Genomic DNA, 57,671 nt, shown 5'->3' with positions numbered 1-57,671 from the left:
TCACCATTTCCACATCTCCTGTGTTGGGTTGCCGGCCACAACGGCAAGCCAGGAGATTGGTTGCATGCAAGGGGAGAGTACAGCGTAAAATTGAAAAGGCGGGAATAAAAACGCTTCCCGCATCGCATTGAAGGATGGGGAAGCGCTTTTGTCTTTGGCGTTTTCTCGTGGATTTCTCCATTTGAAAATGCTTCCGACAGCCATGAAATGCCAAGCTTCGGGAATGGTTCCCTGCGAAATGCAATTTTTTTTGGCCGTCACGTTGATCGATGTCGATTAAAAACCGTCCGTTGCGGAAGCATCGCGGGCCGCGCAGGGCGCTTGCGTCGAAATGAGTAGATGAGCGCCATGCCTTTGAAGTCCGCTCTTGATATTTATTAGCCATGCATCCAACTAACACCCGAAAGGTAGTGGGCTGCTTTCCGTGCTGAAATCCTGTACCACCAGTGATAGGCGGAACGGTTTGCCACCGTTAAAATGAGATTCGCGGTTGGCCAAAGCGCGGCTGCGAAATGAAAGGTTGGATAATGACCAGTTTGTCCCGGTCTCCCGGCGATGCCGTTTTCGCAGTCCTCCCATTGCGCGATATCGTCGTGTTCCCGCATATGATTGTCCCACTTTTTGTCGGGCGCGAGAAATCGATCAAGGCCCTCGAAGATGTGATGGGCGCGGAAAAGCAGATCCTGCTTGCGACCCAGATGAATGCCGCCGATGACGATCCCGAGCCCGACACGATCTATGAGACGGGCACGCTCGCCAATGTGCTGCAACTGCTGAAGTTGCCGGACGGCACCGTCAAGGTGCTGGTCGAGGGCACTTCGCGCGCGCAGATCACGGGCTTTACAGATCGTGAGGACTTTCACGAGGCCAAGGCCGTCCTGCTCACCGAGCCGGACGAGGAAGAGGTCGAGGTGGAAGCGCTGGCGCGCACCGTCATCTCCGACTTCGAAAACTATGTGAAGCTCAACAAGAAGATTTCGCCCGAAGTGGTCGGTGCGGCCAGCCAGATCGACGACTATTCCAAGCTCGCCGATACGGTGGCTTCGCATCTTGCCATCAAGATCCCTGAAAAGCAGGAAATGCTCGGCACGCTGTCTGTCCGGGAGCGGCTTGAAAAGGCCATGGGCTTCATGGAAGCCGAAATTTCCGTGCTGCAGGTGGAAAAGCGCATCCGCTCGCGCGTCAAGCGCCAGATGGAGAAGACCCAGCGCGAATACTACCTCAACGAGCAGATGAAGGCGATCCAGAAGGAACTCGGCGAGGGCGAGGACGGCCGCGACGAGGTGGCCGAACTGGAGGCGCGCATCAAGAAGACGAAGCTGTCCAAGGAGGCCCGCGAAAAGGCGGACGCCGAATTGAAGAAGCTGCGTTCAATGTCGCCGATGTCGGCCGAATCCACGGTCGTGCGCAACTATCTCGACTGGCTGCTTTCGATCCCGTGGAGCAAGAACTCCAAGGTCAAGCAGGACCTCGACTTCGCCCAGGAGGTGCTCGACACCGATCATTTCGGCCTCGACAAGGTCAAGGACCGCATCGTCGAATATCTGGCCGTGCAGAGCCGCCAGAAGAAGCTGAAAGGCCCGATCCTGTGCCTCGTCGGCCCTCCCGGCGTCGGCAAGACTTCGCTCGGCAAGTCGATTGCCAAGGCGACCGGCCGCGAGTTCGTGCGCATGGCGCTTGGCGGCGTGCGCGACGAGGCCGAAATCCGTGGCCATCGGCGCACCTATATCGGCTCGATGCCCGGCAAGGTCATCCAGTCGATGAAGAAGGCCAAGAAGTCCAATCCGCTCTTCCTGCTCGACGAAATCGACAAGATGGGCCAGGACTTCCGTGGCGATCCGTCCTCGGCGCTGCTGGAGGTGCTCGATCCGGAACAGAACTCGTCCTTCATGGATCACTATCTCGAGGTCGAATACGACCTGTCGAGCGTGATGTTCGTGACGACGGCGAACACGCTGAATATCCCGGCGCCCTTGATGGACCGCATGGAGATCATTCGTATCGCCGGCTACACGGAGGATGAGAAGGTCGAGATCGCCAAGCGGCACCTGATGCCCAAGGTGATGCGCGACCACGCCCTGCAGCCGAAGGAGTTCTCGGTCTCGGACGACGCGATCCGTGCGATCATCCAGACCTATACCCGTGAAGCCGGTGTTCGTAGCCTTGAGCGTGAGTTGATGAAGCTTGGCCGCAAGGCGGTTACCGAGATCATCAAGACCAAGAAGAAGTCGGTAAAGATCACGCCGGCCAATCTCTCGGACTATCTCGGCGTTCCGCGCTTCCGCTTCGGGCAGGTCGAGGCTGACGATCAGGTCGGCGTCGTGACCGGCCTGGCGTGGACCGAGGTCGGTGGGGAACTGCTTACGATCGAAGGCGTCATGATGCCCGGCAAGGGCAAGATGACGGTGACCGGCAACCTCAAGGACGTGATGAAGGAATCGATTTCGGCGGCGGCGTCCTATGTCCACTCCCGCGCGATCGATTTCGGCATCGAGCCGCCGCTGTTCGACAAGCGCGACATCCATGTGCACGTGCCGGAAGGTGCGACGCCCAAGGATGGCCCGTCGGCTGGTGTCGCCATGGCGACGGCCATCGTCTCGGTGCTGACCGGAATTCCGGTGCGGGCCGATGTCGCGATGACCGGCGAGATCACGCTGCGCGGCAGGGTGCTGCCGATCGGCGGCCTGAAGGAGAAGCTGCTGGCGGCCCTTCGTGGCGGTATCAAGAAGGTGCTGATTCCGGAAGATAACGCCAAGGATCTGGCGGAGATTCCGGAAAACGTGAAGAGCGGCATGGAGATCATTCCGGTCGCCCGCGTGGGCGAGGTGCTACGCCATGCGCTGGTTCGCATGCCCGAGCCGATCGAGTGGGTGGAGCCTGTTGAAGCCGCAGCTTCAAAGGCCGAAACCGGTGCGGATGCGGGAAAAACGCTGGCACATTGACGATTCGGGGGCTCAATGCCGACCGTTCAAGAGAAAAGCCGGGCGAAAGCCCGGCTTTTTCGTTGAAAAACCGCGGAAAACCAGCGTTTCCATGACTTTCCCGCTTGGTTGCGGGAACGGTTCTTCCTAAAGTCCGTTTCCTGCCGGTCGAGTCGTTAGTCCCGGTCCTCTCATGGAAGGAAGTCTTTATGAACAAGAACGAACTAGTGTCTGCCGTTGCCGAAGAGGCTGGTCTGGAAAAGAACAAGGCGCAGTCCGCTGTCGAAGCCGTGTTTTCGGTGATCACCGGTGAACTGAAGAAGGGCGGAGACGTTCGTCTCGTCGGCTTTGGCAACTTCTCCGTGTCCAAGCGCGCCGCTTCAACCGGCCGCAATCCCCAGACCGGCGCGGAAGTAAAGATTCCGGCTCGCACCGTGCCCAAGTTCTCGGCCGGAAAGGGCCTCAAGGACGCCGTCAACTGATCGCAAATCAGCAGCATGAATGTGAAAAGCCGGCTTTGACCGGCTTTTCTTTTGTCCTGCAGTCAGTAGCCTGCAGGACAACGCGCAATATAACGCCGCCCCCTCAAGCCACGATAATAGCATCGGCCGGGCTCATTCGCGCTACCGATCAGCGCCCCGGCAGTAGCACCAGGCGCACCGCCGCGCTGCCCAAGCACGAGTGCCCCGAGATTAACCTCGGTCACGCATGCTCCCAGCATCCGGAAGCACGGTACATATCAATGGAAGATGGTAAGCGCCCCGTCATTTGGCGGTGTTGACGGCTCATCCGCGTGTAAATCACACTTCTGTTATTTCTGGATTGTGGATCAAGTGTTGGGCCGCAGTCAGAGCCCGAAGTCGTCGAGGTGGCGACATGCTGTTTTTTCTGCGAGGGGATGTCTGTCGCCAGGCTGCCAGAATACTGGGCATCATCGCTTTGGCCGGTTTCCTGGGCGCGTGCTTTCCCAAGACCGAGCAACCGGTATTTTCCAGCATCGACGCGGCTCCGTTTGAACGCGACGCGACTTATACGGCCAAGGGCGCAGGGCAGGGCAACTCGACTGCAACCGACACCTTGTCCTTCAGGTTCGTTGCGATCGACGGAAAGGATTTTTTGCTCGAATCCTACACCCACAAGAAAGATGGCAAGCTCGATGCAAGCCTCTACTCCGGCCGGCTGGTGAACGTCGCCCCGAATTGGTCCATCCTGGAGCTTGGCGACAATATTGGCGGCAGCGAACGGCTCTACGTACTGACGAAATGGAACAATTCGGGCTTTACGGCCTACGCGCCGCTTGACCACAAGCTTTTGTCAGCCATCGCGATGCGGCATGGGGTGGTTCTCGGCAGCCCGACGCTCAATGACGGCGGCACCTTAACCGGGGCGCTTACGCCATCCGCGCTCAAGGCGATATTTTCCGACGCAGCCGCGCATATCGATAGTGGGACGGATCCCAAACCCGCAATGCAGTTGGAATATATCTCGGTGCCGAGACTGCCCGACGATCTTGCACTGATTGGTCGGGCGCGCATTTTCAATGCCCTGACCGGCTCTTTCACCCATCGACTGCGCGCAGCGCTGCCTGAAGACCAGAAACTGGTCATGCGCTTCATGGAAAAGCTGGCGGCGGCAGGTGACCCATGGGGCAGCTATTTCCTCTCCCGGATTTACGCCAACGGGCTCGGTGTGAAGACAGACATGGGCGAAGCCAAGGCCCACGCCGAGAACGCGATTGCCCGCGGGTTCGATCGGGCAAAACTCATTCTTGGCTTCCTGCTTCGCTACACGAACAATCCAAGCAAGGAAGACAATGAGCAGGCTTTCCGCTTGTTTACGGAGGCCGCGGATGCCGGAGACCCGACGGCCATGGTCAATCTGGCCTTGATCCATCTTGATCCCAACGACCCCCACCACGACGTGCAAAAGGGTTACTCATGGCAGGAACGTGCCGCGGCGGCAGGTGACGCGAATGCGATCTATATGATCGGGCTGCGCCTTCGAGATGGTACTGGAACCACTAAATCCTCTTCCGAGGCGTTCAAGGCAATATCGGTCGCTGCACAACTGTTCCATCCCGACGCTGTCGCCGAGCTCGGCTATATGTACGAGACGGGCGAGGGCACGACAGCCGACGATACCAAGGCGATTGCGCAGTACCGCGAGGCGGCGAGGCTGGGCAACGCCTGGGCCCAATGGCAATTGGGCGACCGGCTGATGAACGGCCGAGGCGTTGCGATGGACAAGGCCACGGGCTGGGAGTGGCTGCAGAAAGCCGCGACCAATGGCTCGACTGAGGCCGCAAAGCAGCTGGGTCAGTCGCCCAAACCCGATAGCGAACTGGGCCAGATCGAACAACTTGCCTTGGCATTTCTGGACGGGGAAAGGGCTCTGACGAACAGGGAGTTCGACAGGCAGCGTCAGGCAACACTGTGCGCGGAGATCGGCAGGCGTTGCAAGCTCAACAGGAACGGCATGGCATTGGTGGAGTTCCAGCATCGGTCCGGATGGTATTTCGCTGACGGGACCGTGGCTCCCCAGCAGGATTGGCCGCAATGAAGAAGACTGGCTGGAAGCTTATCGTAGTTGCCCTTTCGGCCATCGCCTGGACTGAGGCCGGGGCACAGGAGATCAAGGTCTGCAATAACGGCGAGGCTGAGGTCTCCTATGCCATTTTGGCGACAACAAGCCTGGTTAATCTGGGCGATCCTGAGTGGACGGCGCATGGCTGGTACATGATGAAACCTGGCGAGTGCCAGCCTGTCACCCGAGGTGATGGGCGAAGGGAGGCCTTCCTGTCGGTACGGTCGATCAACAAGGACGGCCTGTCGAGCCTCAACAGCTATGTGATCAAGGATATCCCTGCGTCCAACTTCAGCGACAACAGCCTGTCCACCGGAGCCGAGCGTGTGTTCTGTGTCTCTAGCTCCAGTTTCCGGCGGCCGGAGAAGTCTCTGCAAGATCACGAATCCTGCCCTCAGGGCTACCACGAGCAGGTTTTCAACCTCTATTTCTTCAGCAGGGGCATGGTCGATTTCACGGTGAACCTCAAGTGACCGGGACCGCTCCCGAAAGGGTGGCATATGTGGTTCAAGCAGCTAAGGAAGCGTATTCCAACCCGATTGAAGGGCGCCTTGCTGTTCGTTGGTGCGGCCTTGCTCCTGCAACCTGGACAGGCGGCAGGCCAATCTCGTGCTGAAATCGCCAAATCCTTGGAGGAACTCTCGAAGGCGGCGGAGTCTACCGCAGCTTTCATGAAGCTCTATCGCGACTATAACGAGGCTTTGCGGTTGGCGCGAACCCGGCCGTCTTCGTCCGATACACTTGATGAAGTCCGGCTCGGTGAGGAGATAGAATTCGGCAATCCCTCTGCGCCGGAGATTGCGGTTGTCTTCCTTGACTATGAGTGCAGCCATTGCGCTCCCAGCCGCGACTTTATTGCCAGCCTGGAAACGCCTGGAGCGAGGGATCTGCGCGTTGTGGTTCGCTTTCCGGCGAGCGGCAATCTGATTAAGGATTCTGCCAACGTCCTCCTGCATTGCATTTACGACCGTTCGCCGAGGACATTCTTGGCAGCATTTTCATATCTTGGCTCAAACCCGCCGCGATCACAGGACAACCTCATGACTTTTATGCAGGCAGCAGGGTTCCTCTCAAGTGACTACGAGCACTGCTTGGGAGGCACCAGGGCGATGCAACGCATGTTGCATGTCTATCGATACAATATCGAACTCTACGGCGCTTGCCTGTTGGTGGGATGCAGCACCATGGTGGACGCCTCTGGTGAAGTCGTTAGCACGGTCGGGATTCCGCTGGCCATATTCGGCACGAATCCGACAATTGGCGACAGTTTCAGGATTGCATCGGCCAAATCCGTTGCCCACTGGTGGCAATGAGTTCCCAGCCTACATGAATATGAGCCGTTATCTTTGCCCGGCTGGAGGCATCAGCTTGCAGTTTTCAGGCGAGGGGCAGGCGGCGGCATATAAGAGCGACGCATAAAAGCTCGCCGAGAGAGAAACCGTGAAGCGATCGAAAGCCCTGTGCACCTCTGGCAAGGAGGCCAAAACCATTGGCGCGTCGATCATCGGGCACAGAATTGGCTGTCGCCACGCTTCCATCGTGCCCGGAGCCTCTGGCGTGCCAAACGAAACCAGCGTGGCAGTCAAATAGGCTGTGCAGAGAAGCATCGACGCCCTCCATGACCCTGCAATTGCTGCCGCATATGGCTGGACTTTAGGGAAATCCAGCGTTCCAGCGAATATCCTAGAAATTATTAGGCGGTAGCTATTTCGAGGTAGGGGCAGGGATGACGGCGCACGTCTCCGGCGTGGCGACAAGGCAATGGTGGGCGATACTGGGATTGAACCAGTGACCCCACCCGTGTGAAGGGTGTGCTCTCCCGCTGAGCTAATCGCCCGCTTGCCAGGAGCATGATCCAGATCGGAAGGATCATGCCTCAATTCGAAGGTTGCAGCGCCTTTGCGCTACACGGCCAAGCGAGCCGCGATATAAGGTGCGGGCATGACCGAAGTCAAGGACTGATCAAGCTTGTCCTGCTGCAATTAGCCGTTGGGCCAGGTCCAGCGTCAATTCATCGAAATGCGAGATGACTTTCGACGGTTCGAATTCACGGACATGGCGCTCCGTGTAGCCGAAATCCACCGCAACAACCGGAATTCCGGCTGCCTTGGCCGTGTCGATGTCGGTCTGGGAATCACCGATCATCACAGCGTGCCTTGCGTCGCCGCCGGCCTTGGCAATCGTTTCGGTCAGATGCCGCGGATCGGGCTTGCGGAAAGCAAATGTATCCTGGCCACAGATTGCCGCGAAATAGGTATTGAGGCCGAGTTCCAGAATCAGCTTGTGGGAGAAACCTTCGGTCTTGTTGGTGCAGATCGCCAGCAGGAAGCCTGCCTGGGTGAATCGATCCAGCGCCATGAGCACGCCGGGGTAAGGTTGGGACTTGCCGGGGATATTCACGCCGTAATGGTCCATGAACAGCGAATAGAGCCGGTCGTGCTCATCGGGCTCCAACGCCCGCTGTTGCGCGGCGTAGGCACGCTCGATCATCACCTTGCCGCCAAAGCCGACATAAGAGCGGAATCCGATGGCATCGGTTTGCGGCAGCCCGCCCACATCGAGGCAATGGTTGAGGCTGTCCATCAGGTCAGGCGCCGTATCCACCAATGTTCCGTCGAGATCGAAGACAATGATGGGGCGTGTCATGGCGCGTCCTGCTCTGTTACCGATGATTTGCCGCTTCCAGCAAAGGCTTGACCGCGCATAGCCCGTACGCCCTTTTCATGCAAGTTGAAGCGTCCTGCGGGCCGTAAGCGGCAGAAAGCCTTTGCCGTGCCGCCCAGAAATGATAGGAGCGCGAAGTGGAGCAAGGACGGCCAGATGAACGCACGGACTTTGAAGATCGAGGCGGCGCGTGTTGCGCTGGAGCATGTAACGGACGGGATGCGGCTGGGCATCGGCACGGGATCGACGGCCGAGGAATTCGTCCGGCTGCTTGCCGAAAAGGTCGCCGCCGGCATGACCATCATCGGCGTACCGACGTCGGAGCGCACCGCAGCACTTTGCCGTGAGCTTGGCGTCCCGCTTTCGACCCTCGATGAGACGCCCGAACTCGACCTGACGATCGACGGGGCAGATGAAATCGATCCCGACCTTGCGCTGGTCAAGGGTGGCGGCGGTGCGTTGCTGCGCGAAAAAATCGTCGCAAGCGCATCGGCGTCCATGATCGTCATTGCCGACGAAACCAAGATGGTCGACACGCTCGGCCGGTTTCCACTGCCGATCGAAGTCAACCCCTTCGGGCTCAAATCAACCGAACTGGCGATCACCCGCCTTGCCGAACAACTTGGACTGAAAGGCCCGCTGACATTGCGGATGACGCAGGGCGAGCCTTTTGTTACAGACGGTGGACATTTTATTCTCGATGCATCTTTTGGCCGTATTCCCGATCCAAGAGCGCTGTCTACTGGTCTTCACGCCGTTCCGGGGGTCGTCGAGCACGGTCTGTTCCTGGGGTTGGCCAAGGCCGCTATCGTTGCCGGCGCGGACGGCGTCAAAACGGTCCATGCGACCCGATAAACAGGAGTCTTACCCATCATGACGTTGGTTACCCGCGCTCGCCGCCTTTCCATTGTTCTGGCAGCATCGGCATTTGCCGCGATTTCCACGCCTTCTTTCGCCCAGGATATCTCCGAGGAGCACCTCAAGGCCGCGCGCGCGGCAGTGGATGCCATCAACGCGACCGACATCTATGACAGCATATTGCCGGGGGCGGCCGCCACGCTGAAGGCGGAACTCATCCAGAAGAATCCGGATCTCCAGGCAGTCATCACCGCCACGGTTGACGCGACGACGCTGAAACTTGCCGGCCGCCGCGCGGATCTGGAGAAAGAGGCAGCCCTTGCTTATGCACGGGTCTTCTCGATCGAGGACCTGAACGGCATCGCCGCCTTCTACAATTCGGCCCCGGGAAAGAAATTGCTGGCCGATGGTCCGATTGTGACGCGCGAGGTCGGCAAGGCCGCCGACATATGGCAGCGCGGCATTGCCCGTGATCTGGCTGAAGAAACCAGCAAGGCCATTGCGGAGGAGTTGAAGGACAAGTCGGCGCCGGTGACCGGTGATCCGACTCCAGCGCCTGATGCCGCGACGCCGACGCCGGCTCCCGCCAACTGACACGATTGGACACCTGGAATTGAAGCCCGGCTCTTGCCGGGCTTTTTATTTGGCGGCCACGGTCTTAACTGTGGCTGATATGGCTTTCCGGAGACAATCATGACTGAATATGACTACGACCTCTTCGTCATTGGCGGCGGCTCCGGCGGTGTACGTGCCGCACGGGTTGCTGCCTCCCTCGGAAAGCGGGTGGCGATTGCGGAAGAATATCGGTTCGGCGGCACCTGCGTCATTCGCGGTTGCGTGCCGAAGAAGCTGTATGTCTATGCATCGCAATTCCCCGAGCATTTCGAGGATGCCGCCGGTTATGGCTGGAGCCTCGAGCCCGCACGGTTCGACTGGCGCAAGCTCGTCGCCAACAAGGACCGCGAGATCGCCCGCCTTGAGAACATCTACGGCAAGAATGTCGAAGGGGCCGGAGGCGAAATATTCCACACCAGGGCGACTATTGTCGACCGGCATACGATTCTGCTCGTGAACGAGGATCGTATCGTCACCGCCGACCAGATTCTCATCGCCACCGGCGGCAGGCCAAATCCGCATGTTGCGCTGCCGGGTCACGAGCGCTGCATCTATTCCGACGAAGCATTCGACCTTGCCGAATTGCCGAAAGCGATCGTGATCGCCGGCGGCGGCTACATAGCCGTCGAATTTGCCAATATCTTCCATGGGCTGGGCGTGCAGACGACCCTGGTCTATCGCGGCAAGGAGATATTGGGCCGCTTCGATATGGATTTGCGGCGAGCTCTGCACGAAACCATGGAGGCCAAGGGCATCCGGATCCTGTGCCAGGAAATATTCACAGCCATCGACAAGCGGCCTGACGGACGGCTCGATGCGCATCTGCAGGGCGGGGAGGTACTGACCGTCGACCAGGTCATGCTGGCTCTTGGCCGCATCCCCAATACCGAGGACCTTGGCCTTGAAGCGGCAGGCGTCGAGCGTGGCAAGAGCGGTGAGATCATCGTCGATGATTTCTCCCGAACCAATATCGACAATATCTGGGCTATTGGCGACGTGACCAATCGCGTCCAACTGACGCCGGTAGCCATCCATGAAGCCATGTGTTTCGTGGAGACCGCATTCAAGAACAATCCGACCCGGCCGGATCACGACTGCGTGCCGACCGCGGTGTTCTCGCAGCCCGAAATCGGCACCGTCGGCCTGTCGGAAGACGATGCAGCCAAGCGCTACGCGAAGCTCGAAATCTACCGGGCCTCCTTCCGCCCAATGCGCCACACGCTATCGGGCCGCGCTGAAAAGATGCTGATGAAGCTGGTGGTAGATGCCGAGACCCGGCGGGTCGTCGGCGCCCATGTTCTCGGGCCAGATGCCGGCGAAATGGCCCAACTTCTCGGCATTCCCATCAAGGCCGGGCTGACCAAGGACGATTTCGATTGCACCATGGCCGTCCATCCGACCGCGGCAGAAGAACTGGTGACGATGTACAAGCCGACCTACCGCATCGAAAACGGTGAAAGGGTCGACTAGGAGCGGCGACAATTTCGCGCTTTTCGCACTGCCCAAAGGCGGGGTAGAATAGCGCGGCCGCTTCCTGTAATAGAGCCGCAATTCCCGCCAAATGGCAAAGACTGCCGGGCAAGTTTGCCGGCAAGAAGAACGTTAGGTACGACGATGACGAAATGGTCCCCGAACTCGTGGAGAAGCAAGCCGATCAGCCAGGTTCCGGCCTATCCGGACAAGGCTGTCCTGCAGGAGACCGAGGCGCGTCTGGCGACCTTTCCGCCGCTGGTTTTTGCAGGTGAGGCGCGCAAGCTGAAGAAGCAGTTGGCACAGGTGGCAGCCGGCGAGGCGTTCCTGTTGCAGGGTGGCGATTGCGCCGAGAGCTTTGCCGAACACGGCGCCGACAATATTCGCGACTTCTTCCGCGTGTTCCTGCAGATGTCCGTGGTGCTGACCTTTGCGGGCGCGCAGCCGGTCGTGAAGGTTGGCCGCATTGCCGGGCAGTTCGCCAAGCCACGCTCGTCCGACAATGAGACGCGCGACGGCGTGACCCTGCCGAGCTATCGCGGTGACATCATCAACGGCATCGAATTCGACGCCGCCTCGCGTATTCCCGATCCGGCGCGCCAGACGATGGCTTATCGGCAATCAGCCGCGACTCTCAACCTGCTGCGCGCCTTCGCACAGGGCGGCTATGCCAGCCTTGAGAATGTGCATAGCTGGATGCTCGGTTTCGTTTCCGACAGCCCGCAGGGCGAGCGCTATGCCGCTTTGGCGAGCCGCATTACCGAGACGATGAATTTCATGAGCGCAATCGGCATCTCGTCGGAGACCAATTATTCGCTGCGAGAGACCGACTTCTACACCAGTCATGAGGCCCTGCTGCTGGGCTATGAAGAGGCCTTGACCCGTGTCGATTCCACCTCAGGCGACTGGTATGCCACCTCCGGCCACATGATCTGGATCGGCGACCGCACTCGTCAGCCGGATCAGGCGCATATCGAATATTGCCGCGGCATCAAGAATCCGCTTGGCCTGAAATGCGGCCCCTCGATAAGCCCCGATGGCCTGCTGGAACTGATCGATCTGCTCAACCCGGAAAACGAACCGGGCCGGCTGACGCTGATCGCGCGTTTCGGAGCCGACAAGGTTGGCGAACATCTGCCCAAGCTGGTGCAGGCGGTGAAGAAGGAAGGGCGCAACGTCGTCTGGTCCTGCGACCCGATGCACGGGAATACGGTCACGGCGGCTGGCTACAAGACACGGCCTTTCGACCGGATTCTGCGTGAGGTTCAGGGTTTCTTCGATATCCACCGCGCCGAAGGCACTCACCCCGGCGGCATCCATATCGAGATGACCGGCAAGAACGTAACCGAGTGCACCGGCGGCGCACGTGCCGTTCGCGATGAGGACCTTCAGAACCGCTACCACACGCATTGCGATCCGCGCCTCAATGCCGACCAGGCGATAGAACTTGCTTTCCTGGTTTCGGAATTGCTCAAGACGAAGACCGGCGGAGCAGAAAAGAAGGCGGCAAACGCCTGATAGGCAAGGGCGCCGCCACGTCGGCGCCCTTCCGCCTTTGCGGCTGCTGTCAGTCCTTCCTGTAGAGCAGCCAATTCTTTCCGCCGACTTCCGGCAGGCTTGAAAATCTGGTCACTCGATTGCGCCCGTCGAGCTTGGAGCGATAAAGCGCCCGGTCGGCTTTTGCATACAGATCGTCAGCGCTGTTGGCCTCTGACGCCATGCACATTCCCATCGAGATGGTCACCGGCCCGCAATCCATGCCGGATTGCGCGCTCACGAAACGCGTCTGCTCGATCAGCAGGCGAATGTTGTCGGCAAGCTCGAATGTAGACTGCTCGGTCGTTCCTTCGACGATAAGCGCGAATTCTTCCCCGCCCGTTCTGGCAACAAACATGTCGTCACGCGTGCTGCTGCGGAAAATGTCGGCGATGATTTGGAGAATCCTGTCGCCTGCCGGGTGGCCGTGACGGTCGTTGATGTCCTTGAACCAGTCGATATCGGCAAGGATGAGCGCATTGAAGAGGATGGCACGGTTGCTGTTGTAAAGTTCGGCAATCCTCTTGTCGAAGGCCCGGCGATTCCAGATATGGGTGAGGGGGTCAGTGTCGGCCAGGCGCTTATATTCCTCAAGCTTGGACTTGAGGTTTTCAAGTTCTGCTGATTTCTCGCCAAGCACATTGGCAGCCTGCTTGCCCTGGTCGATCTTTGCGGCGGTCGCCGAAGACATCGCGTTGGCGATCTTTTGCAGCAGATCCTTGGTCAGTGAGCTACGGCTGTTGAGCCCATCCGAGGTCTGATCCAGGATCTGACCATATTTTTCGAGATGGCCGCGTTCCTTGCGCAATATGGACGCAACGTCTTCGAGTTCCCGTGCAATGATCTCGCGGGCGTGTTCGACGACGCTCTGGCTGTGATTTTGCGCAAAGTATTTTTGGCTTATCGCATCGAGTTGCGCCTGTGTGGGGTGTTCGCCCAGCGCAAGAACCTCCAGGCTTAGTCGTGGATTGGAACCTGAGAGCGCTTCGTAGAAAATCTCGTAATTACGAGGCAGCCCGACGACGCCGATCTGGCGCAGGGTTGCTACGACGTTTTCCGGTAAATCATAACCTTGCTTGGCGGGAGCAATAACAGTCTGCATCTTTGCTCCGGTTCACGTCGATCCTAATCGACCAAAACTTCAGCGTGCAGCGAATCCTTGCCTGGACTCACGATGCCATACGCAATTCGGCTTTAATCTGGTAATTACATTAAATGCAACTGGACTAAGGTTTTCTTAATTCAGAAAAACCGACAATTACAGAACTATTCGCGTCGAATGTCCGGGGTTTTTGAAAACCAATCCGCATTATGATCGGGCGAATAGATTTATATTGAACGGAAAGCTGACGGTCTGCTCCGTTCTTTGTATGGTTGACTGAAAACACATAAGGGAATTTATATATAACCATAAGGGTGGAAAATGAATAAGCAACGAAGCGGATCTTGCGGCTGCGGAGCTGTCAATTTCACAGTTACCGGATCGGTTCGTGACGTCATTTACTGTCATTGTTCGCAGTGCCGGAAGCAGACCGGTCATTTCTATGCCGCAACCAATGTGGCTGACAGCGATATAAGCGTGCAGGGCGTCGAAAATGTCACCTGGTATCATAGCTCTGCTGTCGCCCGACGCGGGTTTTGCCGTGTCTGCGGTTCGGCATTGTTCTGGAAACTCGATGGACTCGATACAATTTCCGTGATGGCCGGCGCGTTCGACACACCCTCGGGGCTCAAGGGAGAATGTCATATTTTCGTGGCCGACAAGGGCGACTACTACGAAATCGATGATGGATTGCCGCAATTTCCTCAGTCCACGCCTGCCATTAAAGTAGCAGGCGACTGAACGAGTTTTCCCGCGCTGCTCGCAATCGTTGAACAGTTTGTCGAGGATGAGCGCTCTGCCGCATTGGGTCGATGCGGCGTATATTCAGGGTCAAGGAGATTTCAATGACCCAGATGCCGACGCTGTTCATTTCCCATGGCGGACCCAATATCGTGCTGAGCGATACGCCTGCGCGCCACTACATCGAGAGCATTTCCTCGCTGATGCCTCGCCCCAAAGCGATCGTGATCGTCTCGGCTCATTTCGAGACAAATGGCGTCGCCGTGGTATTCGACCCGAAGCCTGAAATGATCTATGATTTCGGTGGCTTCGCGCCGGAATTGTATCAGATGGTTTATCCAGCTCAAGGCAACCCGGCGCTTGCCGCTCAGGTGTTCGGACTGCTTCAGGATGCCGGACTTGAGCCGCAGCGGGTTGAAAAGCGCGGCTATGATCACGGCACATGGACACCGATGCTGCTGGCCTTTCCTGCAGCCGACATCCCGATCGTACAGGTCTCTATCGACCCAAGCCGCGATGCCGCCTGGCACTACTCACTTGGACAGGCACTGAGCGGATTGCGCGACGAGGGTGTGCTTCTGATCGGCTCCGGGCATATCACCCATAATCTGCGCGCTTATTTTTCGATCATGCGCCAGGGCACCCGGCCGGACCCCGCGCTTTCTGGCCAGGTAAGCGCATTTACCGAGTGGTTTGCCGAGAAATTCGCAGAAAATGACACGAAATTGCTCCTGAATTGGAAGAAATTGGCACCGTTTCCCGACGAAAACCATCCGAGTGACGAACATTTGATGCCGATTTTCTTCGCTTATGGGGCGGCGGGCGCATCGCCGCTTGCCAAGCGAGTCCACGATTCGAAGGATCACGGCTTTTTCGCCAATGATTCCTATCTGTTCCAGTAGGAATGGATACTCTAATGATCCCCTTTCCGGTGAATCGGCAGGGGACCATGCGCGATGGAACGTCTGATCAAAGCCTTTCGCAATTCGGTGCGGGCCTTCAGCCGGCTTATCCGTCATGAAACCGCGTTCCAGCAGGAAGTGATCCTGCTGGCGCTTGCCATTCCGGCCGCGTGGCTGATCGCCACGACATGGCGTGGCTTCGCACTGCTTCTTGGCGCCATCCTGCTTCTGATCCTGGTCGAGGTCCTGAATACCGGGATCGAGGCGGCCTGCGACGCTGTCAGCCGTGAATTCAACATCGATATACAGCTTGCCAAGGACTGCGGCTCGCTGGCCGTGCTGATCTCCATCGTGATTGCCGCAGGGGTCTGGGGCCTCGCCATTGTCGAAAGGCTGGCAGGCACCCCGCTGTGATGGCGCCTTGTGCGTGAAGCGTCGCCATTGCCGCTCACGCTTCGTCACGCTAAACCGCTGTCATGACGAAAAATCACGTGCCAGACGTTCTTCGCATCGCTGTCGCTCAGCTTAATCCGGTCGTCGGCGACATTGCCGGCAACCTCGCCAAGGCACGCGAGGCGCGTGCCGAAGCGGCCCGCCACGGCGCTGACCTGATACTTTTCACCGAACTGTTCATCGCCGGATACCCGCCCGAGGACCTGATCCTGAAACCGGCCTTCCTGACTGCCTGCGAACGGGCAGTGGAGGATCTTGCCGGGGAGACAGGGGACGGCGGTCCCGGTGTCATCATTGGCACGCCGCTCAAGCGCGAGAGCGGCACGCATAATTCGGTGGTCGTTGCCGATGGCGGCAAGATCATCGCCGAACGCTACAAGCTCGACCTGCCGAATTATGGCGAGTTCGACGAGAAACGCGTGTTCCAGCCCGGCCCTGAAATGCCCGGACCGGTGAATTTTCGCGGCGTGCGGATCGGAATTCCGATCTGCGAGGATCTCTGGGGCGACCTTGGCGTCTGCGAGACCTTGGCCGAGTCCGGCGCGGAAATCCTGCTGGTGCCTAATGGCTCGCCCTATTATCGCGGCAAAATCGACGTGCGCCAGCAGGTCGTCATCCGGCAGGTGATCGAAACGGGTCTGCCGATCCTCTACGCAAACCAACTCGGCGGCCAGGACGAACTTGTCTTCGACGGTGCCTCCTTTGCCATTTCCGCACGAAAGACGCTCGCCTTCCAGATGAGCCAATTCGAGGAGGCCGTAGTAGTCACGACATGGAAGCGCGAGCGCGAAGGATGGGTCTGCGCGGATGGGCCGATGTCGAAAATCCCGGAGAAGGAAGAAGCCGACTACCGCGCCTGCATGCTTGGCTTGCGCGACTATGTGAACAAGAACGGTTTCAAGAATGTGGTGATCGGCCTGTCAGGCGGCATCGATTCCGCAATCTGTGCAGCGTTGGCGGTCGATGCGCTTGGCGAAGACCGGCTTCATGCCGTCATGATGCCCTACCGCTACACGACGAAGGACTCGCTCAAGGATGCCGAGGACTGCGCCAGGGCGCTTGGCTGCCGCTATGACATTGTTCCGATCTTTGAGCCTGTCGAGGGCTTCAGCCACGCGCTGACGCAGCTTTTCGAGGGAATGAGTGAGGGAATTACCGAGGAGAATTTGCAGTCTCGCGCCCGCGGTACGATCCTGATGGCCATTTCCAACAAGTTCGGCTCCATGGTGGTGACCACTGGCAACAAGTCCGAAATGTCGGTCGGCTATGCCACGCTTTATGGCGACATGAATGGCGGCTTCAACCCGATCAAGGACCTGTACAAGATGCAGGTCTACGCATTGTCGCGCTGGCGCAATACGCATGTGCCGCCGGGGGCTTTAGGCCCGTCGGGCGAAGTCATTCCGCAACACGTCATCGACAAGGCGCCATCGGCCGAATTGCGGCCGGACCAGACCGATCAGGACTCGCTGCCGCCTTATCCGATGCTCGACGATATTCTGGAGTGTCTGGTCGAAAACGAGATGAGTGTCGATGACATCGTTGCGCGGGGCCATGACCGCGAAACCGTGCACAGGATCGAGCATCTCCTCTACATCGCCGAATACAAGCGCCGGCAGGCCGCACCGGGCGTGAAAATCACGAAAAAGAACTTCGGACGCGACCGCCGCTACCCGATCACCAATCGGTTTCGGGATCGCACCTGATTCCCGCCCGTCCGGCGGCTCATCCGGCCTTGCCAAGGCCATATCCATCCGCTAACCCGCAAAGATGACCGTAACCGTCCGTTTCGCCCCGTCTCCGACGGGCCATATCCATATCGGCAACGCGCGAACCGCGCTGTTCAACTGGCTTTTCGCCATGAAGAACAACGGACGCTTTATCCAGCGCTTCGACGATACGGACGTCTTGCGCTCCAAGCAGGAATACGCCGATGCAATCCTCTATGATCTGCATTGGCTCGGCATTTTTCCCGATGCGACAGATTATCAATCAAGACGTTTCGGCGTTTATGACGCCGCGGTAGAAAAGCTGAAGGCCGCCGGCCTGCTCTATGCCTGCTATGAGACGCCGGAAGAGCTCGAATTGCGCCGCAAGGTTCGTCTGTCGCGGAAGCTCCCGCCGGTTTACGGGCGCGAAGCGCTGAAGCTGACAGGCGAGGAGCGCGAGGCGCTGGAAGCACAGGGTCGTAAGCCGCATTGGCGTTTCCTGCTGCCCAATTTCCGCGAGAATCCCTTCGAAACCGAGCGCACGGAAATCCGGTGGACCGATGTCGTGCGCGGTGAGGAAACCGTCGATCTCGCGTCGCTGTCCGATCCGGTGCTGGTGCGCGAGGACGGCACCTATCTTTATACGCTGCCGTCTGTCGTAGATGACATCGACATGGGCGTCACCCACATCATCCGTGGCGACGATCATGTCACCAATACTGGTGTGCAAATCGCACTGTTTCAGGCGCTCGGTGCCGAGGCGCCGGCTTTCGGTCATCACAACCTCCTGACCACCAGCAGCGGGGAGGGACTTTCCAAGCGAACCGGTGCCTTGTCGATCGGCGGGTTGCGTGAAAGCGGCCTGGAACCGATGGCGGTAGCCTGCCTGGCCGTGCTCATCGGAACGTCCGAGAATGTCGTGGCCGTACCGAAGATGTCGGAGCTTGCAGCACTTTTCGAACCGACCGCGACCTCGAAATCCGCCTCGAAATTCGATCCGGCCGATCTCGTCGTACTCAATCGGTCGCTGCTTCACAACATGCCGTTTGCCGAGGCGCAGGACAGGCTGTCGGCGCTGGGTGTTTCCGGTGAGCGTGCCGAGCCGTTCTGGCTGGCGGTGCGAGGCAATATCGAAAAGCTGCCTGAGGCTGCCAATTGGTGGCGCGTCGTCACTCAGGGACCACAGGAGAGCGTCGATCTGCCCGAAAACGACCGTAGTTTCGTCAGCGAGGCGTTCGATCTGCTGCCGCCGGAACCGTGGGATGGCACAACCTGGAAGACATGGACGAACGCCGTGAAGGACGCGACCGGCCGCAAGGGCAAGGCGCTTTTCATGCCGCTGCGTCTGTCGCTTACCGGACTTGCCTCGGGGCCGGAGCTTGCAGATCTATTGCCGCTCCTGGGTCGGGAAGGAACGTTGGCCCGACGACCCTGACTTTTCTATCCGGGTCCGGCTGATGCGGGATCGCATCCTCGGGGCGCTGCTGTTGTGCCGCGGGCTTGGGCGGCGTTGCCGTGTCCGGCGCGATGATGGAGGGCGATGGGCGGGGCGACGTCATATCCCGGTCCGCCTGCGGCGGCTGCTCCCTGATGATTTCGAAACTTCCGGCACCAGAGCGTATCGGCGCGTCACCGGATATTCCGGCGCTTTGATCTTTTTCTGGAGCAGCAACCGCATCGTTTTCAATCGATGGGCCGAAAATCTCCTCGACCAGTTCGGCATTGCCGCTGTCGTTCGCCTGGCCGGTGTCGCAGCCATTCGCCGCAAGCAGCGCCAGTAACCGGTCGTCAGCGCTTCTGGCACCGCTTCTGGCCGACGATCTGTCACGCTGGCGCAGCAATTTATCGAGATTGCGCTCCATGTGCTCAATTCGGGCATTGAGCTTGGCGCAGTAGCGGATACCGGCGCCGACCATCGAAAATCCGCAGCCGGCCTCCGCTGTCCTGTCGCGGGCGAGCAGCAGCTGCTCGCGCTGCTCCGCAATTGCGGTGTCATATACGCCGACATGAGCCGAGCCACCGACAAGCTGCCCGGTTGCCAGTTGCGCCTCAAGCTGGCTGCACAGGTCGGAGGCGGCATGGACCACTGGCGCCTGGATGGCGAACCCGATCCAGACTGCGAGCGGTGCAACCAATCCTTTCCAACCGGCCATTTCAGCCCTTGCTACCGGTCATGGCTTTATCCGTTACTATGTCCTGTGTCGGTTAAGCGTTTATTCTCCGCACTCAGCCAGCCTTTGCCGCCAACATCTGTGCCTTCTGTGCCGCTTCTGCCACCGCCAGCGCGGTCATGTTGACGACACCACGCGAGGTCACGGAGGGTGTAAGGATATGCGCCGGCCTGGCGGCTCCAAGCAGGATCGGGCCGACATGCAGCGCGTCCGTTATCTGCTTGACAGCAGTCAGGGTGATGTTTGCCGAATCGAGATTGGGGAACACCAGCAGATTGGCCTCGCCCTTCAACGTGGAGTGCGGGAACGCACGCTGGCGCAGCTGCTCCGACAGGGCGGAATCGGCATGCATTTCGCCGTCGCATTCGAGATCGGGCGCGATTTTCTTCAGGATTTGCGCAGCTTCGCGCATCTTGAGCGTACTTGGCGAGTCATGCGAGCCAAAATTCGAATGCGAGACCAGCGCTGCCTTGGGCTCCATGCCGAAACGCTTGATCTCTTCGGCGGCAAGCACGGTCATCTCCGCAATTTCCTCCGCCGTTGGATCGACCGAGACATAGGTATCGGTGAAAAACAGCACGCCGCGGGTCGAAATGAGCATCGACAGCGTCGACAGATCGTGATCCTTGACACCGGTACGCGCGCCGATGATCAGCCTTACATTGCGCAAATGGCGCTCGAAACGGCCTTCCAGACCGCAGATCATGGCGTCTGCTTCGGCACGTTTGAGGGCAAGTGCGGCAATCACCGTATTGTTGGTGCGAACCATGGTGCGTGCGGCTTCCTGCGTCACGCCGCGGCGGCCGCCCAGTTCGATCAACAAATCGACATAGTCGCGATAACGCGGGTCGTCCTCCGGATTGATCAGTTCGAAGTCGGCGCCGGGCCGGATACGCAAGCCGTAACGCCGCAACCGGACATCGACCACATTGGGCCGCCCGACCAAGATCGGTTGGGCGATGCCTTCCTCCAGAACGACCTGCGCGGCGCGCAGCACACGCTCGTCTTCGCCATCGGCATAGATCACGCGTTTGGCGGTGGAGGTCTTGGCGCTCGAAAACACCGGCTTCATGACGAGGCCCGAGCGGAAGACGAAACGGTTCAGGCGATCGATATAGGCCGGGAAATCGGTGATCGGCCTGGTGGCCACCCCGCTCTCGCACGCCGCCTTGGCAACCGCCGGCGCGATCCTGAGGATCAGGCGTGGATCAAAGGGCGAGGGGATCAGGAATTCGGGGCCGAAGGTCGGCGTTTCACCTGAATAGGCACGGGCGGCGACATCGGAGGGTTCTTCTCTTGCCAAAGCGGCAATGGCGCGCACGGCGGCAAGTTTCATGTCTTCATTGATGGCGCTTGCGCCGCAATCCAGCGCGCCCCTGAAAATATACGGGAAGCACAGGACATTGTTGACCTGATTTGGATAGTCCGAGCGCCCGGTGCAGATCATGGCGTCGGCGCGGGCGGCGCGCGCCACTTCCGGCATGATTTCGGGGGTCGGGTTCGCCAGCGCAAGGATCAGCGGTTTTTCGGCCATATGCCGCAGCAGTTCCGGCTTCAGAACGCCGGCGGCCGAGAGGCCCAGAAACACGTCGGCGCCACCGATGACATCTTCCAGCGTGCGCGCCTCGGTATCCTTCACATAGGGGTCCTTCCAGCGATCCATCTCGTCAACGCGGCCCTTATAGGCAACGCCGAACCGATCGGTGACCCAGATGTTTTCGCGCTTGGCGCCGAGAGAAACCAGCAGGTTGAGGCAGGCAAGCGCCGCCGCGCCAGCGCCGGAAGTGACGATCTTGATGTCTTCGATCGCCTTGCCGGCGAGTTCGAGTCCGTTCAGAACTGCCGCCGCCACGATGATGGCCGTGCCATGTTGGTCGTCGTGAAAGACGGGGATTTTCATTCGCGCCTTCAGGCGTTCCTCAACATCGAAACACTCCGGCGCCTTGATGTCCTCGAGATTGATGCCGCCGAAGGTCGGCTCCAGGGCCGAGATCGTTTCGACCATGCGGTCGACTTCCAGCGCATCGATCTCGATATCGAACACGTCGATGCCGGCGAATTTCTTGAACAGGACGGCTTTGCCCTCCATCACCGGCTTGGAGGCAAGCGGCCCGATATTGCCCAGGCCGAGCACGGCCGTGCCGTTGGAGATCACGCCGACGAGATTGGCGCGCGCAGTGTAATCGGCAGCGGTGGCCGCGTCGTCGCGGATCGCCAGGCAGGGCGCCGCCACACCGGGGGAATAGGCAAGCGCAAGGTCCCGCTGGTTTCCGAGCGGCTTCGTTGCCTGGATCTCAAGCTTGCCCGGTATCGGGTGCTTGTGGAAGAAAAGGGCAGATTCGTTGAGATCGGCGCGTGCCTGATCGTTCATTTCCGTTTCCATGCGGCCGCTCCCCACCAATCATCACTGCTTTACCGGGCCCTTCCAATGACTGTGCCCGTCGGAAATTGTAAGATAAAATAAACGAGATTTCAGTATCTTATTCCGTCTGGCTCACAATACGGATTAGCCCTTGCTCAGAAAGCGCTGACATAGAGCCCGCCATCGACCGGAATGTTCTGGCCGGTAAGATAGCCTGCATGCACCGAACATAAAAACGCGCATATCTGGCCGAATTCTTCCGGTGTCCCGAGGCGCTTGGCCGGAATTCCCGCGCTTAACCGTGCCTTCCGCTCACGCGCGGCGTCCTCTGTTTCTTCCTCGCCAGCCTCGAACACACCGCGCAGCCGGTCGGTATCAAGCTTGCCTGGCAGCAGATTATTGATGGTGACGTTGCGGTCGGCGACGGTGCGCGCCACACCAGCCAGCAGCGAAGTCAGCCCCGCACGTGCGCCGGACGACAAATCCAGCCCCGGTATCGGCACATAGACCGATAGCGACGTGATGTTGACGATGCGGCCGAAGCCGCGTTCGGCCATGCCGCCGATCACTGCCTGGACCAGTTCGACAGGAGCAATCAGATTGTTGGTGACACCGTCGAGCATTTTCTGCCGGTCGAGCTCGCCAAAGTCGCGCCGGGGCGGACCGCCATTGTTGTTGACCAGAATGTCGGGTGTCGGGGCTGCCGCTAGCAGGGACTGCTGAACGGCCGGATCGGCAACGTCGCCTGCCAGTTCGACAACCTTGACGCCGAAGCGCGCGCGGATTTCCTGCGCGGTCGCAGCAAGAATATCCGCGTTGCGGGCGTTCATCACCAGGTCGCAGCCGGCTTCGGCCAGCGCCAGGGCGCAGCCGCGGCCCAATCCGCGACTCGAGGCGCAGACGATCGCGGTCTTGCCGCGGATGCCGAGATCCATGATTCCGTCTCCATTCCCGGAAGCCCAACTTATCGCGGGCATGGCTGAAACCGCAACCGTCATACGCCCTGTCTGGGGCAGAGGCTAGCTATCGCCGCGACCTTCAACCCCAAAGCTCAGCCTGCGGCGGCGAGACCAGCGATCCATGATAGCCAAGGCCTGGAACGCGGTCCTGCGACAGCAGCAATGGGCCGTCGAGATCGACGAAATCGGCGCCTTGCGCCAGAAGCACCGCCGGCGCCATCGCCAGCGAGGTGCCGACCATGCAGCCCACCATGATTGAAAAACCCATTTCTCTGGCGCGGTCGCGCAGCAAAATGGCGGCTGTCAGGCCACCAGCCTTGTCGAGCTTGATGTTGACGGCATCATAGAGGCCGACAAGCTCATTGAGGTTCCTGGCTTCATGCACGCTTTCATCGGCGCAGATCGGCACCGGGTGAGGGATATGCCGCAATATGCCGTCCTTGCCGGCTGGTAGCGGCTGCTCGACCAGCGCGATGCCGCATTCGGCGGCCACTGCCAGATTCTGGCGGATATTGTCTTCGGTCCAGCCTTCATTGGCATCGAGTATGAGCCGGCTGTCGGGTGCTGCCTGCACCACTGCGCGGATGCGCTCAACATCTTCGTCGCCGACGCCGATCTTGACCTTCAGCACGGGCCGCATGGCGTTTTCGTGCGCCTGGGCGGCCATCGCCTCCGGCGCGGCCAAAGAAAGCGTGTAGGCCGTCTCCAGTGCCCTTGGCGGCGTATCGGAAAGCCCGGTCCAGACCGGACGGCCGCTGGTCTTGGCTTCGAGGTCCCACAGTGCACAATCGATCGCATTGCGGGCAGCGCCGGCCGGCAGTGCCTCAATTAGCGCATGGCGTCCAAGGCCCGACTCGATATCGGCCCGCATGCCGGCGATCGCATGTGCGACACCTTCAATCGTCTCGCCATATCGCGTGTAGGGCACGCATTCGCCACGGCCGATATGATCGCCGTCGCGAATCGTCACCGTGACAACTTCCGCTTGCGTCTTCGATCCGCGCGAGATCGTGAAGGTTCCGGCGATCGGAAAGCGCTCAATATTGACCGAAAGGACACGCGCCATATTTTTCTTCTCCCAGCCATCGACGTGGCTTGCCCGGCAAAGTGACAGAAGCAGCATCACGGGATAAGACAGGCCGCCATGTTGATCAATGCCGGCAAGCAAGCAAACGGCGCTGACGCCGAGGAGGCCCGTCCCAGCATCGTGGCGACGGAGAGCGGCACAGCCTTGTCTTACGCCCTGTCGGGAAGCTGGACGACACAGACTGTCGCTCTGGTTGACCGGCAGATGCGCGAGATCGAGGCGCAAATCGGCGCCGGTCCGATCGAGATCGACGCATCTGGCATCACCAAGATCGATACCGCAGGCGCATGGCTGATCGAACGGTTGCTGGTAGCGGCGCGACAGCGGGGTTCCGAGGTCGGCCTGCAAGGGCAAAGCGAGGCCGCGACGATCCTACTTGAGGCGATCCGCGAAGCCTCTCGCGCCCCTGAGGACGGCAGTTCGATCCGTCCTCCAGCCTTCATCATAGCGGTGCTGGAGGGCATCGGGCGCAATGTCTATGCCATGCGCGACGACTTCCTGGCAGCGATGAATATTCTGGGCGCCACCATTCGCGGCGCACAGATGAAGCTTGGCCGAGGCCATGCGGTGAACATGGCCGCGATCTTTCACCAGATCGACCGCATGGGTGTCGGCGCTATTCCCGTCGTCGTGCTGATGTCGGCCATTGTCGGCGCCATCGTGGCCCAGCAGGGAGCGTTTCAGCTTCGTTATTTCGGCGCCGACATCTTCGTCGTCGACCTCGTCGGCATATTGGTGCTGCGAGAACTTGGTGTGCTGATGACGGCGATCATGGTGGCCGGCCGGTCTGGCAGTGCCATCACCGCCGAAATCGGCTCCATGAAAATGCGCGAGGAAGTGGACGCGCTGAAGGTCATCGGCCTCAATCCCATCGGCGTCCTGGTTTTCCCGCGCCTTGTCGCGTTGGCGATCGCGCTGCCATGCCTGACCATTGCTGCGAATTTCGCGGCCCTTGCCGGCGCCATACTGGTTTCATGGTTTTATTCAGATATCGCGCCAGCAGCGTTCATCGATCGCCTGCGGGTCAGCATCGACCTCAGCACGATTTTTGCCGGGCTGATCAAGGCGCCATTCATGGCAATGATCATCGGCATCCTGGCATCCGTCGAGGGCTTGAAAGTGGGCGGCAGTGCCGAATCGCTCGGCCGCCATGTGACGGCTTCGGTGGTGAAGTCGATCTTCGTCGTCGTCATCCTGGACGGGCTGTTTGCCATGTTCTTCGCAGCGATCGATTTTTGACATGGCGCAGCAAGCTCAAGCCCATATGCCGGAAACCGACGACACGGAAATTGTGGTGTCGGTGCGCGACGTCACCGTCGCCTTTGGCGACAAGGTCGTGCTGGAGAACCTCTCGCTCGATATCAGGCGCGGCGAGATATTGGGGTTTGTGGGCGCGTCAGGTGCCGGAAAATCCGTATTGCTGCGAACGGTTCTGGGTCTCAACAAGAAGCGCTCGGGAACGATCAAGCTGTTCGGCGTCGATGTCGACAAGGCAAGCGACGCCGAGCGGGTGCGGCTGGATATGCGCATGGGCGTGCTTTTCCAGCATGGCGCGCTGTTTTCGGCACTGACCGTGCTTGAAAACGTCCAGGTGCCCATGCGCGAATATCTCGATCTGCCCAGGCAGTTGATGGATGAACTGGCGCTGCTGAAGATCGAGCTTGTCGGCCTTCCGCGCGATGCCGCTGGTAAATTCCCTTCGGAGCTTTCGGGCGGCATGATCAAACGTGCGGCGCTAGCCCGCTCGCTGGCGCTTGATCCCGATATCGTGTTTCTTGACGAGCCGACGTCGGGCCTGGACCCGATCGGGGCTGCCGATTTCGATGAACTCGTGGCAAAACTGCGCGACACGATGGGCCTGACCGTCTACATGGTCACCCACGATCTGGACAGCCTGTTTGCCGTGTGTGACCGAATTGCCGTTCTCGGCAAGAAAAGGGTCCTGGTCGAGGGCACGATCGAAAACATGCTTGCCAGTGAGGAACCTTGGGTCAAGTCTTACTTCCGGGGGAAACGCGCACGGCAAATCGATTTGGCTGCAAGGGAATAGAATAAAGCCGAGCATGGAAACCAGAGCCAACTACGTCATCGTCGGAATTTTCACCATCGTTGCGATCCTCGCAGCCTTTGCTTTCGTATATTGGACGGCGGCAATTGGAGAACGGGGTGAAACGGCGACGTTGCGCGTGCGCATTCCGGGATCTGCTTCGGGTCTTGGGCGCGGCAGTGCCGTGCTCTTCAACGGCGTCAAGGTCGGTGACGTAAGACGCGTCTATATCGATGTCGACAATCCGACCATCGCCATTGCCGACACCGAGATCGACCGGCTGACGCCTATCACCCAGTCGACACAGGCCGATATCGGCCTGGCCGGCCTGACCGGACAGGCGAATATCGAGCTGAAGGGCGCCGACCCGCGCGAAGCCAACCTGCTTGATGAGGCCGAGGCAAACGGCACGATCGCCGAGATCAAGGCCAACCCTTCCGCCGTGACCAATCTGCTGCAGACGGCACAGGATATTTTCGAACGCGCCAATCACGTGCTCACCCAGCTTGAAGGCTTTACCAGCGACGTTCGCGGCCCGCTGACAGACACCGTGGCCAATGCGCAGAAATTCTCGCAGGCTCTGGGGCGCAATGCAGACGGCATCGACAGATTCCTCGACAGCGTCGCGACGCTTTCGACTGAATTGTCCGGCGTTTCCGGCAAGCTCGACGGCACGCTGCGTGCTGCGGAAGATATTCTGAAGGCGGTAGACAAGGATAAGATCGCCTCTATCGTCGCCAATGTCGACAACTTTACCAGGGATCTCAGCGATACCAGCAAGCAATTCGACGAGATCATCGGCGGAATCGATACCGCCGTGGCTTCGATCAACGACTTCGCCCAGAAAACCGGCGGAACGCTTGGTAAGGTCGATGCCATCCTCGATGGTGTCGATCCGGCCAAGGTTCGCGACACGCTGAGCAATATCGAGGTGGCGAGCCGCGACGCCAGGACCGCCGCGGCGGATGTCGCCAAAGTCACCGAGAAATTCAATCGCCGCTCCGACGACATCGAACAGATGATCAAGGATGCATCGGAACTCACCGGTCGTCTGAACGCGGCTTCCGTAAGGGTGGACGGGGTTCTGGCCAAGGTCGACAGCCTGCTGGGCTCGGGCGAGGCGCAAGGCGTGATGGCGGATGCCAGCGCGACCCTGAAGTCCTTCCGCCAGGTGGCGGACACGCTGAACGCGCGGCTGGCCACCATCACCGACGGGCTGGCGCGGTTTTCGGGGCAGGGGCTGCGCGAAGTGGAGGCATTGGTGCGCGACGGCCGCCGTTCGATCAACCGAATCGAGCAGGCAATCACCGATCTGGAACGCAATCCGCAACGCATCATCACTGGGGGCGAAGGGACGGTGCGCGAATATGATGGGCGCGCACGCCGTTGAATCGGTTGGCAATCCATCGGCAGCGGGGAACCGGACAGTGATGGCTTTTCGAGCCGACATCTGCCGGCACATGCCGATCATATGGAGACGGGGTCAAGAATGAACATTCGCAAGCTGACGGCCACGGGGGCCGTTCTCGCTCTTGGCTTGTCCGGCTGCGCGCTGTTTCCGGGCGGCGGCCCGGCCCCGCTCGATACATTCGAGCTGTCCGCGCCTCCGAGCTCGGAGCGGGCGGCCCTCAGCAAAAGGCAAATTCTGATCGCCGAGCCCGGTGCGCTGAAAGCGCTTGATGGCGAAAACATCGTCATCAAGCCGGCGCCCGGTGTCATTCAATATCTGAAGGGCGCCCAGTGGGCCGATCGCCTGCCGCGAATCGTGCAGGCGCGCCTGGCTGAAACTTTCCAGCGCTCAGGCAGCTTTGCCGGCGTCGGCAAGCCGGGCGAGGGGCTGGCAATCGACTATCAGGTCATTGCCGAGATTCGCGCCTTCGAAATTCAGGTGAGCGGAACCCGTCAGGCCGAGGTCGAGCTTTTCGTACGGCTGCTCAATGACCGCAACGGCGTCGTGCGAGCCTCACGCAGTTTCCAGGCAAGCGCCCCCGTCTCCGGTAGCGGCAACGATGCCTATATAAGGGCGCTGGACCGGGCCTTTGGCCAAGCCGCCCTCGATATCGTCAGTTGGACGGATTCATTGATCTGACATCAGACAACGATGAGGAAATGAAAAAGGCGGGAAGGGGTCCCGCCTTTTTTCGGAAAATTCCGATGCTCAAGCAAAGAGACGCTGCTTACCGCAGGCGCCCGCTGGCATGGGCAAGCATGGTGTAGACCTTGCCGGTATCCGACGACAGATAAGTCTGCGTCATCATGTTATCGCGGTCGTTGCGCGAAACATCTTTCAGCAACTTCTCGAAATCATCGCAATAGCGGTCGACGGCAGCGCGAAATTCGCTGTCCGACTGATATTTGCGGCGAATGTCGTCGAAGGTCTGCTGGCCTTTCAGCGTGTAGAGGCGACGTGTGAAGACGTCGCGCTCGCCGCGCCGATAGCGATCCCACAGTTCGATCGATGCCTCATGGTCGATGGCGCGGGCAATGTCGACCGAAAGCGAATTGAGCGATTCCACGACATGTGCCGGCGAGCGGGTGGCTCCCGTCGCGCGGGGTGCGTCGGCAACCGCCGTCGGACGCGCATTCTCTTCGCGCGACGCGCCTGTCAGAAGGTCACGCACCCAGCCGCCCGCTTGGGTGCGGCCACCTTCACGCGGCCGCGCTGTCGTCGGCTCGACATCGAGCGAGCCGCGCAGCATCGGTTCGGCTGATGCCCGGCGTTCGGCCTGCTGCGGCGCCTGGCGTTGCGGCTCGGAGGCACGCATCTGTTGAGCTGGCCGCTGAGCGGCACGATCGGACACGTCGATGGTGCGGCCGGATTTCGCAACGATATCCGAAAGCTCCTTCAGCGCATTGATCTGCTCGGTCACCGCACGGCGCATCGCCGTGGTCGATTGCTTGGCTTCCTCGGGCATGTCGAGCACACCCTTCTTCAACTCCGCCCGTGTCTCGTTGAGGTCGCTCTTGATGGAGTCGGCGGTACGGCGCATGTCCTCGGTGGCGTCGGCAAAGCGCTTGGTGGCCGATTCAACCACCTCGGTTATCGCGTTGCGGATCTTGTCGGTGGAGGCAAGCGTGCGGTCCTCGGCCTTTTCGAGGGCCTTGCCGACGAGATCTTCGAACGAGTGCATGACACGTTCCAGGTCTTCCGACTTCTTGACCAGGCCGACCGCGAGATCATCCAGCGAAGACTGGCGCTCGAGCGTATGCTCGAGGTTGCTTTGTGCCGATCCGAGCAGTTCGGATGCGCTGGAAAGCAAGCGGCTATGTTCATCGAAGCGGGTTGCGATGGAAGCGACTTCCTTGAGCGTATTCGAAGAAAGTTCGGTGAGGCGGGTGGTGTTGGAATCCACCAGCCGTGCCGAGCTGGCAAAGGTCTGCGCAGCTTTCTCCGTCGTAGCGGCAAAGCTCTGCGTGCTGCCGACCAGACGTTCATCGACATTGGCAAGGTTTGCCGCGGCCTTTTCGATAAGCTCATTGAGCTGCGCGCTCGATGCCGAAAGCCTTCCGATCAGGTCGGAAACGCCATCCGCCAGGCTGCTGCGTGCGCCTTCCACCGCAGACAGCGTCTCGGCTGTGCGGTTGGCGAGTGCGTTGACCAGAGCGGTGTTTTCGGCGCGCAGTCGCTCCGTTGCCTGCTCGGTCGCAGCCTCGAGGCTCTTTTGCAACTCATTGCCGCTGGCAGAGAAGCGATCCACGAGCGGACGCGCAGTCTCGTCGAGGATCTTGGTGATCTCCGCCGACCGCTCTGCAAGCATCATGTTGAGCTCGCGCGTATTGGCACCGATGGAGCGGGCAGCCTCATTGGTGCTGTTGCCGATGTGCTGGCTGACGGCGGTAAATGTCTCGGCAATGACATTGGCGCGCGATGCCAGCTTGGCTTCCGCTTCGGCGACCTGCTCGCTCAGCTTCTGGCCGACGGCTTCGGCGCTGGCGGAAAGGCGTATTTCAACCTGCGCCACCTGCTCGTCAACACGTGTCGCCACGGCTTCGGCCCCCGACGCAAAGCGCTGGTCGGCACCTGCCAGTGTCTCTTCAATGCCACGGACGCGCGATTCAAGTTCCGCCGCAGTCTGCTGTGCATGCGCCGCGACACGCTCCTCCGTCTGGGCAAAAGCGTTGGCGATCTCGGCCGCATGTGTGCCGATGGCGGCGCTGCTGTCACTGATACGAGCGGCGATGCGCTGGTCGGCCTGTTCGAAGACCTGGCCGATTTCGGCGGCACGCACGGCGATGGCCGTGCTCGAGTCGCTGATGCGGGCGGCGATGCGCTGGTCGGCCTGCTCAAAGACCTGGCCGATTTCGGCAGCGCGTGCCGCCAACGCTTCCGCGGTCTCTCCAGCGCGGGCAGCGAGGCTTCTATCCGCTTCCTCGAAGTTGCGGACGATCTCGATGGCGCGCGAACCCAGTGTGTTTGCGCCATCGGCGATGCGCGAGATGAATTGCTGGTCGGCGGCATCGAAGATGCGGCCAAGCTCGGCGGCACGGGCGGCCAGCGCATCGGCCGATTCGGCTATGCGCAGGCTGAGGCGTTCATCTGCGGTATCGAAATTGCGCAGGATATCGCCGGCACGCTCGGCAAGCGAGTTCGCCGTGTCGATCGCGCGAGAAACCAGCTTCTGGTCTGCGTCATCGAAGGTGCGGGCAATATCGCCAGCGCGCGTTGCGAGCGTTTCGGCCGTCTCCTCGGCGCGGGCAATAAGTGCGCCGGACGTCGTTTCGACACGCGCGGCGAGACGCTGATCCGCTTCCTCGAAGGCACGCGTGATGTCGTCGGCGCGGGCAAGCAGCGCGGCAGACGTCTGTTCTGCACGCTCCGCGATCTGCCGATCGGCGTCGGTGAACGCCTTGCCGGCCTCCTCGTTGAGGGCGGCGGTAACTTCCAGGACCTTCTCGCGCAGGGCGCCGGCCACATAGACGGCACTTTTTTCAAGCACCGCGCGGACATTGTCGACCCCGGTCGAGAGGGCGCGTTCCATCGTGCCGGTGCGTTCCTCGATGACGCCGGTCTGGCGGCGGAATGCCTCCTCGATCTTTTCGACATCGGCGGCAAGCGCCTCCGATATGTCGATCCGGCGGCCGGCAATGGTCTCGATATGGGCGCTAACCGCCTCATCGATCTCGCGGCGCGTTTCCGCGAGCCGGTCCAAATCCTCATCAAGCGCGCGTGCCAGCATATTGCGGCCTTCGGCCAGTTTGCCGACATGGCCGGCAATGATCTCATCGATGCCGGAACGGCTTTCGGCGACCTTCTGCAAGTCGGCCTCCAGCGCCTGTGAGAGCAGGTTGCGACCCGCCGAGAATTGCTCGACCTGCCTGGCGACATGGCCGTCGATCTCGGAACGGCTATCTGCAAGCTTCTGCAGGTCAGCCTCAAGCGCACGCCGGAGAATGTCGCGTCCCTCGGCCAGTTTCTCGACCTGGCCTGCAACGAGCCCGTCAATGCCCGAGCGGCTTTCGGCAAGCTTTTGCAGATCCTCTTCCAAGGTACGCGCAAGCATTGCGCGGCCTTCGGCCAGCCGCTCATTCTGGCTGGCAATGAGGCTCTCGATATTGGTGATATCGGACTCCAGCGCACGCGTAAGCACGCCGCGGTTCTCTTCGAGCCGCTCGGCCTGGCCTGCGACGATCCCCTCCATGCTGCTGACATCGGTTTCCAATGCCTGCGTCAGCGACTTGCGCGCCTCCACCAGCTTGTCTGCCTGGGCAGCGACGAGGGCCTCGATATTGGCCATGTCGGCTTCCAGAGCGCGCGACAGCACATCCCGGCCATGGGCGAGTTTCTCGACATGGCCCGCAACGGCGTCATCGATGCTCGTCCGGCTTTCGGCAAGCCTGGCAAGGTCGTCTTCAAGGGCGCGGGCGAGCGCGTGGCGGCTGTCTGTCAGCTTGTCGGCCTGGGCCGTCACCATCGCGTTGATGCTGGTCATATCCGCCTCAAGCGCGCGTTTCAGCAGATCGCGCCCCTGAGCCAGCTTTTCCACCTGGCCGGCAACGAGCCCGTCAATATCGGCGCGACTCTCGGCGAGCTTGGCAAGGTCGGCTTCCAGCGCCCGCTTGAGGATATCGCGGCCTTCAGCAAGTTTTTCGACCTGACCTGCAACGAGGCCGTCGATGCTTGAGCGGCTTTCGGCAAGCTTGCCCAGATCGTCCTCGAGCGCGCGAGTCAGGCGTTCGCGACCCTGATCGAGCTTCTCCAATTGACTATCGACCAGATTGTCCAGGGTCGAACGGCCGTCCGCAATACGCGCAAGGTCGGCTTCCAGCGCGCGGGAGAGGACATCGCGACCCTCAGCCAGCTTCTCGACCTGGCTTGCGACGAGATTGTCGATGTCGCTGCGGCTTTCGGCAAGCTTGTTGAGATCGGCCTCCAGCGCGCGCGTCAGGATGCCGCGGCCTTCGCCGAGCTTGCCGATATGGCCTGCCACCATTTCGTCGATGTTGGTTCGTGTCTGAGTGAGTTTCTGTGTGTCCTCGGCAAGCGCACGGGCAAGGTTGGCGCGGCCATCCGCCAGCCGCTCAAGATGCTCACCCAGTGAAGCATCGATGGTCGCGCGCGATTCGTTGATCTTGCGCAAGTCTTCATCGAGAGCCTGCGAAATCATGGTGCGGCCTTCAGCCAGCTTCAGCACCTGCAGGCTGACCGCCTCATCAATACCAGCCCGGCTTTCCTCGAACTTGGCGAGATCGGCCTGGAGCATCGAGGCGATGCGGTCGCTGGTCTCCGCGAATTTCTGCGCTTGCGTCTCGACGGCGTCGTCGATGTTCTGACGGGCTTGGGCCAGTTTCTGGATATCCGCGTCAAAGGCATCGGAAACGACGTGACGTGCCGATTCAAGCCGCCCGGCAAAATCATTGGCGCGCTCTTCCAGCATAGAGGAGGTGGAGGTGACCATTTCGGCCATTTCGGCGCCGATCCGGGCACGGCCTTCCTCGATCATTGCCGAAAGGCTCTGCTTGCCGTCGGTGAAGGTCGTGGCGATTTCGCGGGTGCGATCGACCAGTGTCTCGTTGATCTGGCGCGCGCGGGCTTCCAACGCCGCGTTGAGCTTCTGGGTTCCCGTGTCGAGGGCTTCGGCCCGCGTCTGGAACTCGCTGATCAGGCTCTGACCGCGCTCGGCCAGTGTACGCTCAATACCCTTCAGGCTGGCGTCGAGGTCGGCATTCAAAGTGCTTGCCGCGCTGCCGAGCAGGGACACCATGCCCGAGGTGCGCTCGTCCAAAAGGTCGGAAAGCGAGCGGGTCATCTCGTCGGCGCTTTCCGTCAGCCTGGCGATACGGGTGTCGAGCAGGCTGGCGAAAGCTTCACCGGAGGTGGTGATACGGTCGCCGATGGTATCCAGCCGCTGATCGATCGACTCGAAGATGGACGAACCGCTTTCATTGATGCGGTCGATCAGGGTGTCACCGGAATTGGTGATCGTCATCGACAGCTTGGTCGATGCATTCAGGATGCTTTCGCGGATGATATCGCCCGCCGAACCCAATTCGTCACGCAGCGTTTCATGCGCGCCGGCAATGGAGGCGCGAACGCGCTCGGCATGGGTGACCACGGCCTCGCGTTCGACGCCAAGTCCGTCGACCAGCGAGCGGATGCGCGCTTCATTTTCCGAATAGGAGCGCTCGATCTGGTTGACTTCAGTGTGGACCAGCGTCTCGAGTTCCACCGCACGCGCCAATGTGCGCTCGATGCCTTCGCCCATTGCCGCGACTTCGCGGCGAACGGCCTGGCCGACCATCATCACGCGGTCCTGTGCCAGGTTTTCCGGCTCGGCGAGACGGAACGCAACTTCGGTCATGGACTGGGCGGCCAGGCGCATGTCCTGAGCACGGCGGATCATCACCGCAAAGGCCCAGAAAAGAATGACAGGCACGATCGTGGCGACGCCGAGAAGGATCAGGTAGGGCTGGGCGAGTATCTGCTCGACCGAGCGGATTTCCATGATGCCAGGGGTAAACAGCGTGTTGGCAAGCGCGACGCCACCGCCTATCCAAAGCAGGGATAAAAGAGCGACCACCCAATAAATGCCGTTCGACGAACGGCGATTCATCGAATGCAGGAGCGTGCGGTAGTCCTTTTGCTGATCGTCATTGGCGGGGGCGAAACCATTGGGGCTCGGGCGCAGACCGACCGTATTGACAGGGCGCAACTCGGCCTTGGCATTGGAGCCATTGGAAGGCTTTGCCGGGGCCTCCGATGTCGTTTTTGGAGCAGGCTCGGGGGCCTCAGCTTCCGCACGACCTTCGCGGGCGAGTTCGTCGGCAGCCTGGGAGATCTGTGCCTCCAGATCCTCCATCGAAGCGGCTATATCGAGATCGTCGGACGCCGACGACAGATCGAAATCGAGCGCTTCCTCAAGCTCCCTTGCTACGTCGCTGTCGATATCTTTCTTGGGGGTCGAAGTTTTTTTCGCCATTTCGCCGTTACCCTGTACTCGTGCCACAGACTGCCGTAATCCGGCTTATAATGCCCGCAGCGAGGCTTATTATGGACTTCACGTATCGTACTGGCACAGTCGGGTAAAGGAAACTTGAATCGGTTCGAATACGTAAAAGTTTAAATATAAGGTTAATGATGCCGCGAATTTGGCGGTTTTGCGAACCAATCAGCCACCCTGCGCATTAACCCGTTATCCACATGATTGAGACAGCCTGCAAATCATCGCCGGCATTTGGAAAGCAGTTGGAAATGGCGCCTCGGAATTCAAGAACTGTCGCATTTTCGATGCCCGGCGGTGAAAGCTGCGCCCAGGCCTCCCCGCGGCCGATAGACCTTGCCCATCTCGCCCGCCAGACCATGGGAGACCGTGCGCTGGAGCAAGAGGTCCTGGCACTTTTCGTTCAACAGGCCGTGCAGGTGCGCGACCAGATCGAAGAGGCGAGCATGAATGAGCGCGTCAGGCTTGCACATGGCCTCAAAGGGTCCGCGCGGGGCATCGGTGCCTTTGCCATTGCCGGTTGCGCCGACGCCATCGAAGCCAAGCCGGACAACACTTCGGAAGTGCAGCGCCTCGCTGGTCTGGTCGATGAGGTGCGCGAGTTCATCGCCGCCATCGGGCGCTGATTCCCCCAAGCAGCCAGTTTGCGTCATACAAAGGCGCTTTTGCGCCGCAGTTGACTTGCGCGCCGGAGTGATTATCTCGGCTAGGAGTTCGTTTGTACCGCGACGGGGCAATCCATCAACCGACTCCGAGCGCGTCTTTTAGGGGCAGTAATGACCAAGCTTACCTTCGTCGCCTTTGACGGCACGCGTTTTGACGTGGAAGCCGAGAATGGCTCGACCGTGATGGAAAACGCTATCCGTAACGCCGTGCCGGGCATCGAGGCGGAGTGCGGCGGCGCCTGCGCATGCGCAACGTGCCATGTCTATGTCGACGAGGAGTGGACCGAGACAGTCGGCGAACCCGAGGCCATGGAAGAAGACATGCTGGATTTCGCCTATGATGTACGCCCCAATTCACGATTGTCCTGCCAGATCAAGGTGCGCGACGAACTCGACGGTCTCGTTGTCCAGGTGCCCGAGCGCCAAGGCTGACAGCAGGACGATCGATTAGCAGGCGCTGCCCCTAGCCTCGGCGGTATCTTTCCCGGATTATCGGATACGGATTTCAGGCAACGGCATTCGAGGCAGGCAGATGAGCAGTATCAAGACGGACGTTCTGATCGTAGGAGCGGGGCCGGTTGGACTGTTCGCCGTTTTCGAGCTTGGCCTGTTCGACATGAAGTGCCATCTGGTCGATATTCTTGATCGACCGGGCGGCCAATGCACGGAGCTTTATCCGGAAAAGCCGATCTATGACATTCCGGCATGGCCCTCCATTTCCGCGCAAGGGCTGGTGGACAAGCTCATGGAGCAGATAGCGCCGTTCAAGCCTGAATTCAGCTTCAACCGCATGGTGTCTTCGCTGGAAAGGCTCGAAGACGGCAGTTTTCGCGCGACGACCGATGAAAACGAGGTGATCGAGGCAAAGGTGGTGGTGATAGCGGCGGGCGGTGGTTCGTTCCAGCCCAAGCGTCCCCCAATTCCTGGAATCGAGGCCTATGAGGGCACCAGCGTCTTCTATTCCGTGCGCCGGATGGAAGAATTCCGTGGCCATGATCTGGTGATTGTCGGCGGCGGCGACTCGGCGCTGGACTGGACACTGAACCTGCAGCCTGTCGCCAAAAGCGTAACGCTGGTGCACCGGCGGCCGGAGTTCCGGGCCGCCCCCGACAGCGTCAACAAGATGTTTGCCTTGCAGGAGCTGAAGGAACTCGACTTCCAGGTGGGGCAGGTGACCGGCCTCACTGGCACTGACGGACAGCTGAACTCGGCTACCATCAAGGGACCGGACGGCGAGGTGGAGGTCGCATGCACGCGCATGCTGCCGTTCTTCGGACTGACGATGAAGCTCGGCCCGATCGCCGAGTGGGGCATCAATCTGCACGAGAACCTGATTCCGGTGGACACCGAGAAATTCGAGACATCAACGCCCGGCATCTTCGCCATTGGCGACATCAACTCGTATCCCGGCAAGCTGAAGCTCATCCTCTCCGGCTTTCACGAGGCTGCACTGATGGCACAGGCCGCAAAGCGGATCGTCAGTCCCGGGGAACGGATCGTGTTCCAATATACGACCTCGTCCACCAGCCTGCAGAAGAAACTCGGAGTTGCCGGCTAGCTGGCATGTAGCAAGGCGCCGGCAGCCAATTAATGACTGTGTTGAGTAATTCGCGCGTCGGGCGTTAGCGCGGAAGGCGGCCGGCATCGATCTGTTCGAGGCGATATTTCAGCAGCCGCATGATGCGGCTTTCGAAATTCTTGCCTTCCACGCGATCGAACTCCATCTGCGCCCGATCGTGCCTAGCAAGTATTTTCGCCGTTACTTCCTTCGCCTTGTCGGCAGCCGTCCGGCAGCTTTTCTGCCGGTCCATTGCCTTCAGCGCCTGTTCCATCTCGCGGGCGTAGTTCTTGGCGATCACGACATGGCTTTCCTCATGGCGCTTTATGTCGGCCGAAAGCGTGTCCCAGATCAATCTCACATCCTGCTCGGCCTTGCGCGAGCGGCGCCAGCGCGGAAGAATGAGCTTGGCCTTGACCGTCACATGCGCCTGGACAATCTTGCAGTAATTGGTGGTTTGCTTGTAGCTGAGCCTGGTCGTGAACTCCATTTGCGTGGCGCCCGGATGCCGCTTGTTGGAAGCGCTGACGTGAGGTCCCCGCCGTGCCAGATCGGCTTCGATCTCATCGAGCGTGTTGCCGCCAATGGAAAAATAGCTGTAGGTCTTCGACAGGCTGGCGGCACCGGCAGGTAATGCCATGCAGGCAATGATCATGGTGGCCAGCAGTGTGCGTTTCATCATATTGCCTCTTGCCGCACCTTGCTTTACGGCCCCTGCGCGTGCAACGGAAATCGCTGCGCGGCATTTGTGCCCTGCAAAACGTTGATTATTCGTGGCATCACTTCAGGGCCAGAAAGCGACCGACAATGACGAGACGATGGCGACTTGCGCATGGGCGCTTCCTGGACCTCGGCGACAAAGCGCTGGTGATGGGCATTTTGAACGTGACGCCCGACAGTTTTTCTGACGGCGGGCTGTTCGTCGCCCCCGAAAAGGCCATGGAGCAGGCTCGTCGCATGGCCTCAGAAGGTGCAGTCATCATCGATGTCGGCGGGGAATCGACGCGGCCGGGCGCAACGCCGGTCTCGCCGGAGGAGGAGCAGGCACGTATATTGCCGGTCATCGAGGCCCTGGCCGAAACCGGCGATCTGCTGATTTCGGTCGATACCTATCGCGAGGAGACGGCGCGGCTGGCCATTGCTGCCGGTGCGCATATCGTCAACGACGTCTGGGGTCTGCAACGCGAACCCGGCATCGGCCGCCTGGCAGCCGAAACCGGCGCGGGCCTGGTCATCATGCATACCGGCCGCGAACGCGAAAAGAACCCGGACGTGATCGCCGATCAGTTTGAATTCCTGGGCAAGTCCTTGCAGATCGCCCGCGATGCCGGCGTTGCCGACGACCAGATCGTGCTTGATCCCGGCTTTGGCTTCGCCAAGGATTCGGAAGAAAATCTCCAGCTCATGGCGCGCTTCGCCGAACTGCACGCGCTGGGCTTCCCGTGGTTGGTCGGAACATCGCGCAAGCGTTTCGTCGGCTATGTGTCCGGCAAGGAGTCTGAAGGCCGCGATGCCGCGACGGCGGCGACCAGCGTTGCCCTGCGACTGAAAGGCGCCGACGTGTTCCGCGTCCACAATGTCGCAATGAACGCCGACGCGCTGGTGGTGGCAGATGCGATCCGCAGCCGCGATGAGGCGAAAGACTAATTGCCGAGGTGATAAGTGCAGAATTTGCCTGAAGAACGTGTCTATCTGAGCCTGGGCGGCAATCTGGGAAACCCGGCGAAATCGATGGGCGCGGCCCTGCGCCTTCTCGACGGCAGCGCACAAACCAGGATCGTCGCCGTCTCGTCGCTTTACCGGACACCGCCATGGGGCAAGCTAGATCAGCCGGATTTCCTGAACGCCGTTGCAGAGCTCTCCACCAGCCTGGAGCCGCATGCGCTGCTTGAATTGTGCATGGAAACCGAACGCCAGTTGAAGCGCGTACGCGAAGAGCGCTGGGGCCCTCGGCTCATCGATCTGGACATTCTTGTCTTCGGTGATCGCGCGATCCACGATGCCGAGCTGGATGTGCCACACCCGCGCATGCTCGAGCGCGCTTTCGTTCTGGTGCCCTTTTCCGAGCTCGCCCCGGATTTCAGCATCAAAGGTGTCAGCCTGTCGGAACACCTGTCGCAGATCGACCTTACCGGGATCGAGAAGCTGCCATCAGGCAATGACTGGTGGAAGGCCTAAAACCCTGACGGAGACCCAGATCAGGGTACATCATCGTTCCTGGAAACGCCGCCTTCGCTCTCCAGGATACCGATGCGTTTTGTCTCGGACTTGGTGAATTTCAGCCTGACACCGACGCCGCCGCCATTTTCCGGGATGAATACGGCCCCATGCTCTTCCAGGGCAGCCTGGATTGCCAGAACGGCATCGTCTTCCGGAATTGCGATCTTGCGTTCGAAATTCTCGATCGTGGTTTCGTCAATGCCTGACACGCGCGAAAGGCGCTCGCGTTTGATCTCGACCAGCGCCCGCGCCGCGCGGCACATCGGTCCGGTAATCATCGTATTTTCTCCATAGACGATCCATCGGATATTATCCCTCTGCCGTCAACCGGACCGCTCTCGCCAGCTCAACCAGCAAAGCCGCCGCCATCAAGGAACGCCTGTTCCTCGGGCGTCGTTTCGCGCCCAAGCGCCGGATTGCGATGCGGAAAGCGTCCGAAATGCTCAATAATCTCAAGATGCTCGACGGCGTATTTCATGTACTCTTCCGGCAACGAGCGGGTGAGCTCCACCGACAGGCGCTGGTCCTCGATATTTTCCGAATGCTCGAAGGGCAGGCAGATAAAAACGCGCAGTTCCTCGGCGATTGCCTTGTCATGCCCCGCCGCTATCGCCTTGCGTGCAAAGTGGCGAGCTAGAGGATCAGTCGCAAACATGTGGCCGGTGCCGCGAAAGCAATTACGCGGAAACTGGTCGAGCAGGATGATGAGCGCAAGTGAACCCTCCGGCGTCTCGGCCCAATGGTCAAGTTCCCGCCTGGCTGCTGCAAAATGCCGATCAAGGAAGCGGCCATGGAATTCCCGGTCGAAAGTCTCATCCTTGGCAAACCAGCGGTCGGGTCCGGCTTCACGCCAGAACTCGACGATCTCGGCAGCAGTCTCCTGACTCATCTTTCCTCATCTCCTTGTTTGGCGGCAGACTGCTCAAGCACGGTCGCCGCCTCTTCATTGGCAGCCCTGCCGGGCCGCCGAGGTGGCGTCAGCGGGGCTGGCACAGGCATATTGCCTTTCATGAACTGTCGTCCAGCCTGCAAGCCGCCGACAAGCTGTGCATCCAGCCTTGCCGCGTCGCGCTGGCGCACATCCTCGATGATCTCGATAGCTTCGTCCTGATCTATACCGAGTTTTTCCAGGGTGGCTTGGCCAAAGGAAAGTGCTGATTCGAAGGTTTCGCGGATTTGGTAGTCCACGCCGGCCTGTATCAGGTCCATGGCGATCCCGCGGTCATAGGCGCGCGCCAGAACCGGCACCAGCGGATACTCCGCCCGCATGTGTTCGGCGATCCGGACTGCCACATCGCCCTTGTCGACGCAGATCAGCACGGCGCGAACGCGTCCGGCGCCGGCCGTATGAAGAATGTCGAGGCGCGTACCGTCGCCATAATAAACCTTGAAGCCAAAGCTCGCCGCCGCCTGGATCATCTCCACATCATTGTCGATGATCGAGACATCGATACCCCGCAGCAGCAGCGGCTGGCTGGCGATCTGCCCGAACCGGCCAAAGCCGATAATCAGCACGCTGCCGTCCAGATCCTCGGCGATATCGACATCGTCGAGCGCCTGTTCGCGGCGCGGCAAGGCATAGCGCAGACCGATAATGGCCAATGGCGTCAGCACCATGGAAAGAATGATCACGGCTGTCAGAATGGCATTTTCCTGGCCGTTGATGATGCCCACGGCAAGGGCCGAGGAATAGAGCACGAAGGCGAATTCGCCGCCCTGTGCCATGATCACAGCCCGTTCAAGCGCCTGCGCATGACCTGATCTAAGGAAACGGGCGACCAGATAGATGCCGATGCCCTTCATCACCATATAGGCAGCGACATAGACGGCGATCGCCATCCAGTTGGCGGCAACGATGCCGAGATCGAGCGACATGCCGACTGCGAGGAAAAACAGGCCGAGCAGCACACCGCGGAAAGGTTCGATATCGGCTTCGAGCTGGTGGCGGAAAGTCGATTCCGAAAGCAGCACGCCGGCAAGGAAGGCTCCCATGGCCATGGAGAGCCCACCAAGCTGCATGGCAAGCGCCGAGCCGAGCACGACCAGCAAGGCGGCGGCCGTCATCACTTCGCGAGCACGGGAGTCGGCAAGAATGCGAAACAGCGGATTGAGCAGGTAGCGCCCGGCAACCACCAGTCCGGCAATCGAAGCCAGACCAATGCCGACACTCGTCAACCTTCCGAGCCAGCCGGTGTCTGCGTGGGCGGGTGCTAGGAATGCAATCAGCGCAAGAAGCGGCACGATCGCCAAATCTTCCAGCAGCAATATGGACACCATGCGCTGCCCGTTCGGCGAGGAGAGTTCGCCGCGTTCCTCCAGCAGCTGCATGACGATCGCCGTCGATGTCAGGACGAAGCCGGCGCCGGCAACGAAGGACGCGCTGACGGGAAAGCCGGCAATGACGCCAACGGACGTCAGGAGCACCGCACACACGCCCACCTGCAATATTCCCAACCCGAAAATCTCCCGCCGCAGGTTCCAAAGCCGTGAGGGCTGCATTTCAAGCCCAATGATGAACAGGAACATCACCACGCCGAGTTCTGCGACATGGAGAATAGCTTTCGATTCGGAGAAAACACCGAGTCCGAACGGACCGATAACCACCCCGGCGGCCAGATAACCAAGGATGGAGCCGAGACCGAGGCGCTTGAAGATCGGGACTGCAATGACGCCGGCCGCCAGCAGTGCCACTACCTGGATCAGTTCACTGTTCGAGGCTTCTGCCGCCATGAGGGGCCGTCCTGACAGTTCGGGCGCCGGCTCATATGCGGCGAAATCGTTCCGCGCCAAGATAAGGACTCTGGTCGCCGACGAAAAGCCGTAAGCGTGGTCAAACCACAGTCACCAGCATTTTGCATTGCACAATAGCAGGGATTTGGCTAGATATTATGCAACAGTAAGCGCTGCCCGGTAATTATGCATGATTGACTTCGCAGACTTGGCCAAACCGCTGACCATCGGCAATATCGAAATCCGCAACCGCGTCTTCCTGGCCCCGATGTCGGGCGTCACCGATGAGCCTTTCAGAAAGCGTGCCTACCATCACGGCGCGGGCCTGGTCGTATCCGAAATGGTTGCCAGCGGCGAGCTTGCCAAAGGCCACGTCACATCGGGCATGCGAATCCGCCATTCCGGTCTTCCGGTGCATATGGTCCAGCTTGCCGGCCGCGAGGCCACCCATATGGCCGAGGGCGCGCGGATCGCGGTAGGTGAGGGCGCCGACATCATCGATATCAATATGGGCTGCCCGGCCAAGAAGGTGACTGGAGGCTATGCCGGTTCGGCACTGATGCGCGATCTCGACCATGCGCTGTCGCTGATCGAAGCCGTTGTCGGCGCGGTCGATGTACCGGTGACAGTGAAGATGCGACTCGGTTGGGACGAAAGTGCGCTCAATGCGCCGACGCTTGCTCGGCGTGCCGAACAGGTCGGGGTGAAAATGGTGACCGTTCACGGCCGCACGCGCTGCCAGTTCTACAAGGGCAGGGCGGATTGGCGCGCCATTGCCCGCGTTAAGGAAGCCGTGTCCATCCCGGTCGTAGCCAATGGCGACATCACGACACCGCGGGATGCCGCTGCAATCCTGTCGCAATCGGGTGCGGATGCGGTGATGGTCGGGCGCTCGAACTATGGCGCGCCGTGGACTGCAGGGGCGATCGCAGCCAAGGCAGCCTGCATCACTGTCGACGCGCCGCAGAGCCCCGCAGCCTTTGCCGACTATGTCATCGCCCACTATGAAGACATGCTGTCGCTTTACGGCGCCGAAAGCGGACTGCGGCAGGCGAGAAAACATCTCGGCTGGTATCTTGAGCGCCACGCGGCGGATGCGCCGCCTGACATGCGTTCGCAAATCCTGACGAGTTTTGAGCCCTCCAAGGTTGTCGACCTTCTGTGGCAGGCCTTCGCCGGCACAGACGGCATTCCGGCAAGGACTGCCGCATGACGGCCTCCATATCCGCGCTAAAGGACGGCGATGCCGCACGCATCGTCCTCAATACGATCCGGCGGCCTGTCATCATGATCGGCGCAGACGATCTGATCACCTATGCCAATGCCGATGCGGAGGACTTCTTCCGGTCCAGCGCCGCGATGCTCTCCCGCGCCACGCTGGAGCGTTTCGTGCCGTTCGGCAGCCCGCTCCTGACACTGGTCGAACAGGTTCGGGAGCGCCTTGCCCCGGTCAACGAATATCGGGTCGATATTTCCTCACCACGTCTCGGCATCGAAAAGATCGTCGACATCTATGTCGCGCCGGTGCCGGAACTGCCCGGCTCTGTCGTCGTCATGTTCCAGGAACGCTCGATGGCCGACAAGATCGACAGGCAAATGACGCATCGCGGGGCTGCTCGATCGGTGACAGGGCTTGCCGCCATGCTTGCCCATGAGATCAAGAATCCGCTTTCGGGTATTCGCGGGGCGGCCCAGCTCCTCGAAACCGCCGTATCCGACGAGGATCGGGCGCTGACGCGCCTCATTACCGACGAAACCGACCGGATCGTCTCTCTGGTGGACCGGATGGAGGTGTTTTCGGATGAGCGCCCCATCGACCGCTACCCCGTCAACATCCATGTCGTGCTGGATCACGTAAAAGCCATTGCGAAGAACGGTTTTGCACGGAAAATCAATATACTGGAGGATTATGATCCATCACTTCCTCCGGTTCTTGCCAATCGGGATCACCTCGTTCAGGTGTTTCTCAACCTGGTGAAGAACGCAGCGGAAGCAATCGGTGCCGATCCGGCCGGAGAAATCACCCTGTCGACTGCGTTCCGACCCGGCATGCGGGTTTCGGTGCCCGGCTCGCAGGATCGCGTCTCGCTGCCGCTGGAGTTTTGCGTTCACGACAACGGCTCAGGCGTCTCCGACGATATCCTGCCGATCCTGTTCGACCCATTCATCACCACCAAGCCGAACGGTACGGGCCTTGGCCTGGCCCTGGTGGCCAAGATCGTGGGCGAACATGGCGGGATCGTCGAATGTGAAGCGACAGCGCGCAGCACCACTTTTCGCGTGTTGATGCCTGCCTGGAAGGAGGAATCGACCGGAGGCCATTCATCATGAACCTGCCCGGCAATATTCTGGTGGCGGATGACGACGCGGCCATCCGTACCGTCCTGAACCAGGCGCTGTCGCGTGCCGGATATGAAGTGCGCGTGACCTCCAACGCCGCAACACTATGGCGCTGGGTGGCAGCAGGAGAAGGCGATCTGGTCATTACCGATGTGGTGATGCCCGACGAAAACGCCTTCGACATGCTGCCGCGCATCAAGAAGGCCCGACCGGAATTGCCGGTCATCGTCATGAGCGCGCAAAACACCTTCATGACCGCAATCCGCGCATCCGAAGCCGGCGCCTACGAGTATCTGCCCAAGCCCTTCGATCTCACCGAGCTTCTGAACATCGTCAAGAGGGCACTGTCCGAACCGCGGCGGCCCAGGATCGAGCCGCAGCCGGACGAGCCGACGGACGCCATGCCGCTGATTGGCCGCTCGCCGGCCATGCAGGACATATACCGCATGCTGGCCCGTATGATGCAGACGGACCTGACCGTGATGATTTCTGGCGAATCGGGCACCGGCAAGGAACTGGTTGCGCGGGCGCTGCATGAATATGGCCGCCGCCGCAACGGCCCCTTCGTGGCGATTAATATGGCGGCCATTCCGCGCGACCTGATCGAATCGGAGCTTTTCGGCCATGAGCGCGGCGCCTTCACCGGAGCGCAGAATCGCTCCTCGGGTCGCTTCGAACAGGCCGAAGGCGGCACGCTGTTTCTCGACGAGATCGGCGACATGCCGATGGAGGCGCAGACGCGCCTGCTGCGCGTGTTGCAGCAGGGCGAATACACCACGGTCGGCGGGCGCACGCCGATCCGCACCGACGTACGCATCGTGGCGGCGACCAACAAGGATTTGCGCACCCTGATCAACCAGGGACTGTTCCGCGAAGATCTGTTCTATCGCCTCAATGTCGTTCCGGTCAGGCTGCCGCCATTGCGTGAACGCTCCGAGGATATTGCCGATCTGGTGCGGCATTTCTTCAAGCAGGGCGAAAGCGAGGGTCTGCAAGCCAAGCGCATTTCAGTCGCCGGGCTGGAACTGATGAAGCGCTATCAATGGCCTGGCAACGTCCGTGAATTGGAGAATCTGGTTCGCCGCCTGGCAGCACTTTACGCTCAGGACGAGATTTCAGCCCAGGTTATCGAGTCGGAATTATCTCCACCCGAGCGGCCCGCCTCGTCTGCCGGAGACGCGATTCCGGGCGATCTATCCATCGGTCAGGCCGTCGAGCACTATCTGCAGAACTATTTCGCGTCATTTGCTGGTGATCTGCCGCCAGCAGGCCTTTATCAGCGCATTCTGGCAGAAGTCGAATTTCCGCTGGTGCTGGCTTCGATGACGGCAACCCGTGGCAACCAGATCAAGGCGGCTGAACTGCTCGGCCTCAACCGCAACACACTGCGCAAGAAGATCCGCGAACTCGGTGTCAACGTCTATCGGGCCGCCAAACCGGGCTGAACTTGTCCCCAGCCATTCGCGGGGAAACCACCGGCAAATCTTTCCACAGGTAGCGGCTTTGTTGCATAATCGCCACAATGTGTTGCATTGATTCAACGCATTCGCAGTTCCGCAAGCAACGGCATGGCTAGTCAGATACCAACAACCGCTCAACCGCTGTTTCTCGACCGAACGAGGACCGACGGCCGCCGACTTCTGGCGCTGCCGGGAGTAGTCGCCGTGGTCGGTGCATTGCTGACCGCCGCCGTGTCATTCGCCATCCTGGTCGGTGCGACACCGCTGACCCCGAACGAGACGATCACGCTGGCGCTGATCGGGGTGAATGCGGGCTTCATCCTGTTCCTGATGGCGCTTATTGCCCGGGAAGTGCACCGGATCCTCAGCGCCAGGCGGCGCGGCAAGGCGGCGTCGCGCCTGCATGTGCGCATCGTCACCATGTTTGCGCTAATGGCAGCCATTCCGGCTATCATCGTGGCGATCATCGCATCCATCACCCTCGATATCGGGCTCGACCGCTGGTTTGAGATCCGCACCAAGACGATCATCAACTCGTCGCTGTCGATTGCCGACGCCTATGTCCAGGAAAATGCCCGCAATTTGCAGGGCACGACGCTGTCCATGGCCTATGACCTGGACAATGCCCGCACGCTTTACGGGCTTGATCGCACCGGCTTTCGCAATTTCATGAGCCAGCAGGCCGTCGGACGGGCGCTCGCGCATGCGGCGCTGATCCGGGCAGACGGCTCTTTCGTCATGACGGCGCAGACGCCTTCGGACTTCGCCATGCCGGAGGCGCCGGCCGGAGCCGCCAGCGAGGCGACCGACGGCAAGGTGGTGCTGATTGAGCCGCGCACCCGCAACATCGTCGGCGCGATCGTCAAGCTGCGCGAGATCGAAGGGCTCTATCTCTACACTATCCGGCTGGTCGATCCCGAAGTCATCAAGGCGCGCGAAATCGTGCGGGCTAACACTGCCGAATATCGCGGGCTGGAGGCCAACCGGCGTACCTCGCAAGTGGCGATTGCGCTGCCTTATCTGTCACTGACGCTGATCGTGGTACTGTCGGCGATCTGGACCGGCATCGCCGTTGCCGACCGCCTGGTGCGGCCGATCCGACAATTGATCGGCGCTGCTGACGAGGTGGCGACCGGCAATCTCGACGTGTCAGTACCGGTGCGCCAGTCCGACGGAGACGTGGCCTCGCTCGGCGATACGTTCAACAAGATGCTGCTGGAACTGAAATCACAGCGCAATGAGATCCTGAAGGCAAAGGACCTCATCGACGAAAGACGGCGTTTCTCCGAAGCGGTGCTTTCCGGTGTCACCGCAGGCGTAATCGGGGTCGATCCATTCGGTACCATCACCATCGTCAACCGCTCAGCCGAAACGATGCTGGCAATCTCGGCGGAAGCGTCGGTCGGCCAGAATCTCTCGGTGCTTTTGCCGCATGTCGGGCGCGCCTTCGAGATTTGCCGCAGTTCCGGGCGGCCCGGCTATCGCGAGCAGGTCACCTTCTACCGGGCAGGGGCCGAACGTACCTTCAATGTGCAGGTGACGATCGAGGAGGGCGACAATGCGGACGAGGAAAAATCCTATGTCGTGACGGTGGACGACATCACCGACCTGGTGCAGGCGCAGCGCACCTCCGCTTGGGCGGATGTGGCTCGTCGCATCGCCCACGAGATCAAGAACCCGCTGACGCCGATCCAGCTTTCGGCGGAGCGGATCAGACGCCGCTACGGCAAGGTGATCACCGAGGATCGCGAAGTCTTCGATCAGTGCACGGACACGATCATCCGGCAGGTCGAGGATATCGGTCGCATGGTCGACGAATTCTCGGCCTTTGCACGCATGCCGAAGCCGGAGATGAAGACGATTGACCTGCGCGATGCGCTTCGCGAAGCCTCGTTCCTGATCGAAGTCAGCCGATCCGACATCACCTTCGAGCGCGATTTCGGCAGTGAACCGCTCAAGGGTACTTTCGATAGCCGTCTGCTGTCGCAAGCCTTCGGCAATATCATGAAAAACGCGGCCGAAGCGATCGAGTCTACCGACCGCGACAGTGATGAGCCGGGCGTCATCCGTATCAAGGCCGAACGCCAGGACAACGTCTTCAGGGTGGATGTGATCGATAATGGCAAGGGTCTGCCGCACGAAAACCGGCAGCGGCTGCTCGAGCCATATATGACGACGCGGGAAAAAGGCACCGGCCTTGGCCTCGCCATCGTCAAGAAGATTGTGGAAGACCATGGCGGAAGGCTGGAGCTTCACGATGCTCCTGCCGATTTCCACGAGGGGCGGGGCGCGATGGTGACGGTGATTTTGCCGGCGGCCAAGGCAACGGACGCCGACGCAAAACCCGTCGAGAATGAAAGAGTAACTGAAAAGGTCGATAATGGCGTCTGACATCCTTATCGTCGATGACGAAGAAGATATCCGCGAACTTGTCGCCGGCATCCTGAGCGACGAGGGTCATGAAACACGCACCGCACACGATGCAGACAGCGCTTTGGCAACTATTGCCGACCGCGTGCCGCGCCTCGTGTTCCTTGATATCTGGTTGCAGGGCTCACGCCTGGATGGGTTGGCATTGCTTGACCAGATCAAGGTGATGCATCCCAATCTGCCGGTCGTCATGATTTCCGGCCACGGCAATATCGAAACGGCCGTGTCGGCGATAAGGCGCGGGGCCTATGACTTCATTGAAAAGCCCTTCAAGGCTGACCGGCTGATCCTGATTGCCGAACGCGCATTGGAAACTTCGAAGCTCAAGCGCGAAGTGTCGGACCTGAAAATGCGGTCAGGCGAAAGCTTCGAACTGATCGGCATGTCGTCGGCCATGAGCCAGTTGCGCCAGACGATCGAACGCGTTGCGCCGACTAACAGCCGCATCATGATCATCGGGCCGTCCGGCTCGGGCAAAGAGCAAGTCGCGCGCGCCATCCATGCGCTGTCGGCGCGCAAGACCGGCCCGTTCGTCTCGGTCAACGCTGCGACCATCACGCCTGAGCGCATGGAAATCGAACTGTTCGGCACCGAATCCAACGGCGGCGAACGCAAGGTAGGCGCGCTGGAAGAAGCGCATCGCGGCATCCTCTATCTGGATGAAGTGGCTGACATGCCGCGCGAGACCCAAAGCAAGATCCTGCGCGTGCTTGTCGAGCAGCAGTTCGAGCGGGTAGGGGGGACCAAGCGGGTGAAGGTGGATGTACGCATCATCTCGTCCACCGCCCAGAACCTCGAGGCCATGATCGCGGAAGGGCGTTTTCGCGAGGATCTTTACCATCGCCTGGCGGTGGTGCCGGTCATGGTTCCAGGCCTGGCCGAGCGGCGTGAAGACATTCCCTATCTGGTCGATGGCTTCATGAAACAGGTGGCGCGGCAGGCCGGCATCAAGCCGCGCCGCATCGGTGACGACGCGATGGCCGTGCTGCAAGCCCATAACTGGCCCGGCAATGTGCGCCAGCTCCGCAACAATATCGAGCGGCTGATGATCCTGGCGCGCGGCGACGATGTGGATGCACCGATCACGGCGGATTTGCTGCCCTCGGAGATCGGCGACGTGATGCCGCGCACGCCCAACCAGTCGGACCAGCACATTATGGCGCTGCCGCTGCGCGAAGCGCGCGAAATGTTCGAAAAGGAGTATCTGATCGCGCAGATCAACCGTTTCGGCGGGAATATCTCGCGTACGGCCGAGTTCATTGGTATGGAACGCTCGGCTCTCCATCGTAAACTCAAGTCGCTCGGAGTCTGAAGTGCCTCATATCCTGCCCGGCTGGGGTTTCTGAATGCGAGTAATCATTTGTGGCGCGGGGCAGGTGGGCTACGGCATTGCCGAGCGCCTGGCCGCCGAAAAGAACGATGTTTCGGTGATCGACACCTCGCCGGCGCTCATCCATGCGGTGCGCGATGCGCTGGATGTGCGCGGCTTTGTCGGCCATGGCGCACATCCAGACGTGCTCGAGGCGGCCGGCGCGCAGAATGCCGACATGATCATCGCGGTAACGCTTTTCGACGAGGTCAACATCGTCGCCTGCGAGGTCGCGCACGCTTTGTTCAATGTGCCGATGAAGATTGCCCGCATCCGCGCACAATCCTATCTGCAGCCGCATTACCAGAACCTGTTTGCACGCGAGCACCTGCCGATCGACGTCATCATTTCGCCCGAGAAGGAAGTCGGCGAAATGGTCCTGCGCCGCATCGCCCTGCCGGGTGCAACCGATGTCGTGCGTTTTGCCGAGGACAAGATCGCCATGGTTGCGATCGAATGCCTCGAAGAATGCCCCGTCGTCCACACGCAGCTTTCGCAATTGAGCGAGCTTTTTCCCGACCTGCCTTCAACCGTCGTGGGAATCGTGCGCGACGAGAAGCTGTTCATTCCGCATTCGGAAGACCAACTCGAACCGGGCGACATGGCCTATGTGGTCACCACCAAGGATCAGGTCCGCCGTACGCTCACTTTGTTCGGGCATGACGAGCAGGAAGCGACCCGAATCGTGATTGCCGGCGGTGGTAATATCGGCCTCTATGTCGCTGAGGCCATCGAGCAGCGGCAAAGCCGCACCAAGATCAAGATCATCGAATCCAACCGGGAACGCGCCGTCCTCGTTGCCGACCAATTGCGCCGCACCGTCGTACTCAATGGCAGCGCGCTTGATCAGAAGCTGCTGCACGAAGCCGATATCCAGGACGCCGACCTGATGGTGGCGCTGACCAACAACGATCAGGTCAATATCCTCTCCGGTGTCATGGCCAAGCGCCTGGGCTGCAAGGCAAACCTGGTTCTGATCAACAATCCGTCCTATCAGGACCTGACCAAGTCGGTCGGCATCGACGCTTACGTCAATCCTGGCTCGGTCACGACATCGAGGGTGCTGCAGCATGTGCGCCGCGGGCGCATCCGCGCCGTTCACAGCGTGATGCGCGGGGCCGCCGAGATCATCGAAGCCGAAGCGCTGGAAACCTCACCTCTGGTCGGCAGCTATCTACGCGACCTCGACCTGCCCGACGGCATGCGGGTGGGCGCGGTCTATCGCGAAGGCACGGTGATCAGGCCAAGCGGTGCCCTGACGATCAAGCCAAAGGATCGGGTGGTGATTTTCGCGCTCGCCGATGCGGTCAAGGACGTCGAACAGATGTTCCGGGTCAGTCTGGAATTCTTCTGAGCCGGTTGGAGGCTGCGACGGTCGCCGATCGGCGCCTCAGTGGCGCGCGTGCCCCTTGGGCTCGTAGCGGCCATCGGTGGTGCGGTTGAACAATTCACGCAACTGGGGATGCCGCACCGGCTCGCCTGACTGGTCGGCAAGCAGGTTCTGCTCCGAAACATAGGCGATGTATTCGGTCTCGTCGTTTTCGGCGAGCAGATGGTAGAAGGGCTGGTCCCTGTCCGGGCGGACATCGGCGGGGATCGCCTCATACCATTCTTCGGTGTTACTGAATTGCGGATCGACATCGAAGATCACGCCCCGAAACGGGAACAAGCGGTGCCGCACCACCTGGCCGATCGAAAATTTTGCTGTCTTCATTTCCATCACGCTGTTTACGCCCCTAAAAGCTATTTGGCGCAGCTTTCCCGGCAATTCAATCCCTGTGCGGGTTGACGGTTTGACGCGCGGCACGTTACAGCGCCGCGCATCCAGCACGACGCACGGATAAACAGGCAAAAATGTCGGATGTCATCGGGCTGGTCCTGCCTTTTTTCGGACTGATCTTTACGGGCTTCGTCGTGGCGCGGTTGAGGCGCGAACCGCTCGAAGCTCTGGGCTGGATGAATATCTTCATCATCTATGTGGCGTTGCCAGCACTGTTCTTCCAATTGCTTGCCAAGACGCCGATCGAGAAGCTGACCGAAGGAAGCTATATTTTCGGCTCGGTGCTCTCAACCTACATCGTGTTTTCGCTGATGTTTGCGGGCTCCGTGCTGCTGTCGCGCGGCGAGATCGCGCAATCGACGATCAAGGGGCTGGCCGCGGCATATGGAAATATCGGCTATATGGGTCCCGGCCTGGCGCTGCTGGCTTTCGGCGAGGAGGCGGCGGTGCCGGTGGCGCTGATTTTCTGTTTCGAAAACGTCATGCATTTTGCCATCGCCCCGCTGATGATGGCGCTCTCAGGCGGTGAAAAGACGCCGCCGCTTAAGCTTGCGTTCGGCGTCGCGCGCAAGATCCTGCTGCATCCCTTCATCATTGCCACAGCTTTCGGCGTTGCCGCCGCGTTCCTGCAGTTCCGGCCGCCTTTGCCGGTGGAACGCCTGCTCGAATATCTGTCGCAGGCTGCTGCTCCCTGCGCGCTGTTTGCCATGGGTGTCACGCTGGCGCTGCGGCCGCTCAAGCGCGTGCCGACCGAAATGGCGCCGATTGCCGCGCTGAAGCTGATCGTCCATCCGCTGCTGTGCTATGTGGTGTTGAGCTGGATCGGCAATTTTTCCGAAGTCTGGATATTTTCGGCAGTCTTGCTGGCTGCATTGCCGACTGCGACCAACGTCTTCGTCATTGCCCAGCAATATGGCGTGTGGGTGGAGCGCGCATCCGCCAGCGTGCTTTTGACGACATGTATTTCCGTCGTCACGGTGACGGGGTTGCTCTACATGATCACCAGCGGCATGCTACCGCCGGATCTGTTCCCGTAACGAGGATGCAAGCGAGGAGAGGCCGCTGCCCGGCCGCAACCCCTCGCGCATGAACAACGCTCGCAGCGGCGCAAAACTGCCGAGAATGCCAAGGCCCGCACTGCGCGCCATTTGCGCCGGCAGCATGTTGGACAAAAGCGACCGGTTGAGCAGATTGACTGCACCCGTGCGCGCCAGAATGTCCGGCCCGCGTTTGGCATCATAGGCGGCAAGGGCTGCTTCCAGCCCTGGGTCAGATCGGTAAATAGATGCAATCCCAACAAGTTGTTGAATATCTCTAATTCCAAGATTTAAGCCTTGGGCACCGATCGGTGGGAAGACGTGGGCGGATTCACCTATGAGGGCGATCCGATTTTGGGCAAACCGCGCCGGCAGGGTAGCTGATAGCGGGTAGATCTGCCGCCCCGGCTCGACACTGACGCGGCCAAGCATGGACTGCATCCGCTGCTCGACGCGCAGCGACAGTTCCGCATCGTCAAGCGCTGCAAGCTCATTGGCTGTTTCGGGTTTCACGACCCAAACAAGGCTCGACCTGTTGCCGGGAAGCGGCACCTGCGTAAACGGACCGGTCTCGGTATGGAACTCCGTCGAGATAAAGCCATGCGGCCGGGCATGGGCGAAGGAAAAAACAAGCGCGGCCTGGGGGAAATTCCGGGTGGTGGTGGAAATGCCGGCAGCAGCGCGGGCAGGGGAGTTGCGGCCATCGGCGGCAACGGCCAGAGCCGCCGAAAGCTCCGCGACATCCGGTAACAAGGCGATGATCCGGCCGGGTTCCTGTTTCCACTGTTTGACCAGCGACAGGTGCCGCGTGATTTTGGGATCGGCGGCGACCGCCTGACCCAGGCAAGCGTTCAACTCGCTGTTGGGTATGTTCAGGCCAAAAAACGGCTCGCCGATCTCGCTGGCATGAAAAGTCACGACCGGGCTTCGGATGAGCCGGCTCGTGGCATCGACAATCCGCATCACGCGCAGCGCCGCCGCCTTGGATTCGATTGCCTCCAGAATCCCCAGTTCGGCGAGGAACTTCAGCGCCGGCGCCATCAGCGCGGTGGTGCGGCGGTCATTCGTGTTGACAGCAGGCCCGATCAGGTCAACGTGAAAACCGGCATGCGCCAGCGCCAGACTGCAGATCAACCCCGCAGGGCCGGTGCCGGCGACAATGATATTGGCGGTTGCGGTTCGGTCCGACACGATAGTCCTCATGGCGTTGCATGGCCGAGCGAAGAGAAAGGCCAGCATCCATATAGGCCGCCACCCCGCAGCCGGGCAACGCGGCTAATCGGCTCAAACCCGCCTCAGTCAGCCCCAGGCCATGAAAGCTGTTGAAAAACAAAGGCGGCGGCTTTGCCTGGCACGGCGCGCTCATGCCATACGGCTTCCTTTCAAGGTTTTGTCCTTGTAAGGTCGAACCGACTGGAGAGAGGGCATTCGATGGCCGAAAATGGCAGGTCGCGGAAGCGGAGATCGTCTGCGCTGGCCAGCGGCATAGGCGAGTTGAAATGGCGCGGCCCGTGAAACACAAGAAAGTCACCTGGCCGCAGGCGAAAGCCTTTTCCGTCCATCTCCTTACCGCATCCGGCTCATTCCTGGCGTTCCTGTCGCTGGTGGCTGCAAGCGAAGAGCGTTGGACGGCCATGTTCTGGTGGCTGGGCCTGGCGCTCTTCGTGGATGGCATCGATGGGCCGATTGCGCGCAAGCTGGAAGTCAAGGACGTCTTGCCGACCTGGTCGGGCGAACTTCTCGACAACATCATCGACTATGTCACCTATGTGCTGATCCCGGCATTCGCGCTTTACCAGCGCGGTTTCATGGGCGAGGGGCTGTCGTTCCTGTCGGCGGCACTCATCGTGGTTTCCAGCGCGATCTACTACGCAGACACCGGCATGAAGACGAAGGAGAATTTCTTCAAGGGATTCCCCGTCGTCTGGAACATGCTCGTCTTCACGCTATTCGTGATCGAGCCGGTCGAATGGGTTTCCTTCGCCGTCGTGGTCATTGCCGCGCTGATGACCTTCGTGCCGATGCATTTTCTTCATCCGGTGCGGGTCATTCGCCTGCGCCCCGTCAATCTGACGGTGTTTTTCCTCTGGTGCGCGTTCGGAACCGTTGCCCTCGTGCAATCGATGCAGGCAGCAGACATCGTCAAGATTGGTATTGCCGTAACCGGTGTCTATCTTTTCTTCATCGGCGGCATCATGCAGTTGTTCCCCAATCTCGGCGCCAGGAAGGTCTGATCATGTCGAAAGCAATTCGCGTCCACAGCCATGGGGGACCGGAGGCCCTGAGTTTTGATGATGTCGAAGTGGGCCATCCGCAGGCCGGTCAGGTGCTGGTTCGCCATACGGCGATCGGGCTCAATTTTCTCGACACTTATTTTCGCAGCGGCCTTTATCCGGCGCCTGCCGGTCTGCCGCTTATCCCCGGCGGTGAGGCCGCCGGCGTCGTGGTCGAAACGGGCGAGGGGGTGGATTGGCTGAAAAAAGGCGATCGCATCGCCTATACCACCCCGCTCGGAGCTTATTGCGAAGAGCGCATCATCCCTGCTGAAAGGCTGGTGAAGATACCGGAAGGCGTCAGCGACGAGCAGGCGGCGGCCATGATGCTCAAGGGCATGACGGCCGAATATCTGCTGCGCCGCACTTTCCCGGTGAAGCCCGGCGACACCATTCTCTACCATGCGGCTGCAGGCGGGGTCGGCCTCATCCTCGGACAATGGGCAAAACATCTGGGCGCCACCACGATCGGCACCGCCGGCTCAGCCGACAAGGTGGAGTTGGCGCGGGCGCATGGTTTCGACCATGTCATCAACTATCGGGAAAAGGATTTCGTCGCCGAAGTCCGGGAACTGACCGGCGGCAGGCTTTGCGACGTGGTTTATGATTCCGTCGGCAAGGACACGTTCCCTGGCTCTCTCGAATGCCTGAGGCCCCGCGGCATGTTCGTAAGCTTCGGCCAATCATCCGGGCCGATCCCGCCGTTCAACATGGCGCTGCTGTCGCAAAAGGGCTCGTTATTCGCGACACGGCCGACATTGTTCAACTATATCTCTACCCGACAAGAGCTTGAAGCTTCAGCAAAAGCGCTGTTCGGCGTGGTAGCTGACGGGAACGTTGCCATCAGGATAAACCAGCGTTACGCACTCAAGGACGCGGCGCAAGCGCATGCCGATCTGGAAGCACGTCGCACGACAGGCACGACCGTTCTTATTCCTTGAGTTTTCGCTGAATTTCTTGAAGCTCTTTCAAATCACGGGCCGCTTTGCGTTCTGAACACAGCGCGCCTACGATGATTTCGGGAGCACAGAACACGTCCGAACCGGACTGGGAGGAACTGTGAGCGACAATCACAGCGCTGAAGCCGCAAACCTGCTTGAGGTACGCGGCCTGACTAAGATCTTCGGCACGCTCAAGGCTTGCGACAACATCGACCTGACTGTCGGCAAGGGCCAGATTCACGCCCTGCTTGGCGAGAACGGCGCCGGGAAATCCACTTTGGTCAAGATGCTGTTCGGCTCTTTGGAGCCGAACTCCGGCGAAATCCGCTGGAACGGCGAGCCGGTGCGGATTTCCAATCCGCATATGGCGCGCAAACTGGGCATCGGCATGGTGTTCCAGCACTTCTCCTTGTTCGATGCACTGACCGCTGCGGAGAACATCGCCCTTTCACTGGACGACAACACGCCGATCGCCACCATTGCCGCCAAGGCCAAGGCCCTTTCCTTCAGCTACGGCCTGCCACTCGATCCTTACTCACTGGTTGGAGATCTGTCGGTCGGCGAGCGCCAGCGCATCGAGATCATACGCTGCCTGCTGCAGACGCCCGATCTGATCATTCTCGACGAACCGACCTCGGTGTTGACGCCGCAGGAAGCCGACAAGCTTTTCGAAACGCTGGAGCGGCTGCGCCTGGAAGGCAAGTCGATCCTCTACATTTCGCACCGGCTGGAAGAGGTCAAACGCATATGTGACGCCGCCACCGTGTTGCGCCATGGCAAGGTCGTCGGCCACTGCACCCCGCGCAACGAGACCGCGTCGTCACTTGCCCGCATGATGGTCGGCAGCGAAGTGCTGACTGTCGTGCGCGAGCCGGCCGAAGGCATGGACAAGGCACGCACACTGCTTGAGGTGCGCAGCCTGTCGCGCAAGCCAGCCACGCCGTTTTCGATCCCGCTTCACAACATCAGTCTCAATGTTCGCGCAGGGGAGATCATCGGCATCGCAGGCGTTGCCGGCAACGGGCAGGGCGAGTTCTTCGAGGCCGTTTCGGGCGAGGTCCTGCAGGCCGATGCCAATACCGTGCGCATACGCGACAAGGATGCCACCCGGCTGTCGATCACCGGTCGCCGCAAACTGGGCGCGGCCTTCGTGCCGGAAGAGCGGCTTGGCCATGGCGCCGCGCCAAGAATGAGGCTTTCTGAAAACCTGTTGCTTTCACGCCATGCCACGGATGCGAAGGCATTTCTCGGGGCTGGCGGCATCGTGCGCGACAAGGCAATTGCCGCCGCCTCACAGCGCATCATACAGGCGATGGATGTGCGCAAGAGCGGGCCTGATCCCGAAGCAGCAGCACTTTCGGGCGGGAATCTGCAGAAATTCATCATCGGGCGCGAACTCGACCGCCAGCCGGCAGTGATGGTTGTCAATCAGCCGACCTGGGGGGTCGATGCCGGTGCCGCAGCACATATCCGCCAGGCGCTGATCGAACTTGCGCGCAAAGGGTCGGCGGTTCTCGTCATCAGCCAGGACCTGGACGAGCTGTTCGAAATCTCGGACCTGATCGCGGTCATGCACAATGGCGAATTGTCCAAACCCATTCCGATTGCCGAGGCAACACTGGAAAAGATCGGCCTGCTGATGGGCGGCGCCGAGCCCGGCCATGTCGAGGTCACAGAAGCGGAGGTTGCCTGATGCGCATCGAACTGGTCAAGCGCCCGCAGCAATCGGCGCTTTACAGCGCGCTTTCACCATTCATCGCGCTCGCACTGACGCTGATCGCCGGCGCGATCATGTTTTCACTGCTGGGCAAGAACCCGCTCGATGCGCTGTACTACTACTTCGTCGACCCGCTGCGCGAGATGTGGTCGCTGCATGAGCTTGCGATCAAGGCAGCCCCGTTGATCCTGATTGCGGTGGGCCTGTCGATCTGCTTCCTGTCCAACAACTGGAACATCGGAGCGGAGGGACAGTTCATCATCGGCGCCATCACCGGCTCGATCCTCCCAGTCATGTATCCGGATCTCCAGTCCTGGATAATCCTGCCTCTGATGCTCATCATGGGTGTCATCGGCGGAGCCGCCTACGGGTTCATCCCGGCATTGCTGAAGACCCGGTTCAACACCAATGAAATCCTGACCAGCCTGATGCTGGTCTATGTCGCCCAGTTGTTCCTGGATTGGCTGGTGCGCGGGCCCTGGCGCAACCCGCAGGGCATGAACTTTCCTGAAACACGCAATTTCCATCAATAT

General features: G+C 60.2%; 49 protein-coding genes and 1 tRNA gene (2 of these 50 cut by a window edge). 34 read left to right on the top strand and 16 right to left on the bottom strand.

All coding sequences use genetic code 11. The features are described from left to right. On the bottom strand, positions 1–7 hold the 5' portion of the coding sequence (locus tag EET67_RS14350) for a CsbD family protein (RefSeq protein ID WP_128626870.1). The gene continues 173 nt to the left of window position 1, outside the view; only the first 7 of its 180 coding nucleotides appear in the window; the start codon lies at positions 5–7; the stop codon falls past the left edge of the window. A 520-nt stretch (positions 8–527) separates the two neighbouring features. Between EET67_RS14350 and lon the strand changes: the two genes are divergently transcribed. The 5 genes from lon (at position 528) to EET67_RS14320 (ending at position 6,817) form a co-directional block, all read left to right on the top strand. Then, positions 528–2,942, top strand: coding sequence for an endopeptidase La (lon, locus tag EET67_RS14340; RefSeq protein ID WP_128626868.1), 2,415 nt, complete (start codon positions 528–530; stop codon positions 2,940–2,942). A gap of 188 nt (positions 2,943–3,130) precedes the next feature. Continuing rightward, positions 3,131–3,403, top strand: coding sequence for an HU family DNA-binding protein (locus tag EET67_RS14335; RefSeq protein ID WP_128626867.1), 273 nt, complete (start codon positions 3,131–3,133; stop codon positions 3,401–3,403). 394 nt (positions 3,404–3,797) lie between these two features. Continuing rightward, positions 3,798–5,480, top strand: a complete 1,683-nt coding sequence (locus EET67_RS14330) for a tetratricopeptide repeat protein (RefSeq protein WP_128626866.1) — start codon at positions 3,798–3,800, stop codon at positions 5,478–5,480. Then, positions 5,477–5,977, top strand: coding sequence for a DUF1036 domain-containing protein (locus tag EET67_RS14325; protein ID WP_128626865.1), 501 nt, complete (start codon positions 5,477–5,479; stop codon positions 5,975–5,977). Before EET67_RS14330 ends, EET67_RS14325 begins: the two co-directional genes overlap by 4 nt. A gap of 27 nt (positions 5,978–6,004) precedes the next feature. Further along, the gene (locus EET67_RS14320; RefSeq protein WP_128626864.1) at positions 6,005–6,817 is read left to right on the top strand and encodes a thioredoxin domain-containing protein; all 813 of its coding nucleotides are present in this window, start codon (positions 6,005–6,007) and stop codon (positions 6,815–6,817) included. 27 nt (positions 6,818–6,844) lie between these two features. On the opposite strand, the gene EET67_RS14315 is transcribed toward EET67_RS14320, so the two are convergent. The 3 genes from EET67_RS14315 to EET67_RS14305 all read right to left on the bottom strand — a co-directional run bounded on the left by EET67_RS14315 (position 6,845) and on the right by EET67_RS14305 (position 8,150). Next, positions 6,845–7,111 carry a hypothetical protein gene (locus EET67_RS14315; RefSeq protein WP_128626863.1) on the bottom strand — a complete coding sequence of 89 codons (267 nt, stop codon included), beginning with the start codon at positions 7,109–7,111 and terminating at the stop codon, positions 6,845–6,847. Between the two features lie 155 nt (positions 7,112–7,266). After that, positions 7,267–7,341: transfer RNA gene (locus EET67_RS14310), tRNA-Val, on the bottom strand. Positions 7,342–7,466: 125 nt separating this feature from the next. Next, positions 7,467–8,150, bottom strand: coding sequence for a phosphoglycolate phosphatase (locus EET67_RS14305; RefSeq protein ID WP_128626862.1), 684 nt, complete (start codon positions 8,148–8,150; stop codon positions 7,467–7,469). A 174-nt stretch (positions 8,151–8,324) separates the two neighbouring features. Between EET67_RS14305 and rpiA the strand changes: the two genes are divergently transcribed. The 4 genes from rpiA to EET67_RS14285 all read left to right on the top strand — a co-directional run bounded on the left by rpiA (position 8,325) and on the right by EET67_RS14285 (position 12,629). After that, on the top strand, positions 8,325–9,023 hold the full coding sequence (gene rpiA, locus EET67_RS14300; RefSeq protein WP_128626861.1) for a ribose-5-phosphate isomerase RpiA: 699 nt from the start codon (positions 8,325–8,327) through the stop codon (positions 9,021–9,023). A gap of 18 nt (positions 9,024–9,041) precedes the next feature. Further along, on the top strand, positions 9,042–9,620 hold the full coding sequence (locus EET67_RS14295) for a DUF2059 domain-containing protein (protein ID WP_128626860.1): 579 nt from the start codon (positions 9,042–9,044) through the stop codon (positions 9,618–9,620). A gap of 99 nt (positions 9,621–9,719) precedes the next feature. After that, positions 9,720–11,111, top strand: coding sequence for a glutathione-disulfide reductase (gene gor / locus EET67_RS14290; protein WP_128626859.1), 1,392 nt, complete (start codon positions 9,720–9,722; stop codon positions 11,109–11,111). Between the two features lie 144 nt (positions 11,112–11,255). Continuing rightward, positions 11,256–12,629, top strand: a complete 1,374-nt coding sequence (locus EET67_RS14285) for a class II 3-deoxy-7-phosphoheptulonate synthase (protein WP_128626858.1) — start codon at positions 11,256–11,258, stop codon at positions 12,627–12,629. A gap of 49 nt (positions 12,630–12,678) precedes the next feature. On the opposite strand, the gene EET67_RS14280 is transcribed toward EET67_RS14285, so the two are convergent. Beyond that, a complete protein-coding gene (locus tag EET67_RS14280; protein ID WP_128626857.1) occupies positions 12,679–13,749 on the bottom strand; it encodes a GGDEF domain-containing protein in 1,071 nt (356 codons plus the stop codon). Positions 13,750–14,070: 321 nt separating this feature from the next. On the opposite strand from EET67_RS14280, the gene EET67_RS14275 reads away from it, so the two are divergent. The 5 genes from EET67_RS14275 (at position 14,071) to gltX (ending at position 18,989) form a co-directional block, all read left to right on the top strand. Continuing rightward, complete coding sequence (locus tag EET67_RS14275) at positions 14,071–14,490, top strand: GFA family protein (RefSeq protein ID WP_128626856.1); 420 nt, start codon at positions 14,071–14,073, stop codon at positions 14,488–14,490. 104 nt (positions 14,491–14,594) lie between these two features. After that, the gene (locus EET67_RS14270; protein ID WP_128626855.1) at positions 14,595–15,392 is read left to right on the top strand and encodes a DODA-type extradiol aromatic ring-opening family dioxygenase; all 798 of its coding nucleotides are present in this window, start codon (positions 14,595–14,597) and stop codon (positions 15,390–15,392) included. Between the two features lie 54 nt (positions 15,393–15,446). After that, a complete protein-coding gene (locus tag EET67_RS14265) occupies positions 15,447–15,806 on the top strand; it encodes a diacylglycerol kinase (RefSeq protein WP_128626854.1) in 360 nt (119 codons plus the stop codon). Between the two features lie 62 nt (positions 15,807–15,868). Continuing rightward, on the top strand, positions 15,869–17,551 hold the full coding sequence (locus EET67_RS14260) for an NAD+ synthase (RefSeq protein WP_128626853.1): 1,683 nt from the start codon (positions 15,869–15,871) through the stop codon (positions 17,549–17,551). A gap of 64 nt (positions 17,552–17,615) precedes the next feature. Continuing rightward, positions 17,616–18,989 carry a glutamate--tRNA ligase gene (gltX, locus tag EET67_RS14255; RefSeq protein WP_128626852.1) on the top strand — a complete coding sequence of 458 codons (1,374 nt, stop codon included), beginning with the start codon at positions 17,616–17,618 and terminating at the stop codon, positions 18,987–18,989. Here gltX and EET67_RS14250 read toward each other — a convergent pair. The 4 genes from EET67_RS14250 to dgcA all read right to left on the bottom strand — a co-directional run bounded on the left by EET67_RS14250 (position 18,907) and on the right by dgcA (position 24,112). Next, positions 18,907–19,707, bottom strand: a complete 801-nt coding sequence (locus EET67_RS14250; protein ID WP_128626851.1) for a hypothetical protein — start codon at positions 19,705–19,707, stop codon at positions 18,907–18,909. The genes gltX and EET67_RS14250 overlap by 83 nt on opposite strands. 73 nt (positions 19,708–19,780) lie before the next feature. Continuing rightward, complete coding sequence (locus EET67_RS14245) at positions 19,781–22,096, bottom strand: NADP-dependent malic enzyme (RefSeq protein ID WP_165899911.1); 2,316 nt, start codon at positions 22,094–22,096, stop codon at positions 19,781–19,783. Between the two features lie 146 nt (positions 22,097–22,242). After that, complete coding sequence (locus EET67_RS14240) at positions 22,243–23,022, bottom strand: SDR family oxidoreductase (RefSeq protein WP_128626849.1); 780 nt, start codon at positions 23,020–23,022, stop codon at positions 22,243–22,245. Between the two features lie 103 nt (positions 23,023–23,125). After that, a complete protein-coding gene (dgcA, locus tag EET67_RS14235; protein ID WP_128626848.1) occupies positions 23,126–24,112 on the bottom strand; it encodes an N-acetyl-D-Glu racemase DgcA in 987 nt (328 codons plus the stop codon). A 78-nt stretch (positions 24,113–24,190) separates the two neighbouring features. Here dgcA and EET67_RS14230 point away from each other — a divergent pair, with 78 nt between their 5' ends. The 4 genes from EET67_RS14230 to EET67_RS14215 all read left to right on the top strand — a co-directional run bounded on the left by EET67_RS14230 (position 24,191) and on the right by EET67_RS14215 (position 28,269). Beyond that, complete coding sequence (locus EET67_RS14230) at positions 24,191–25,372, top strand: ABC transporter permease (RefSeq protein WP_128626847.1); 1,182 nt, start codon at positions 24,191–24,193, stop codon at positions 25,370–25,372. A gap of 1 nt (position 25,373) precedes the next feature. Beyond that, a complete protein-coding gene (locus tag EET67_RS14225) occupies positions 25,374–26,183 on the top strand; it encodes an ABC transporter ATP-binding protein (RefSeq protein WP_128626846.1) in 810 nt (269 codons plus the stop codon). 13 nt (positions 26,184–26,196) lie between these two features. After that, positions 26,197–27,570 (top strand): MlaD family protein, encoded by a 1,374-nt coding sequence (locus EET67_RS14220; protein ID WP_128626845.1) that lies wholly within the window; start codon positions 26,197–26,199, stop codon positions 27,568–27,570. 99 nt (positions 27,571–27,669) lie between these two features. After that, entirely contained in the window at positions 27,670–28,269 is a 600-nt protein-coding gene (locus EET67_RS14215) for an ABC-type transport auxiliary lipoprotein family protein (RefSeq protein ID WP_128626844.1), read from the top strand. Positions 28,270–28,357: 88 nt separating this feature from the next. Here EET67_RS14215 and EET67_RS14210 read toward each other — a convergent pair whose 3' ends face one another. Beyond that, a complete protein-coding gene (locus EET67_RS14210; RefSeq protein WP_128626843.1) occupies positions 28,358–34,597 on the bottom strand; it encodes a kinesin in 6,240 nt (2,079 codons plus the stop codon). A gap of 272 nt (positions 34,598–34,869) precedes the next feature. On the opposite strand from EET67_RS14210, the gene EET67_RS14205 reads away from it, so the two are divergent. The 3 genes from EET67_RS14205 (at position 34,870) to EET67_RS14195 (ending at position 36,841) form a co-directional block, all read left to right on the top strand. Then, a complete protein-coding gene (locus tag EET67_RS14205) occupies positions 34,870–35,244 on the top strand; it encodes an Hpt domain-containing protein (protein WP_128626842.1) in 375 nt (124 codons plus the stop codon). A gap of 150 nt (positions 35,245–35,394) precedes the next feature. Further along, complete coding sequence (locus tag EET67_RS14200) at positions 35,395–35,715, top strand: 2Fe-2S iron-sulfur cluster-binding protein (protein ID WP_128626841.1); 321 nt, start codon at positions 35,395–35,397, stop codon at positions 35,713–35,715. A 100-nt stretch (positions 35,716–35,815) separates the two neighbouring features. Beyond that, positions 35,816–36,841 (top strand): NAD(P)/FAD-dependent oxidoreductase, encoded by a 1,026-nt coding sequence (locus tag EET67_RS14195; RefSeq protein WP_128626840.1) that lies wholly within the window; start codon positions 35,816–35,818, stop codon positions 36,839–36,841. A gap of 64 nt (positions 36,842–36,905) precedes the next feature. Here EET67_RS14195 and EET67_RS14190 read toward each other — a convergent pair whose 3' ends face one another. Then, positions 36,906–37,523 (bottom strand): DUF922 domain-containing Zn-dependent protease, encoded by a 618-nt coding sequence (locus EET67_RS14190; protein WP_128626839.1) that lies wholly within the window; start codon positions 37,521–37,523, stop codon positions 36,906–36,908. Between the two features lie 125 nt (positions 37,524–37,648). Here EET67_RS14190 and folP point away from each other — a divergent pair, with 125 nt between their 5' ends. Both folP and folK read left to right on the top strand, forming a co-directional pair. Next, the gene (gene folP, locus EET67_RS14185; RefSeq protein WP_128626838.1) at positions 37,649–38,488 is read left to right on the top strand and encodes a dihydropteroate synthase; all 840 of its coding nucleotides are present in this window, start codon (positions 37,649–37,651) and stop codon (positions 38,486–38,488) included. A 15-nt stretch (positions 38,489–38,503) separates the two neighbouring features. Beyond that, complete coding sequence (folK, locus tag EET67_RS14180) at positions 38,504–39,019, top strand: 2-amino-4-hydroxy-6-hydroxymethyldihydropteridine diphosphokinase (RefSeq protein ID WP_128626837.1); 516 nt, start codon at positions 38,504–38,506, stop codon at positions 39,017–39,019. Between the two features lie 20 nt (positions 39,020–39,039). Here the strand turns inward: folK and EET67_RS14175 are convergent, their stop codons facing one another. From EET67_RS14175 to EET67_RS14165, 3 genes are all read right to left on the bottom strand, one after another. Continuing rightward, the gene (locus EET67_RS14175; RefSeq protein ID WP_128626836.1) at positions 39,040–39,339 is read right to left on the bottom strand and encodes a helix-turn-helix domain-containing protein; all 300 of its coding nucleotides are present in this window, start codon (positions 39,337–39,339) and stop codon (positions 39,040–39,042) included. A 68-nt stretch (positions 39,340–39,407) separates the two neighbouring features. Next, positions 39,408–39,950, bottom strand: coding sequence for a DUF924 family protein (locus EET67_RS14170; protein ID WP_128626835.1), 543 nt, complete (start codon positions 39,948–39,950; stop codon positions 39,408–39,410). After that, on the bottom strand, positions 39,947–41,791 hold the full coding sequence (locus tag EET67_RS14165) for a monovalent cation:proton antiporter-2 (CPA2) family protein (protein ID WP_128626834.1): 1,845 nt from the start codon (positions 41,789–41,791) through the stop codon (positions 39,947–39,949). Before EET67_RS14165 ends, EET67_RS14170 begins: the two co-directional genes overlap by 4 nt. A gap of 190 nt (positions 41,792–41,981) precedes the next feature. Between EET67_RS14165 and dusB the strand changes: the two genes are divergently transcribed. The 6 genes from dusB to trkA all read left to right on the top strand — a co-directional run bounded on the left by dusB (position 41,982) and on the right by trkA (position 50,744). Next, complete coding sequence (gene dusB / locus EET67_RS14160) at positions 41,982–43,004, top strand: tRNA dihydrouridine synthase DusB (RefSeq protein WP_128626833.1); 1,023 nt, start codon at positions 41,982–41,984, stop codon at positions 43,002–43,004. After that, complete coding sequence (locus tag EET67_RS14155; protein ID WP_128626832.1) at positions 43,001–44,122, top strand: two-component system sensor histidine kinase NtrB; 1,122 nt, start codon at positions 43,001–43,003, stop codon at positions 44,120–44,122. The genes dusB and EET67_RS14155 overlap by 4 nt, the downstream gene beginning before the upstream one ends. After that, on the top strand, positions 44,119–45,576 hold the full coding sequence (gene ntrC / locus EET67_RS14150; RefSeq protein ID WP_128626831.1) for a nitrogen regulation protein NR(I): 1,458 nt from the start codon (positions 44,119–44,121) through the stop codon (positions 45,574–45,576). The genes EET67_RS14155 and ntrC overlap by 4 nt, the downstream gene beginning before the upstream one ends. A gap of 123 nt (positions 45,577–45,699) precedes the next feature. After that, positions 45,700–47,982 carry a sensor histidine kinase NtrY-like gene (locus EET67_RS14145; protein WP_128626830.1) on the top strand — a complete coding sequence of 761 codons (2,283 nt, stop codon included), beginning with the start codon at positions 45,700–45,702 and terminating at the stop codon, positions 47,980–47,982. Further along, positions 47,972–49,333 carry a nitrogen assimilation response regulator NtrX gene (gene ntrX / locus EET67_RS14140; RefSeq protein WP_128626829.1) on the top strand — a complete coding sequence of 454 codons (1,362 nt, stop codon included), beginning with the start codon at positions 47,972–47,974 and terminating at the stop codon, positions 49,331–49,333. The genes EET67_RS14145 and ntrX overlap by 11 nt, the downstream gene beginning before the upstream one ends. Before the next feature lie 34 nt (positions 49,334–49,367). Continuing rightward, on the top strand, positions 49,368–50,744 hold the full coding sequence (gene trkA / locus EET67_RS14135; protein WP_128626828.1) for a Trk system potassium transporter TrkA: 1,377 nt from the start codon (positions 49,368–49,370) through the stop codon (positions 50,742–50,744). Positions 50,745–50,780: 36 nt separating this feature from the next. Here trkA and hspQ read toward each other — a convergent pair whose 3' ends face one another. After that, a complete protein-coding gene (gene hspQ / locus EET67_RS14130; RefSeq protein ID WP_128626827.1) occupies positions 50,781–51,104 on the bottom strand; it encodes a heat shock protein HspQ in 324 nt (107 codons plus the stop codon). 140 nt (positions 51,105–51,244) lie between these two features. Between hspQ and EET67_RS14125 the strand changes: the two genes are divergently transcribed. Further along, a complete protein-coding gene (locus EET67_RS14125) occupies positions 51,245–52,207 on the top strand; it encodes an AEC family transporter (RefSeq protein ID WP_128626826.1) in 963 nt (320 codons plus the stop codon). Here the strand turns inward: EET67_RS14125 and EET67_RS14120 are convergent. Further along, positions 52,184–53,398, bottom strand: a complete 1,215-nt coding sequence (locus EET67_RS14120; protein ID WP_245450926.1) for a UbiH/UbiF family hydroxylase — start codon at positions 53,396–53,398, stop codon at positions 52,184–52,186. The two genes, EET67_RS14125 and EET67_RS14120, sit on opposite strands and share 24 nt — an antisense overlap. 308 nt (positions 53,399–53,706) lie before the next feature. Between EET67_RS14120 and pcsA the strand changes: the two genes are divergently transcribed. The 4 genes from pcsA to EET67_RS14100 form a co-directional block, all read left to right on the top strand. Next, on the top strand, positions 53,707–54,441 hold the full coding sequence (gene pcsA, locus EET67_RS14115; RefSeq protein ID WP_128626824.1) for a phosphatidylcholine synthase: 735 nt from the start codon (positions 53,707–53,709) through the stop codon (positions 54,439–54,441). 2 nt (positions 54,442–54,443) lie between these two features. Further along, positions 54,444–55,421 carry a quinone oxidoreductase family protein gene (locus EET67_RS14110; protein WP_128626823.1) on the top strand — a complete coding sequence of 326 codons (978 nt, stop codon included), beginning with the start codon at positions 54,444–54,446 and terminating at the stop codon, positions 55,419–55,421. A gap of 106 nt (positions 55,422–55,527) precedes the next feature. Continuing rightward, positions 55,528–57,114 (top strand): ABC transporter ATP-binding protein, encoded by a 1,587-nt coding sequence (locus EET67_RS14105; RefSeq protein WP_425359527.1) that lies wholly within the window; start codon positions 55,528–55,530, stop codon positions 57,112–57,114. Beyond that, on the top strand, positions 57,114–57,671 hold the 5' portion of the coding sequence (locus EET67_RS14100; protein WP_128626821.1) for an ABC transporter permease. It continues 543 nt past the right edge of the window; only the first 558 of its 1,101 coding nucleotides appear in the window; it begins with the start codon at positions 57,114–57,116; its stop codon lies beyond the right edge, outside the window. Before EET67_RS14105 ends, EET67_RS14100 begins: the two co-directional genes overlap by 1 nt.

Source organism: Borborobacter arsenicus (assembly GCF_003934165.1).
In the GTDB taxonomy this organism is placed as follows: domain Bacteria; phylum Pseudomonadota; class Alphaproteobacteria; order Rhizobiales; family Rhizobiaceae; genus Pseudaminobacter; species Pseudaminobacter arsenicus.
This window is presented reverse-complemented; position numbering and strand designations above follow the sequence as displayed.

Excerpts from the sequence above, each read along its gene's own strand:
- EET67_RS14295 (WP_128626860.1), top strand. The coding sequence starts at position 9,042 with ATGACGTTGGTTACCCGCGCTCGCCGCCTTTCCATTGTTCTGGCAGCA.
- folP (WP_128626838.1), top strand. The coding sequence starts at position 37,649 with ATGACGAGACGATGGCGACTTGCGCATGGGCGCTTCCTGGACCTCGGC.
- EET67_RS14325 (WP_128626865.1), top strand. The coding sequence starts at position 5,477 with ATGAAGAAGACTGGCTGGAAGCTTATCGTAGTTGCCCTTTCGGCCATC.
- dgcA (WP_128626848.1), bottom strand. The coding sequence starts at position 24,112 with ATGGCGCGTGTCCTTTCGGTCAATATTGAGCGCTTTCCGATCGCCGGA.
- hspQ (WP_128626827.1), bottom strand. The coding sequence starts at position 51,104 with ATGAAGACAGCAAAATTTTCGATCGGCCAGGTGGTGCGGCACCGCTTG.
- dusB (WP_128626833.1), top strand. The coding sequence starts at position 41,982 with ATGATTGACTTCGCAGACTTGGCCAAACCGCTGACCATCGGCAATATC.
- EET67_RS14165 (WP_128626834.1), bottom strand. The coding sequence starts at position 41,791 with ATGGCGGCAGAAGCCTCGAACAGTGAACTGATCCAGGTAGTGGCACTG.
- EET67_RS14320 (WP_128626864.1), top strand. The coding sequence starts at position 6,005 with ATGTGGTTCAAGCAGCTAAGGAAGCGTATTCCAACCCGATTGAAGGGC.
- EET67_RS14335 (WP_128626867.1), top strand. The coding sequence starts at position 3,131 with ATGAACAAGAACGAACTAGTGTCTGCCGTTGCCGAAGAGGCTGGTCTG.
- EET67_RS14305 (WP_128626862.1), bottom strand. The coding sequence starts at position 8,150 with ATGACACGCCCCATCATTGTCTTCGATCTCGACGGAACATTGGTGGAT.
- lon (WP_128626868.1), top strand. The coding sequence starts at position 528 with ATGACCAGTTTGTCCCGGTCTCCCGGCGATGCCGTTTTCGCAGTCCTC.
- EET67_RS14215 (WP_128626844.1), top strand. The coding sequence starts at position 27,670 with ATGAACATTCGCAAGCTGACGGCCACGGGGGCCGTTCTCGCTCTTGGC.
- EET67_RS14315 (WP_128626863.1), bottom strand. The coding sequence starts at position 7,111 with ATGCTTCTCTGCACAGCCTATTTGACTGCCACGCTGGTTTCGTTTGGC.
- EET67_RS14210 (WP_128626843.1), bottom strand. The coding sequence starts at position 34,597 with ATGGCGAAAAAAACTTCGACCCCCAAGAAAGATATCGACAGCGACGTA.
- rpiA (WP_128626861.1), top strand. The coding sequence starts at position 8,325 with ATGAACGCACGGACTTTGAAGATCGAGGCGGCGCGTGTTGCGCTGGAG.
- ntrX (WP_128626829.1), top strand. The coding sequence starts at position 47,972 with ATGGCGTCTGACATCCTTATCGTCGATGACGAAGAAGATATCCGCGAA.
- EET67_RS14330 (WP_128626866.1), top strand. The coding sequence starts at position 3,798 with ATGCTGTTTTTTCTGCGAGGGGATGTCTGTCGCCAGGCTGCCAGAATA.
- EET67_RS14280 (WP_128626857.1), bottom strand. The coding sequence starts at position 13,749 with ATGCAGACTGTTATTGCTCCCGCCAAGCAAGGTTATGATTTACCGGAA.
- EET67_RS14245 (WP_165899911.1), bottom strand. The coding sequence starts at position 22,096 with ATGAACGATCAGGCACGCGCCGATCTCAACGAATCTGCCCTTTTCTTC.
- EET67_RS14270 (WP_128626855.1), top strand. The coding sequence starts at position 14,595 with ATGACCCAGATGCCGACGCTGTTCATTTCCCATGGCGGACCCAATATC.
- EET67_RS14225 (WP_128626846.1), top strand. The coding sequence starts at position 25,374 with ATGGCGCAGCAAGCTCAAGCCCATATGCCGGAAACCGACGACACGGAA.
- EET67_RS14170 (WP_128626835.1), bottom strand. The coding sequence starts at position 39,950 with ATGAGTCAGGAGACTGCTGCCGAGATCGTCGAGTTCTGGCGTGAAGCC.
- EET67_RS14200 (WP_128626841.1), top strand. The coding sequence starts at position 35,395 with ATGACCAAGCTTACCTTCGTCGCCTTTGACGGCACGCGTTTTGACGTG.
- trkA (WP_128626828.1), top strand. The coding sequence starts at position 49,368 with ATGCGAGTAATCATTTGTGGCGCGGGGCAGGTGGGCTACGGCATTGCC.
- ntrC (WP_128626831.1), top strand. The coding sequence starts at position 44,119 with ATGAACCTGCCCGGCAATATTCTGGTGGCGGATGACGACGCGGCCATC.
- EET67_RS14265 (WP_128626854.1), top strand. The coding sequence starts at position 15,447 with ATGGAACGTCTGATCAAAGCCTTTCGCAATTCGGTGCGGGCCTTCAGC.
- EET67_RS14220 (WP_128626845.1), top strand. The coding sequence starts at position 26,197 with ATGGAAACCAGAGCCAACTACGTCATCGTCGGAATTTTCACCATCGTT.
- EET67_RS14285 (WP_128626858.1), top strand. The coding sequence starts at position 11,256 with ATGACGAAATGGTCCCCGAACTCGTGGAGAAGCAAGCCGATCAGCCAG.
- EET67_RS14110 (WP_128626823.1), top strand. The coding sequence starts at position 54,444 with ATGTCGAAAGCAATTCGCGTCCACAGCCATGGGGGACCGGAGGCCCTG.
- EET67_RS14250 (WP_128626851.1), bottom strand. The coding sequence starts at position 19,707 with ATGGCCGGTTGGAAAGGATTGGTTGCACCGCTCGCAGTCTGGATCGGG.
- EET67_RS14240 (WP_128626849.1), bottom strand. The coding sequence starts at position 23,022 with ATGGATCTCGGCATCCGCGGCAAGACCGCGATCGTCTGCGCCTCGAGT.
- gor (WP_128626859.1), top strand. The coding sequence starts at position 9,720 with ATGACTGAATATGACTACGACCTCTTCGTCATTGGCGGCGGCTCCGGC.
- EET67_RS14275 (WP_128626856.1), top strand. The coding sequence starts at position 14,071 with ATGAATAAGCAACGAAGCGGATCTTGCGGCTGCGGAGCTGTCAATTTC.
- EET67_RS14195 (WP_128626840.1), top strand. The coding sequence starts at position 35,816 with ATGAGCAGTATCAAGACGGACGTTCTGATCGTAGGAGCGGGGCCGGTT.
- EET67_RS14205 (WP_128626842.1), top strand. The coding sequence starts at position 34,870 with ATGGCGCCTCGGAATTCAAGAACTGTCGCATTTTCGATGCCCGGCGGT.
- EET67_RS14155 (WP_128626832.1), top strand. The coding sequence starts at position 43,001 with ATGACGGCCTCCATATCCGCGCTAAAGGACGGCGATGCCGCACGCATC.
- pcsA (WP_128626824.1), top strand. The coding sequence starts at position 53,707 with ATGGCGCGGCCCGTGAAACACAAGAAAGTCACCTGGCCGCAGGCGAAA.
- EET67_RS14260 (WP_128626853.1), top strand. The coding sequence starts at position 15,869 with ATGACGAAAAATCACGTGCCAGACGTTCTTCGCATCGCTGTCGCTCAG.
- EET67_RS14145 (WP_128626830.1), top strand. The coding sequence starts at position 45,700 with ATGGCTAGTCAGATACCAACAACCGCTCAACCGCTGTTTCTCGACCGA.
- EET67_RS14175 (WP_128626836.1), bottom strand. The coding sequence starts at position 39,339 with ATGATTACCGGACCGATGTGCCGCGCGGCGCGGGCGCTGGTCGAGATC.
- EET67_RS14125 (WP_128626826.1), top strand. The coding sequence starts at position 51,245 with ATGTCGGATGTCATCGGGCTGGTCCTGCCTTTTTTCGGACTGATCTTT.
- EET67_RS14190 (WP_128626839.1), bottom strand. The coding sequence starts at position 37,523 with ATGATGAAACGCACACTGCTGGCCACCATGATCATTGCCTGCATGGCA.
- EET67_RS14230 (WP_128626847.1), top strand. The coding sequence starts at position 24,191 with ATGTTGATCAATGCCGGCAAGCAAGCAAACGGCGCTGACGCCGAGGAG.
- gltX (WP_128626852.1), top strand. The coding sequence starts at position 17,616 with ATGACCGTAACCGTCCGTTTCGCCCCGTCTCCGACGGGCCATATCCAT.